57 protein-coding genes, 1 CRISPR repeat array and 1 riboswitch (1 of these 59 running past the window's edge) are annotated in these 57,671 nt (G+C 36.0%); of the genes, 29 read left to right on the forward strand and 28 right to left on the reverse strand.

The window, feature by feature from the left end; genetic code table 11:
• The 5 genes from BLR30_RS17750 to lgt all read left to right on the forward strand — a co-directional run.
• The coding region (locus BLR30_RS17750) for a hypothetical protein (protein ID WP_175443648.1) at nt 1–769 on the forward strand (769 nt) is incomplete at its 5' end.
• A gap of 12 nt (nt 770–781) precedes the next feature.
• Nucleotides 782–1,345, forward strand: a complete 564-nt coding sequence (locus BLR30_RS10950; RefSeq protein ID WP_089858347.1) for a DUF6705 family protein — start codon at nt 782–784, stop codon at nt 1,343–1,345.
• Between the two features lie 42 nt (nt 1,346–1,387).
• Entirely contained in the window at nt 1,388–2,545 is a 1,158-nt protein-coding gene (locus BLR30_RS10955) for a hypothetical protein (RefSeq protein ID WP_089858350.1), read from the forward strand.
• A 267-nt stretch (nt 2,546–2,812) separates the two neighbouring features.
• A complete protein-coding gene (gene yidD, locus BLR30_RS10960) occupies nt 2,813–3,064 on the forward strand; it encodes a membrane protein insertion efficiency factor YidD (RefSeq protein WP_089858353.1) in 252 nt (83 codons plus the stop codon).
• A gap of 430 nt (nt 3,065–3,494) precedes the next feature.
• On the forward strand, nt 3,495–4,361 hold the full coding sequence (gene lgt / locus BLR30_RS10965; protein ID WP_228400759.1) for a prolipoprotein diacylglyceryl transferase: 867 nt from the start codon (nt 3,495–3,497) through the stop codon (nt 4,359–4,361).
• A 101-nt stretch (nt 4,362–4,462) separates the two neighbouring features.
• Here the strand turns inward: lgt and BLR30_RS10970 are convergent, their stop codons facing one another.
• Entirely contained in the window at nt 4,463–5,977 is a 1,515-nt protein-coding gene (locus tag BLR30_RS10970; protein ID WP_089858357.1) for an NAD(P)H-hydrate dehydratase, read from the reverse strand.
• Between the two features lie 205 nt (nt 5,978–6,182).
• On the opposite strand from BLR30_RS10970, the gene mscL reads away from it, so the two are divergent.
• Complete coding sequence (mscL, locus tag BLR30_RS10975) at nt 6,183–6,575, forward strand: large conductance mechanosensitive channel protein MscL (RefSeq protein ID WP_089858360.1); 393 nt, start codon at nt 6,183–6,185, stop codon at nt 6,573–6,575.
• 51 nt (nt 6,576–6,626) lie between these two features.
• Here mscL and BLR30_RS10980 read toward each other — a convergent pair whose 3' ends face one another.
• Together BLR30_RS10980 and BLR30_RS10985 are read right to left on the reverse strand one after the other, a co-directional pair.
• A complete protein-coding gene (locus tag BLR30_RS10980; protein ID WP_089858363.1) occupies nt 6,627–7,586 on the reverse strand; it encodes a D-2-hydroxyacid dehydrogenase in 960 nt (319 codons plus the stop codon).
• A gap of 78 nt (nt 7,587–7,664) precedes the next feature.
• Entirely contained in the window at nt 7,665–8,072 is a 408-nt protein-coding gene (locus tag BLR30_RS10985) for an LNS2 domain-containing protein (RefSeq protein WP_042722544.1), read from the reverse strand.
• Nucleotides 8,073–8,329: 257 nt separating this feature from the next.
• Between BLR30_RS10985 and idi the strand changes: the two genes are divergently transcribed.
• The 3 genes from idi to gcvT are packed head-to-tail and all read left to right on the forward strand — an operon-like array spanning nt 8,330 to nt 10,410.
• A complete protein-coding gene (gene idi / locus BLR30_RS10990; RefSeq protein ID WP_089858367.1) occupies nt 8,330–8,845 on the forward strand; it encodes an isopentenyl-diphosphate Delta-isomerase in 516 nt (171 codons plus the stop codon).
• Nucleotides 8,842–9,318, forward strand: coding sequence for a hypothetical protein (locus BLR30_RS10995; RefSeq protein ID WP_089858371.1), 477 nt, complete (start codon nt 8,842–8,844; stop codon nt 9,316–9,318). The genes idi and BLR30_RS10995 overlap by 4 nt, the downstream gene beginning before the upstream one ends.
• A gap of 15 nt (nt 9,319–9,333) precedes the next feature.
• Entirely contained in the window at nt 9,334–10,410 is a 1,077-nt protein-coding gene (gene gcvT, locus BLR30_RS11000; RefSeq protein WP_089858374.1) for a glycine cleavage system aminomethyltransferase GcvT, read from the forward strand.
• Nucleotides 10,411–10,608: 198 nt separating this feature from the next.
• Here the strand turns inward: gcvT and BLR30_RS11005 are convergent, their stop codons facing one another.
• A complete protein-coding gene (locus tag BLR30_RS11005) occupies nt 10,609–10,962 on the reverse strand; it encodes an arsenate reductase family protein (RefSeq protein ID WP_089858377.1) in 354 nt (117 codons plus the stop codon).
• Nucleotides 10,963–11,074: 112 nt separating this feature from the next.
• Between BLR30_RS11005 and BLR30_RS11010 the strand changes: the two genes are divergently transcribed.
• The 5 genes from BLR30_RS11010 to BLR30_RS11030 all read left to right on the forward strand — a co-directional run bounded on the left by BLR30_RS11010 (nt 11,075) and on the right by BLR30_RS11030 (nt 15,807).
• Nucleotides 11,075–11,542 (forward strand): acyl-CoA thioesterase, encoded by a 468-nt coding sequence (locus BLR30_RS11010; RefSeq protein WP_089858380.1) that lies wholly within the window; start codon nt 11,075–11,077, stop codon nt 11,540–11,542.
• A 1-nt stretch (nt 11,543) separates the two neighbouring features.
• Nucleotides 11,544–12,416 carry a sugar phosphate isomerase/epimerase family protein gene (locus tag BLR30_RS11015; RefSeq protein ID WP_089858383.1) on the forward strand — a complete coding sequence of 291 codons (873 nt, stop codon included), beginning with the start codon at nt 11,544–11,546 and terminating at the stop codon, nt 12,414–12,416.
• Nucleotides 12,417–12,431: 15 nt separating this feature from the next.
• A riboswitch (Fluoride riboswitch) is annotated at nt 12,432–12,501 on the forward strand.
• Between the two features lie 32 nt (nt 12,502–12,533).
• Nucleotides 12,534–13,841, forward strand: a complete 1,308-nt coding sequence (locus BLR30_RS11020) for a voltage-gated chloride channel family protein (protein WP_089858385.1) — start codon at nt 12,534–12,536, stop codon at nt 13,839–13,841.
• A 48-nt stretch (nt 13,842–13,889) separates the two neighbouring features.
• Nucleotides 13,890–14,771 (forward strand): LysR family transcriptional regulator, encoded by an 882-nt coding sequence (locus BLR30_RS11025; protein ID WP_089858388.1) that lies wholly within the window; start codon nt 13,890–13,892, stop codon nt 14,769–14,771.
• A gap of 94 nt (nt 14,772–14,865) precedes the next feature.
• Nucleotides 14,866–15,807 (forward strand): YeiH family protein, encoded by a 942-nt coding sequence (locus BLR30_RS11030; RefSeq protein WP_089858392.1) that lies wholly within the window; start codon nt 14,866–14,868, stop codon nt 15,805–15,807.
• A 266-nt stretch (nt 15,808–16,073) separates the two neighbouring features.
• On the opposite strand, the gene BLR30_RS11035 is transcribed toward BLR30_RS11030, so the two are convergent.
• From BLR30_RS11035 to BLR30_RS11070, 8 genes are all read right to left on the reverse strand, one after another.
• A complete protein-coding gene (locus tag BLR30_RS11035) occupies nt 16,074–16,262 on the reverse strand; it encodes a hypothetical protein (protein ID WP_089858397.1) in 189 nt (62 codons plus the stop codon).
• Nucleotides 16,263–16,429: 167 nt separating this feature from the next.
• Nucleotides 16,430–17,671 carry an MFS transporter gene (locus BLR30_RS11040; RefSeq protein ID WP_089858401.1) on the reverse strand — a complete coding sequence of 414 codons (1,242 nt, stop codon included), beginning with the start codon at nt 17,669–17,671 and terminating at the stop codon, nt 16,430–16,432.
• A 79-nt stretch (nt 17,672–17,750) separates the two neighbouring features.
• On the reverse strand, nt 17,751–19,316 hold the full coding sequence (gene rny, locus BLR30_RS11045; protein WP_175443650.1) for a ribonuclease Y: 1,566 nt from the start codon (nt 19,314–19,316) through the stop codon (nt 17,751–17,753).
• A gap of 222 nt (nt 19,317–19,538) precedes the next feature.
• A complete protein-coding gene (locus BLR30_RS11050; RefSeq protein WP_042722546.1) occupies nt 19,539–19,826 on the reverse strand; it encodes a cell division protein ZapA in 288 nt (95 codons plus the stop codon).
• On the reverse strand, nt 19,826–20,128 hold the full coding sequence (locus BLR30_RS11055) for a hypothetical protein (protein ID WP_089858407.1): 303 nt from the start codon (nt 20,126–20,128) through the stop codon (nt 19,826–19,828). Before BLR30_RS11055 ends, BLR30_RS11050 begins: the two co-directional genes overlap by 1 nt.
• Nucleotides 20,129–20,267: 139 nt before the next feature.
• Complete coding sequence (porT, locus tag BLR30_RS11060) at nt 20,268–21,050, reverse strand: type IX secretion/gliding motility protein PorT/SprT (RefSeq protein ID WP_089858410.1); 783 nt, start codon at nt 21,048–21,050, stop codon at nt 20,268–20,270.
• Nucleotides 21,051–21,053: 3 nt separating this feature from the next.
• Nucleotides 21,054–21,785 (reverse strand): bifunctional demethylmenaquinone methyltransferase/2-methoxy-6-polyprenyl-1,4-benzoquinol methylase UbiE, encoded by a 732-nt coding sequence (gene ubiE / locus BLR30_RS11065; RefSeq protein WP_089858412.1) that lies wholly within the window; start codon nt 21,783–21,785, stop codon nt 21,054–21,056.
• Nucleotides 21,786–21,788: 3 nt separating this feature from the next.
• The gene (locus BLR30_RS11070; RefSeq protein WP_089858414.1) at nt 21,789–22,358 is read right to left on the reverse strand and encodes a hypothetical protein; all 570 of its coding nucleotides are present in this window, start codon (nt 22,356–22,358) and stop codon (nt 21,789–21,791) included.
• A 101-nt stretch (nt 22,359–22,459) separates the two neighbouring features.
• On the opposite strand from BLR30_RS11070, the gene BLR30_RS11075 reads away from it, so the two are divergent.
• On the forward strand, nt 22,460–23,527 hold the full coding sequence (locus tag BLR30_RS11075) for a 3-oxoacyl-ACP synthase III family protein (RefSeq protein WP_089858416.1): 1,068 nt from the start codon (nt 22,460–22,462) through the stop codon (nt 23,525–23,527).
• Nucleotides 23,528–23,596: 69 nt separating this feature from the next.
• Entirely contained in the window at nt 23,597–24,802 is a 1,206-nt protein-coding gene (locus BLR30_RS11080; RefSeq protein WP_089858419.1) for a metallophosphoesterase, read from the forward strand.
• A 167-nt stretch (nt 24,803–24,969) separates the two neighbouring features.
• On the opposite strand, the gene BLR30_RS11085 is transcribed toward BLR30_RS11080, so the two are convergent.
• Nucleotides 24,970–25,722 (reverse strand): polysaccharide deacetylase family protein, encoded by a 753-nt coding sequence (locus BLR30_RS11085; protein WP_089858422.1) that lies wholly within the window; start codon nt 25,720–25,722, stop codon nt 24,970–24,972.
• A gap of 89 nt (nt 25,723–25,811) precedes the next feature.
• Nucleotides 25,812–26,774, reverse strand: coding sequence for an NAD-dependent epimerase/dehydratase family protein (locus tag BLR30_RS11090; protein WP_089858425.1), 963 nt, complete (start codon nt 26,772–26,774; stop codon nt 25,812–25,814).
• A gap of 293 nt (nt 26,775–27,067) precedes the next feature.
• Here BLR30_RS11090 and BLR30_RS11095 point away from each other — a divergent pair, with 293 nt between their 5' ends.
• Nucleotides 27,068–28,348, forward strand: coding sequence for a dicarboxylate/amino acid:cation symporter (locus BLR30_RS11095; RefSeq protein ID WP_089858428.1), 1,281 nt, complete (start codon nt 27,068–27,070; stop codon nt 28,346–28,348).
• A gap of 175 nt (nt 28,349–28,523) precedes the next feature.
• Here BLR30_RS11095 and BLR30_RS11100 read toward each other — a convergent pair whose 3' ends face one another.
• From BLR30_RS11100 to gyrB, 6 genes are all read right to left on the reverse strand, one after another.
• Nucleotides 28,524–29,375 carry a diacylglycerol/lipid kinase family protein gene (locus tag BLR30_RS11100; protein ID WP_089858821.1) on the reverse strand — a complete coding sequence of 284 codons (852 nt, stop codon included), beginning with the start codon at nt 29,373–29,375 and terminating at the stop codon, nt 28,524–28,526.
• A gap of 44 nt (nt 29,376–29,419) precedes the next feature.
• Complete coding sequence (locus BLR30_RS11105; RefSeq protein ID WP_089858432.1) at nt 29,420–30,232, reverse strand: hypothetical protein; 813 nt, start codon at nt 30,230–30,232, stop codon at nt 29,420–29,422.
• A 27-nt stretch (nt 30,233–30,259) separates the two neighbouring features.
• Nucleotides 30,260–31,090: an RsiV family protein gene (locus BLR30_RS11110; RefSeq protein WP_089858435.1), complete on the reverse strand. Its 831-nt coding sequence runs from the start codon at nt 31,088–31,090 to the stop codon at nt 30,260–30,262.
• An 81-nt stretch (nt 31,091–31,171) separates the two neighbouring features.
• On the reverse strand, nt 31,172–33,103 hold the full coding sequence (locus BLR30_RS11115) for a transglutaminase domain-containing protein (RefSeq protein WP_089858438.1): 1,932 nt from the start codon (nt 33,101–33,103) through the stop codon (nt 31,172–31,174).
• 1 nt (nt 33,104) lies between these two features.
• On the reverse strand, nt 33,105–34,997 hold the full coding sequence (locus BLR30_RS11120; protein ID WP_089858441.1) for a DUF3857 domain-containing protein: 1,893 nt from the start codon (nt 34,995–34,997) through the stop codon (nt 33,105–33,107).
• Between the two features lie 122 nt (nt 34,998–35,119).
• Complete coding sequence (gene gyrB, locus BLR30_RS11125; RefSeq protein WP_089858444.1) at nt 35,120–37,054, reverse strand: DNA topoisomerase (ATP-hydrolyzing) subunit B; 1,935 nt, start codon at nt 37,052–37,054, stop codon at nt 35,120–35,122.
• A 230-nt stretch (nt 37,055–37,284) separates the two neighbouring features.
• Here gyrB and BLR30_RS11130 point away from each other — a divergent pair, with 230 nt between their 5' ends.
• Nucleotides 37,285–38,628 (forward strand): cytochrome ubiquinol oxidase subunit I, encoded by a 1,344-nt coding sequence (locus BLR30_RS11130; RefSeq protein WP_089858823.1) that lies wholly within the window; start codon nt 37,285–37,287, stop codon nt 38,626–38,628.
• Nucleotides 38,625–39,629, forward strand: coding sequence for a cytochrome d ubiquinol oxidase subunit II (locus BLR30_RS11135; RefSeq protein ID WP_089858447.1), 1,005 nt, complete (start codon nt 38,625–38,627; stop codon nt 39,627–39,629). Before BLR30_RS11130 ends, BLR30_RS11135 begins: the two co-directional genes overlap by 4 nt.
• Nucleotides 39,630–39,631: 2 nt before the next feature.
• Here the strand turns inward: BLR30_RS11135 and BLR30_RS11140 are convergent, their stop codons facing one another.
• From BLR30_RS11140 to BLR30_RS11160, 5 genes are all read right to left on the reverse strand, one after another.
• Nucleotides 39,632–40,501, reverse strand: a complete 870-nt coding sequence (locus tag BLR30_RS11140) for a mechanosensitive ion channel family protein (protein ID WP_228400755.1) — start codon at nt 40,499–40,501, stop codon at nt 39,632–39,634.
• 168 nt (nt 40,502–40,669) lie between these two features.
• The gene (gene lysS, locus BLR30_RS11145) at nt 40,670–42,367 is read right to left on the reverse strand and encodes a lysine--tRNA ligase (RefSeq protein ID WP_089858453.1); all 1,698 of its coding nucleotides are present in this window, start codon (nt 42,365–42,367) and stop codon (nt 40,670–40,672) included.
• 124 nt (nt 42,368–42,491) lie between these two features.
• The gene (rlmF, locus tag BLR30_RS11150) at nt 42,492–43,418 is read right to left on the reverse strand and encodes a 23S rRNA (adenine(1618)-N(6))-methyltransferase RlmF (protein WP_175443651.1); all 927 of its coding nucleotides are present in this window, start codon (nt 43,416–43,418) and stop codon (nt 42,492–42,494) included.
• Between the two features lie 2 nt (nt 43,419–43,420).
• On the reverse strand, nt 43,421–43,795 hold the full coding sequence (locus BLR30_RS11155) for a c-type cytochrome (protein ID WP_089858459.1): 375 nt from the start codon (nt 43,793–43,795) through the stop codon (nt 43,421–43,423).
• A complete protein-coding gene (locus BLR30_RS11160; RefSeq protein WP_089858462.1) occupies nt 43,795–44,022 on the reverse strand; it encodes a hypothetical protein in 228 nt (75 codons plus the stop codon). The genes BLR30_RS11155 and BLR30_RS11160 overlap by 1 nt, the downstream gene beginning before the upstream one ends.
• A gap of 424 nt (nt 44,023–44,446) precedes the next feature.
• Here BLR30_RS11160 and BLR30_RS11165 point away from each other — a divergent pair, with 424 nt between their 5' ends.
• The 10 genes from BLR30_RS11165 (at nt 44,447) to lipB (ending at nt 52,816) form a co-directional block, all read left to right on the forward strand.
• Nucleotides 44,447–45,871 (forward strand): anthranilate synthase component I family protein, encoded by a 1,425-nt coding sequence (locus BLR30_RS11165; RefSeq protein ID WP_089858466.1) that lies wholly within the window; start codon nt 44,447–44,449, stop codon nt 45,869–45,871.
• A 56-nt stretch (nt 45,872–45,927) separates the two neighbouring features.
• Nucleotides 45,928–46,281 (forward strand): four helix bundle protein, encoded by a 354-nt coding sequence (locus tag BLR30_RS11170; protein WP_089858469.1) that lies wholly within the window; start codon nt 45,928–45,930, stop codon nt 46,279–46,281.
• Nucleotides 46,282–46,935, forward strand: a complete 654-nt coding sequence (locus BLR30_RS11175) for an anthranilate synthase component II (protein WP_089858472.1) — start codon at nt 46,282–46,284, stop codon at nt 46,933–46,935.
• Between the two features lie 28 nt (nt 46,936–46,963).
• Nucleotides 46,964–47,950 carry an anthranilate phosphoribosyltransferase gene (gene trpD / locus BLR30_RS11180; RefSeq protein WP_089858475.1) on the forward strand — a complete coding sequence of 329 codons (987 nt, stop codon included), beginning with the start codon at nt 46,964–46,966 and terminating at the stop codon, nt 47,948–47,950.
• Between the two features lie 13 nt (nt 47,951–47,963).
• The gene (gene trpC, locus BLR30_RS11185) at nt 47,964–48,743 is read left to right on the forward strand and encodes an indole-3-glycerol phosphate synthase TrpC (RefSeq protein ID WP_089858479.1); all 780 of its coding nucleotides are present in this window, start codon (nt 47,964–47,966) and stop codon (nt 48,741–48,743) included.
• A 10-nt stretch (nt 48,744–48,753) separates the two neighbouring features.
• Complete coding sequence (locus tag BLR30_RS11190; RefSeq protein ID WP_262484105.1) at nt 48,754–49,416, forward strand: phosphoribosylanthranilate isomerase; 663 nt, start codon at nt 48,754–48,756, stop codon at nt 49,414–49,416.
• Between the two features lie 80 nt (nt 49,417–49,496).
• Entirely contained in the window at nt 49,497–49,949 is a 453-nt protein-coding gene (gene tnpA, locus BLR30_RS11195; RefSeq protein ID WP_089858482.1) for an IS200/IS605 family transposase, read from the forward strand.
• 98 nt (nt 49,950–50,047) lie between these two features.
• On the forward strand, nt 50,048–51,226 hold the full coding sequence (gene trpB / locus BLR30_RS11200; RefSeq protein WP_089858486.1) for a tryptophan synthase subunit beta: 1,179 nt from the start codon (nt 50,048–50,050) through the stop codon (nt 51,224–51,226).
• A gap of 43 nt (nt 51,227–51,269) precedes the next feature.
• Nucleotides 51,270–52,049 (forward strand): tryptophan synthase subunit alpha, encoded by a 780-nt coding sequence (gene trpA, locus BLR30_RS11205; RefSeq protein ID WP_089858488.1) that lies wholly within the window; start codon nt 51,270–51,272, stop codon nt 52,047–52,049.
• 32 nt (nt 52,050–52,081) lie between these two features.
• Nucleotides 52,082–52,816 (forward strand): lipoyl(octanoyl) transferase LipB, encoded by a 735-nt coding sequence (gene lipB / locus BLR30_RS11210; protein WP_089858491.1) that lies wholly within the window; start codon nt 52,082–52,084, stop codon nt 52,814–52,816.
• A gap of 156 nt (nt 52,817–52,972) precedes the next feature.
• A CRISPR array of direct repeats spans nt 52,973–54,250; the repeat unit is 47 nt; unit sequence GTTGTGAATTGCTTTCATTTATCCGTATCTTTGGGATACACAACAAC.
• 58 nt (nt 54,251–54,308) lie between these two features.
• Here the strand turns inward: lipB and cas2 are convergent.
• The 3 genes from cas2 to cas9 all read right to left on the reverse strand — a co-directional run.
• Nucleotides 54,309–54,647: a CRISPR-associated endonuclease Cas2 gene (gene cas2 / locus BLR30_RS11215; RefSeq protein ID WP_089858495.1), complete on the reverse strand. Its 339-nt coding sequence runs from the start codon at nt 54,645–54,647 to the stop codon at nt 54,309–54,311.
• Nucleotides 54,644–55,537, reverse strand: a complete 894-nt coding sequence (cas1, locus tag BLR30_RS11220; RefSeq protein WP_089858497.1) for a type II CRISPR-associated endonuclease Cas1 — start codon at nt 55,535–55,537, stop codon at nt 54,644–54,646. The genes cas2 and cas1 overlap by 4 nt, the downstream gene beginning before the upstream one ends.
• Before the next feature lie 81 nt (nt 55,538–55,618).
• Nucleotides 55,619–57,671, reverse strand: the 3' portion of a protein-coding gene (cas9, locus tag BLR30_RS11225; protein WP_175443652.1) for a type II CRISPR RNA-guided endonuclease Cas9. The gene runs 2,249 nt beyond the window's last position; 2,053 of the gene's 4,302 nt are visible here — the last part of the coding sequence; its start codon lies off the right edge, out of view; the stop codon is at nt 55,619–55,621.

Here is a 57,671-nt window from a genome sequence, read left to right on the forward strand (position 1 = left end):
CGATACTTTTGAAAATCCGGATGATGGCGGTGGAAACGTAGGGTATGACTATCCACCTTTGGGCGGAGGATATGAAAATCCTGCAGATAGTATTGTGGTAAACAAAACACCTTGTGATAAGTTGAAAGCACAGACCTCTAATATTACATTTAAAAATAATATAACTTCTCTTGAGGGAAAAACTGGTGACAGTTATGAAAGCGGCTATAGGATAGGTACTAACACCAATGGATCTTTACAGAATCAAATGTTACAAAATAAACCTGGGACACAACAAGTGGATCTTAAAGCGTTCTCAAACACGATAACATTAATGCATTCGCATTATGACGGATTGTATCCAATGTTTTCACCAGATGATATCATATTCTTTAACCAATGGATTGTCTGGGCCCAGAATTGGAACGCAATACCTACAAATACTCCTAAGATACCATTAAATAATCTTACATTTACCTTAGTAACAAGTAATGGAAATTACTCTTTCAATTTTGATGGAACATCTACCGCTCCTTTGCCAAATTACACAATTCAAGAATTAGATAAATTGAATAAAGATTACATAGAAAATCTAAATAAAGCAGTAACTGTAGGAAATGTAAGCGGAAATATGAGTTATAATATGGAAAAGTTAGAAACGGAATTCCTTAAATTTATGGGTGATAAAATGAATATGGATGGATTAAAACTTTATAAAATCACAACCAATGGAAATTCATCATTAACTTTAGTAAATGGAGAACGAAAAGAAACTGATTGTCCGAATTAAAAAAATAAAATTATGAAACAAGTATTATTAATATTAATATCAATTTTTACAATTTCTTGTAAAGCTCAAATATATCCTTTAAATTATAAAGAAGATGTCCCAGATGGAGCATATTATAAAGATCTAGATGGTGAGTTAGATAAGTATATAGGCTTATGGAAAGGCACATGGAATGGAAAGACAGTGTACTTAGAGTTAAAAAAAATTAAGGATTATAGTGATGGAAATCATCCATATTACAAGGACAGGATATTTGGAGAACGAAAAATTATAGCTTCAAACGGAACTGTAGAAATTGATAGAATTTCTAATTTCGGAAGTGACGGAACAGAGTTTTGGGGAATGGGGTTTAATTTAAAAAATGGAAATATAAAACGATTATATTTCTCTCCTAGAAACATGTGTAATAAAAGAGGTATTTTGGATATTACAAGCTTTATAGGAAATCAAATGACATTACACTTTGAATATCTTCCAAGTATTATCGATCCCAATTGTCAGCACAATGCCTATGTAGATCAGTATGGAGATTTTCCTATTAATTTCCCTAAAGATATTACACTTACAAAGCAATAATTTAAACCTCTTCGGAGGCTTTATTTCTAAACACAAATTATAATGCAACAATTATTATATTTTTTAATTCTCACATCTTCTCTTTTACAGTCTCAAGTTATAAAAGACAGTGTTTTAGGAAATCCAAAGTATGTAAAAGAATATGTAGTTTTTCTAAATGATTCCGGTCCGTTTACTTTTATGAAAGGTGATAATGAATATGGTCATGCTACTATTATGAGACCAGATAATCTAAGGAAAAGGATGTCAGGATCCTGGTTTGAGTCAGATTTTTGCAGATATATTAATAATGAAACTTATTATGATAAAAACCATAAGATTACAAAAGAAACATGGTACTACAAATCGGGAGAAATTGTTGATGATTATACGTATACATACGATGGTCTGGGAAGATTAATTAATGAAAGGTCCAATAACAAATACTCTACAACCAATAAAAAATATATTTATATAGGTTCAAGTAAAAAATTAAAATTTACAGAATATCGTTCAAAATGGGAAAATGAACCGGAGAAAACCTATTTTAATAATCGTGAATATAATGCTCCATTTATAGTAACAAAATTTGATACTTTATCGAAAACCGACAGTGTTTTTGCTGTAACCGATTTCGTATGGAAGAAGGTAGGAGAAAATTCTTTTCAAGAGGGGAGTGATTCTATCTTCCGAAAAAAACTTTGTCAAGTTAATTTTTATGATGATGAGTTCCAAGTTAAAGAATCAAAGTTCTTTGATTATAAAATTGACTATTATAATAAAAAACTTTTTCAAAGCGGGTACACAAAATACGAACGTGATTCATTAGGAAGAATTAAAAAAGAAATACAAATTCAGGATGACAAGTATCATTATTTTGTACCGGAAAAGAACGGAAAATATCGTGAGGAAATAAAAGATGGAGGTTATGCAAGTACATCGGCAACGGTTTACGAGTATTATGATGACGGCAACCTTAAAACAAGAATACACTTTTACCAAGGAAATATTTCAAATAGAATTCAGTTTGTATATAAAAATGATCGAATAGAAAAGCTTTTTTACTTAGATACTTGGGGGAAAGATAAAAACGACTTAAAACCAACTGAAATTATTTTCAAATACAAATTCGATAAACAAAATAACTGGACGGAAATTATTAAAAACATAGATGGAAAAGACCTGTATAAATGGGTCAGAGAAATTAAATATTATGAGTGAAATCTGTTTCAAGATTGAGGCAGCAAACAACAACCAATCTGGAAAGGAAATTCTATTTTGATTTCGATCAATTAAATAACAGGCAAGATCACTGGAAAATTCCGTTGATTTTTTTATGTCAACAATTATTATTTCTGTTGAATCAACTGTATAAAACCAACAAATCGATAAACCCCATCATTTCTCCGACAAACACTCCTTCACACTGCTGAAAGTTCTGATATATTTAAACTAATTTCCAATTTTTTAGCCTATTTTTGCAATGTTTTGAAAGTCACAGCCAATAAAATAATCACTTTTCCTTTGGTAATTCTTATTCGGTTTTATCAATGGTTTATCTCTCCGCTGCTGCCCAAAAACTGCAGGTATGAACCAACATGCTCGCATTATATGGTAAAAGCGTTACAGACACACGGACCTATTAAAGGGTTTTGGCTGGGGATAAAAAGAATTTCAAAATGCCATCCCTGGGGAGGTAGTGGCTATGATCCCGTTCCTCCTAAAAAATGTAAACATTAGAATAAAACAAACTACTAAAAAAATAGAAATGAGTAATATTTTTTTCAGAATGTATCTCGTCATTTTTGCGTTGATTACCCAATGCTTATTTGCACAGAATTATCCGGACGGAATGTCGGAAGGAACTTTAAAAGTGAACTCTAATAATGTTCCCGTAAAGATCTATAGCACGACAGAATTGGGCGACCTTAATGTATTTCCCGACAGAAAAGTAGAGGGAAATGTGCTGATTATTCTGAACGAATCAAACTTTGAACCTGCGTTTTTTAATTACGGATTCATGACACTCGACAAGCTGAAGCAGGCAAAATATCAGCTATTGGATAAAAATTTTAAACTCATAGAGACTCCTGCCACGAAAGAGAATATCGGAACTTTTAAATATGCAGTAAAATCTGGCAGACCAATTGCTTCCGGAGATCAGGTAAGCCTGAAAACCCCTTTTAAAATCTGGGATCCTTCAAAAGGGATTGTACTTGGACCTATTACCCTGCATTTTTACAGTTTAATGTTCATTTTTGCATTCGGGTTCGGGTATGTTTTAATGACCAAAATATTTAAGATCGATAATGTTAACCAAAAATATCTTGAACCATTATTTACCTGGACATTGGTGGGTACGATTCTGGGGGCGAGATTGGGACACGTTATCTTTTACCAGCCGGAATTATTTAAAGAAGATTTCTGGAGTGTATTCTTACCCATCAGTACCAAAAACGGATTGAAATTCACAGGTTTTTCAGGATTGGCAAGTCATGGTGCTACGATCGCTCTGATTTTTACTACCCTTTATTATTCATTTAAAATTATTAAGAAAAATCCTTTCTGGGTATATGACAGGCTGGGAATCGTAGTCTCTCTGGGTGGCGCATTTGTACGATTGGGGAATTTCTTTAATTCTGAGATCATCGGAAAACCGGTAGATCCCAACTCTCCTTTTGCATTGCTTTTTCCACAACAGAGCAGTGAGTATGGTGTGACGGTTCCTCGTTATCCTGCCCAATTGTTTGAAGCATTCGGATATGTATGTCTGTTTGTCCTTTTATGGATTTTATACAGAAAAACCAATAAAAAATACCAGCAGGGATGGCTATTCGGGCTGTTCTTCATCATCCTTTGGGCGATCAGATTCTTTGTAGAATTTCTTAAGGAGCCGCAGGGCGACGAATTCATCCAGTTTGGAGGATTAAACACTGGTCAGGTTCTATCAATTCCTTTTATGATTGCAGGAGTTGTGATTATGATTATTTCTAAGAAGTTTAAAATTACTCAGGCAGAAAACGAAAAACCTGAATAATTCAAAAAATATAATTACGGAACAATAAGAAAAGCAAGTCTATTAAGGCTTGCTTTTTTGTATTATTACAACTATTTTCTATCCATCTATCATCCCTCATCTTATAAAACTTTCTGAACCTTTGCATTTAATTCAGCAAAAACATTCCCGAATTCAGCAATAACATCAGTAGGCAACATAGATTCTTTGGAATGCATTTCAGAAGCCAACTCTGCGGCCTTCCCGTGAAACCATACGCCCAAAACAGCAGCCTGCTCTTCAGAATAATGTTGCGCAAGTAACGAAGTGATAATGCCTGTCAGAATATCTCCGCTTCCTCCTTTTGCGAGTCCGGAATTTCCGGTAATATTGTAAAATACTTTCCCTTCAGGAGTGATGATTTGCGTATGATGATCTTTTAATACAATATAGATCTGAAGTTCCAAAGCCTTTTTTTGGGCGAGTACAGTTCTTTCAAAAGAATTATCCGTATTTCCAAAGAGCCTTTCAAATTCTTTCGGATGCGGCGTGATAATGGATTTTTCAGGAATTAAAAGAAGATTGTCAGGATTCTCAGCAAGTATATTTAATGCGTCTGCATCCAGAATCAACGGTTTTGAATAATTTTTCAGGAATTTTAAAAGGCTTTCTGATGTTTTTTTGTGAGTTCCTAAACCGGGACCTATTCCACATACTGATGTTTCATCAATTTCAAACCGGTCGATATAGTCGGCACCTCCTTCTATAAACATAGCTTCCGGGTCAGATGTCTGTAAAATTTCATACCCGCACTTTGGTGCAAGAACGAAAGTAAGACCAGCGCCTGTTCTGAGAGCAGCTCTTGTAGAAAGCACGGCAGCGCCTATCTTACCATAACTTCCGCCAGCTATAGTAGCCTTTCCGTAAGTCCCTTTGTGTGAAAATTCGTTTCTAACCTTAAAGATCTTTTTAACTATTTCATCGTCAACTACAAAATCATCACTTTCTGTTTCTTCAATATAATCCTGGCTTAAATTAATATCCAGAATCTGAAACTTTCCGGTAAACTTTCCGGTTTCGATATGGAGAAAACTTTTCTTCCAGAACTGGAAACTTAATGTATAATCTGCCTCAAAAATCACAGCATCCGCATCAGACATACCGTCTGCTAAAAGTCCAGAGGGAAGATCGATGGAGATCTTTATATTATTTTTAAGATTTAAAAATTCTACCAGCTCTTTTACTTCACCTTCTAAATTTCGGGAAAGCCCGGTTCCGAAAAGCGCATCAATAATAACCGTCCGGCTATCAAAGCGGTAATTCAGTGCGTCTTTGAATTCTCTGACTGTTATTCCTGATATTTCTTTAATATGTTTAAAATTTTCCTGAGCATCCGGTGAGAATTTCGCTTTCGAATTGGTGAAAATATCAATATCAAAACCCTTCTGATACAGCAGCCTTGCCACTGCAAAGCCATCTCCTCCGTTGTTTCCGCTTCCACAGAATATGGCAAAATTTCTGTGATGATTACAGTTCTCGGAAATCCATTCTACACATGCTTCCGCCGCTCTTTCCATAAGCTGGATTGAAGAAATAGGCTCGTTCTTTATCGTATATTGGTCACAATTTCGAATCTGCTCTGCCGTGAAAATTTTCATTAAAGTAGTTTTAGTGATATCGTAATAGCAATTTACAAAAAAGTAGATTTAAAAATATACATTAAGAGATTTATCATATTATATCAGGGGGAAAATTTATACCAGCTCTGTAATTTATTTATTGTGATTTGCATTAAATACAAATAATTCCACATTTTTTTGTAACTTAATTCCCTGTTTTCAGATAAAATTAAAAAAATATAATATGGGATTTGTCAAAGAATTTAAAGAATTCGCATTCAAAGGGAATGTGCTCGATCTTGCGGTCGGTGTCATTATTGGAGCAGCTTTCAGCGCTATTGTAAAATCATTTGTGGATGATATCATCACTCCTCTCCTGCTTAATCCTGCGTTGGAAAAAGCTAATGTTAAGGACATTGCGGAACTTTCGTGGGGAGGTGTAAAATACGGTAATTTTTTATCTTCCGTAATCAGCTTCCTGATTGTCGCTTTTGTATTATTTCTATTAATCAAAGGGATAAACAGTCTTAATAAAAAACCTAAAGAAAAAGAAGCTCCGGCAGCACCCGTAATTACTGAAGATCAGAAATTACTGATGGAAATCAGAGATTTGTTAAAAGCTAAGAATAATTTATAAAAGAAAAGCACTTCGGGATGAAGTGCTTTATTTATTTTTTGTTACAGTTAATTACTGAATCTGTAAAATACTGGAAATCTGTTCTGCCAGTGAAAGCCCGATTCTATCCTGAGCCTCAAGTGTAGAAGCTCCTGTATGAGGTGTCATGGAGATCTTCGGATGATTCAGAATTTCTTTGGAAGGTGTCGGTTCATTGATAAATACATCAAGACCGGCAAACTTCACTTTTCCGGAATCCAGCGCTTCAATTAAAGCAGTTTCATCGATCACACCACCTCTTGAGCAGTTCACAATGGCTACGCCATCTTTCATCATTTCAAACTCATTTTTACCGATCATGTAACCATCTTTCTGAGCAGGAACATGAAGCGTAATGAAATCCGAATGCTTTAAAACATCCTGAAGTGGTTCCGTTTCAATATCTACATTGATAAACTGTTTATTGTAAAAAGTGACTTTAATACTGGCTTTTCCGACATTATTATCTGCCGCCACCACTCTCATTCCAAGACCTAAAGCAATTTTAGCAACTTCCTGACCGATTCTTCCCATCCCTACAATACCGATGGTTTTTCCTTTTAGTTCGATACCCGCTGCATATGCTTTTTTAAGCTTAGCAAATTCTGTATCTCCTACTACAGGCATTTTTCTGTTGGAATCTTGCAGGAATCTTGCTCCTGAAAACAAATGGGCAAATACCAACTCCGCTACAGATTCTGATGAAGCCGACGGAGTATTGATAACATGAATTCCTTTTTCTCTTGCATAGTCTACGTCGATATTATCCATTCCTACGCCGCCTCTTCCGATGATTCCCAGAGACGGGCAATTATCAATAATATCTTTTCTTACCTGTGTTGCACTGCGTACAAGCAGCGTACGGATCTTGTGCTCATTAATGTAATCCATTAGAAACTCCTGCGGAACTTTTGTGGTAATTACTTCAAAACCCTTTTCAGTCAATGCATCAATACCGGATTGATCTAAACCGTCGTTTGCTAAAACTTTCATAAACTTTGTAGATTATAATAAAGATTAAAAGACAGATCAGCTTATAGAATTAATCGTTTAATCTTTAAATTAATTTTTTTATTCTTCTTCTTTGAAAACTTCAATGGTCACTTGTTTTTCAACCAGATCTGTGAATTTTCCTTTGTATCGTGTAGCTCTTACCAGATGATTGTCGATCCAGTGATAATTCCCTCCTCTTGGTTTTCCGCATAATACACTATGATATTTAAATCCGTGTTTGTCGAGCCAATCGATAGTAATCTGTTTCAGGTTCTCTGTTCTTGAGGTAAAAAAACAGATCTGATGTCCTTCGTCATACCATCTGTTAATGGTTTCCAATGCATCAGGAAAAGGTTCGCAGGTAACCATTCTTTCGGGTTCTTCGTTCGGAACGTCTTCTGTAATGGTTCCGTCGATATCAATCAGGTAGTTTTTTACGCCGTCTTTCAGGATAGGGCTAATGTGCTCTTTGTACTCTAATTCCATCATAAAAATTTGAATGGCAAAGTTACGTTTTTTACATTAATAAGCCTTTGCAAACTTAGTAAATGTGAATTTTTTAAATTAAAATTAAATATTTAGCGAATAATTTTAATCATTTTGAATGTTTATTATAATTAAAGTTAAAAATATTCTTTTCAAAGGCTAAAAAATTCTGGAAAGATTATTTAATTCTGATCTAAAAATCATGATGTTTAACCAAAAATTTCCAAAATACATTTATTACACTTACATTTGTAGAAATGGAAGAATTCGTAGTTTTAGTAAATCCTGAAGATGAGGTTCTGGGTTTAATGGAAAAGCAGCAGGCACACGTGAACGGCCTTCTGCACCGTGCTTTTTCAGTATTTCTATTCAATAGTAAAGGGGAAATGCTTTTACAGAAAAGAGCATCTGGAAAATACCATTCGCCATTAAAATGGACTAATGCAGTCTGCTCTCATCCCAGAATTGGGGAAACTTATCTTGAAGGGGCAAAACGCCGTTTGAAAGAAGAACTGGGAATCGAAACCTATCTTTCGGAAAAATTTAGTTTTATCTATAAGGCAGATGTCGGAAACAGCCTATGGGAACATGAGCTAGACTATGTTTTTACAGGAACTTTTGAAGAAGAATTTCACCTGAATAAAGATGAAGTAGAAGAAGTAAGATACATTACTATCGAAGACCTTGACCGGGAAATGTCTGAAAATCCTGAAAACTTTACAGAATGGTTCAAGATTATTCTTGAAGAATACAAGCATCATTTTAATTCATGAAAAAATTAATTTCTGTTTTTCTGCTGTTTATGGGATCGTTTCTGTTTTCCCAAGTTGTTCCTACTGAACTTTATGAAAACGAAAATTTCTCTATCAGCCATCCCGTCGGATGGAAAGTGACTAATGATGATGACATTATCAATATTTTTCCTCCCAATCAGATAGGAGCCATCACCATTTCGGAATATCATGATCTGAATCTTCCCAAGGCTGAAACCAAAAAATTTATCCTTGCGCTCTATAACTCCGCAGATAATGAAAAAAAGGTCACCTCTAAAAGCGGTAAAAAAGGATACACAGAATATTTTTACGAATACATTGATGAAAAGGAAAATCTGGTCTGGCTTACAAAGGTATTTCAGAAAGATAAGAATCTATATCTCATTTCGATTAATTGCGGACAGAAATATTGGAATGGTAATTATATGAAGACTTTTAACGAGGCTTTTGACAGTTTTAAAATAAAGAAATAAAAATAAAAATTAAATATGAAGAAGACAGCATTGTACGACAAGCACGTTTCTTTAGGCGCTAAAATCGTGCCTTTTGCAGGTTTTGAAATGCCTGTACAATATTCCGGAGTTACGGAAGAACATTTTGCAGTAAGAGAAAAAGCAGGATTGTTCGACGTTTCTCACATGGGACAGTTTTTCATCGAAGGAGCAGGCTCTAAAGAACTTTTACAATATGTTACGACCAACAATGTAGATGCATTGGAAAACGGAAAAGCTCAGTATTCATGCCTTCCTAACGAAAATGGAGGAATCGTGGACGACCTTATCGTTTACAAAATGGAAGACGAAAAATATTTCGTGGTTGTCAATGCTTCAAACATCGAAAAAGACTGGGATCATATATCAAAATACAATACTTTCGGCGCAAAAATGACGAATGCTTCAGACGATATGTCGTTATTGGCTGTTCAGGGTCCGAAAGCAACGGAAATTCTTCAGAAATTAACGGAAACCAATCTTTCGGTAATCCCTTACTACAATTTTACAGTAGGTTCTGTAGCTGGAGTAAATGATGTCATTATCTCCAACACAGGATACACAGGAAGCGGTGGTTTTGAAATTTATTTTAAAAATGAAGATGCCGTAAAGCTTTGGGATGCTATCATCGAAGCAGGTCAGGAAGAAGGAATTATTCCTTGCGGATTGGCTGCCAGAGATACTTTAAGGCTTGAAAAAGGATTCTGCCTTTACGGAAACGACATCGACGATACGACTTCTCCTATCGAAGCCGGCTTAGGGTGGATCACAAAATTCGATAAAGATTTTGTTTCAAAAGAAACTTTCGCCAAACAAAAAGAAGAAGGGGTAACCCGAAAATTAGTTGGATTTGAATTGACTGACAAAGGTGTTCCGAGACACGATTACCCTATTGTAGATGCTGAAGGAAACGTGATCGGAAAAGTAACTTCAGGAACGCAATCTCCGATGAAAAAAGTTGGGTTGGGTCTTGCTTATGTCGACAAACCTCATTTTAAATTAGGTTCTGAGATCTTCGTCCAGGTAAGAAATAAGAATATTCCTGCGAAAGTGGTAAAGGCACCGTTTGTGTAATCTCGCAATATCACTTTGTCAAAGTTGAAATCTTTGACAAAGTTTAAAATAATGTAAAACCTGCTTGTCGCAGGTTTTATTTTTTTTAGGAGCTTGATCCGGCTAGAATTGTTCGGTAAAAAAAACCTCACAGGTTTTTAAAACCTGTGAGGTTTGAGACTATTCAAAACATATTTTAAATTTGAATTCTTCACAAAATTACTTCAATCCAAAAAATGTCTGTAAAGTCTCCACGTTTTTCTTATCATTTCCAACAAAAATTTTATCTTCTGTGAGGAAAACCGGACGTTTCAGAAAAGTATAATGATCTAACAGCAATTCTTTAAAATCATTTTCTGTTAATGACTTTACGTCAAGTCCTCTTAATTTAATCTGGGTAGATTTTTTGCTGAATAACGCTTCATAAGATTTTGTAAGACTGTACATTTCCTGCAACTCTTCCTCCGTCAACGGTTGTTTTCTTATTTCGTGCATTTCCCAGTCTGTAAGATCAAATTGTGCTAAGATTTTTCTACAGGTATCACATGTATTCAAATGAAATACTTTTTTCATAAAGATGATATAATTTATAATTGAATAAAAAAAAACAATTTTTCTTCTTCAAAAGTAAGATTTAATCTAAGATTTTAAAAATTATAAATACCTTTATTCAAATTTTAAAAGGATGGATAACAAACCAATTACTTTCCAGTTTATTTCTGAGCCTTCGGACGTTAATTACGGAGGAAATGTTCACGGCGGAAGCGTAATGAAATGGATCGACCAGGCTGGCTACGCGTGTGCGACCACATGGAGCGGAAATTATTCGGTAACAGTATATGTGGGCGGAATCCGTTTTTATGAACCCATAAAAATCGGCGAAATTGTAAAAGTAGAAGCACAGGTTATTTACACAGGGTCTTCAAGTATGCACATTTCAATTAATGTTTTCTCCAGAAACCTAAAACAACCTACCTTCGACAAAAAAACACATTGCATTATCGTTTTTGTAGCCGTTGATGAAAATGGAAAGAAATTACCCGTACCAAAATGGATTCCCGAAACCGATGAAGAAAAGCAGCAGGAACAGTACGCCAAGCGTTTGATGGAGCTGAGAACTCAGATAGAAGATGAAATGAAACCTTTCCTGTAAAATGCATAGAAAAGATTTCATAAAACTTTCATCGTTGGGATTTTTGGGATTATATTCCTGCGGGATTTCTAATTTAAAAAACAAAGAAAAAGCATTGGCTATTCAGTTATACACCATTCGTGATGCTATTTCAGAAAATTTGGAACAAGCTTTAGAAAAACTTGCTTCATTAGGCTTTAAGGAACTTGAAATCTATGGCTACAACGGCACTTTTTTCGGGAAAAGCAGAAATGAATTTAAAGTCCTGCTACATAATTTGGATTTAAAAGTTATTAGCTCTCATCATACAACCGGAATTCTTCATAATAACAAGGGAACATTGTTAAATAATTGGGAAAAAACTGTTGAAGATTTACATTTTATAGGATCAGAATATATGGTTTGCTCCTACCTTTTTCCTGAAGAAAGAACGGTAGATAATTATAAAAAACTACCCGGATTATTTGATAAATCGGGAGAAATTACAAAAAGCGCCGGAATTCAGTTTGCTTATCATAATCACGATTTTGAATTTGAAAAATTTGATGAGACGCAGAATATTTATGATTTTATTTTAAATAATACTTCCTCTGATCTGGTTAAAATGGAACTGGATCTCTACTGGATCGCAAAAGCCGGAATTGACCCTCTAACTTATTTTGAAAAATACCCGCAAAGATTTCCATTGTGGCATGTGAAAGACATGAAAGCCGGAACAAAAAACTTTGCAGAAATCGGTAATGGAACCATTGATTTTAAAAGAATTTTTAATGCTAAAGAAAAAGCAGGTCTTCAACATTGGTTTCTCGAACAGGATTCCAGCGACAAAGATATGTTTGAAAGTATTCGCATCAGCCGTGATTTTATTACTAAAAACGATTTCTTTTTAAAATAATTTTTATATTTGTAACGTAAAAAAGGAAATGGTGTTCTTCCTTACCCAACCGCTTCTTCAAAAAGCTGATGACGCCTGATTAAAAAAATTATTAACAGTAATTTAATCAGGAAAATTATGTCTCAACATCCAAAAAATTTTAACCGAAAAACAAAAATTAAGGTTCGTTTTTTCTTTCGGAAATATCCTGCATTATTATACGTTGTCAGATGGTTTTCGATTAGTATTATCATCGGGCTGCTTGTAGGTACTGCTTCAGCAATTTTTCTAGAATCATTGTCATGGGCAGCGAATGTGAGAGAGGCACACATCTGGATTATCGCTTTTCTTCCGCTTGCAGGATTAGCGGTTGGAATGTTATATTATTATTACGGAAAAGATGTCGAGGCAGGAAATAACCTACTGATTGAAAATATTCATGATCCGGGCAAAGCAACTATTCCTTTCAAAATGGCACCTTTTGTTTATCTGGGGACTGTTGTCACGCATTTTTTCGGTGGATCTGCAGGTCGCGAAGGTACGGCGCTGCAAATGGCAGGAGCCATTTCAGACCAGTTTACCCGTCTGTTAAGACTCGATAAGAATGAAAGAAAAGTTCTTATTATTTCAGCGGTGGCAGCAGGTTTCGGTTCTGTTTTCGGGACACCTTTAGCCGGAGCGGTTTTCGGACTGGAAGTTTTTTTAATCGGTAAAATACGCTATAACGGTATTTTTCCTGCTTTTGCCTCTGCTATTTTGGCAGATCAGGTTACAAAACTCTGGAAAGTAGGGCATACTCACTATCATATTGATTTTATCCCCAAAATTGAGTTTTTACCATTCATCTACTGCATTATTGCAGGAATAATTTTCGGGATATGCGCTGCTGCTTTTAGTAAAATGCTTCATCAGACAAGTTTTATTTTCAAATCAAAAATATCTTATCCTCCACTTCGGCCTCTTGTAGGCGGAATAATTGTTGCCAGCGCAGTTTTTATCATGGGCACAACGAGGTATATCGGACTAGGAATTCCTGTTATTGAAGAAGCTTTCGGAAAACAGCTTCCTTTATATGATTTTGCATTAAAAATGATTTTTACGGTGATTACACTTTCCGCAGGTTTCAAAGGCGGCGAGGTTACTCCATTGTTCTTCATAGGTGCTACATTGGGAAGTGCTTTATCGCTGGTCATTCCGCTTCCTTTCGGATTATTGGCCGGAATGGGTTTCGTAGCTGTTTTTGCAGGGGCCACCAATACTCCATTAGCCTGCACATTGATGGGAATCGAGTTATTTGGTGCTGAATGTGGTGTATATGTGGCAATTGCGTGTATTGTATCTTATTTATTTTCAGGAAACAACAGTATTTATACAAAGCAGAAAATCGGAGAAGCCAAGAACAGCAGATTCAGCGATCTTACCAATAAGAGTTTTGAAGATTTATAATAGACTATCTGGTTACAGTGATCTTAAAGTAAATTTGTATCTTTAATTATGTTCGATTACAGATTAAAAGTTTTCCATACCGTAGCCTCCCGACTAAGTTTTACTAAAGCTTCGGAAGAGCTAAATATTTCACAACCTGCTGTTACTAAACACATTAAGGAAATAGAAAATCAGCTTAACAATAAATTATTTGACAGAAATGGAAACTCTATTCAGCTGACAGAAAGCGGTAAAATTTTATTTGAATATGCAGAAAAAATAAGGAATATTTACCGTGACCTGGAATTTGATATCCATCAGATTAATCAGCAATATAAAGGAAAGCTCATTATCGGAGCCAGTACAACTATAGCACAATATATCTTACCTGAAATACTGGCTACATTCAAGTCTTACTATAAAGATATCCGGATCGAACTGATTGCTCACAATACGGAAATGATCTCGGAACTACTTAAAGATGGAAAAATTGACCTGGGAATCATTGAAGGAGAGTCTCAATCCAATTATTTTGATTATAAAAAATTTAAAAAAGATGAAATCGTTCTTGTTGCAAAGGCAAGTCATCCTTTAGTTCATAAAACGATGAATTTACAGGATCTGTACTCGATTGATTTAGTGTTCAGAGAGTATGGTTCTGGATCATTAGAATTTATTCAGAACCGTCTTAAAGAAAGAGGAATTATCACAGATGAACTTAATATTGTGATGCAACTGGGAAGCAGCGAGAGTATTAAAAATTATCTTTTGCACTCAGAAAGTATGGCTTTTCTTTCAATCAGCACTGTTTTGAATGAATTGAAAAACAACATTATGAGTGTTATCGATATTAAAAACTTCAGCATAGAAAGAGATTTTCATTTTATTCTTCGAAAAGGTGAACAATCTGATCTTATAAAACTTTTCTTAAAATTTGTAAACAGGAACTGATTCAGTATAACAAAAAGTTATTCGAGATAACAAAATACGATTTACTTTGTTATCATTATTTGTAGAATTTTGGAAATAATTTAATGTTTTACAAATGAAAAAGTTAATTCAAAATGAAAGTTTAAGTAAAATAATTTTTATTCTTTTATCTATTGTATGTCTTATGCCTTTTGTTTCTTCACCAGTTGCCTTGCTTTTAGGATTTGTTTTGGTAGTGATTATTGGAAACCCTTTTGAGAAAAGTCTACACAGATATATTCATCTATTGCTACAGATTTCTATTGTTGGCTTGGGCTTCGGTTTGAAGCTAAATGAAGCACTGGAAGCAGGAAAATCAGGATTTATTCTAACCTTAATCAGTATTTCTACAGTAATGGTGCTGGGATATGCCGGCGGAAAACTATTAAAAATTGAACGACCACTGTCTTTTTTAATTTCTGCAGGAACAGCAATTTGTGGCGGAAGTGCTATTGCAGCAGTATCTCCTATCATCAAGCCTCAACCTAAACAGATCTCTCTTGCGCTCGCCATTGTCTTTACTCTGAACTCGGTTGCTTTGTTTTTATATCCGGCAATCGGGCATATTTTGCATCTCACACAACAGCAATTCGGATTATGGTGTGCTATCGGAATTCATGATACCAGCTCAGTTGTCGGGGCCGCCTCCCGATTTGGAAATGAAGCTTTAAAAATTGCAACAACAGTAAAACTAGCAAGAGCTTTGTGGATTATTCCTGTATCATTATTGACGATGTTTATTTTCAGAAATAAAGAATCGAAAATCAAAATCCCTTGGTTTATAGGGTATTTCATTCTGGCAATTTTGCTGAATACTTATTTTCCTTTTATTAGCCTATTCAGCTCCGGAATCACTGTTATGGCAAAGGCTGGCTTGAATTTAACGCTTTTCTTTATTGGGTCTACACTTTCTATTAAGTCTTTAAAAACGATTGGATTTAAACCTTTGGGATTTGCTGTTTTTCTTTGGATTTTTATCAGCATCGGAAGTTTGCTGTATATTCTAAATCTGGGCTAAAATTGTATAAATGTCTTCTTCCCTAGCCTCGATTGCAGCAATTGTTTGAGCTCATTTTAATTATTTTAGGGTTTCGGCGGCTTCGCCGCCGAAACCCTAAAATAATTAAAATAGCGAGTGCGGAAAGCGAGAAAAAGCTCCTGAAAAAATTAAAAAAATGGTATAAATTTAAGATCAATAGATATAAACGACAAAAACCTTCCGGAGAACCAAAAGGCTTTTGCATATTAAATGTGGAAATGTTTATTTCTGATTGAAATAATTTCTTAAATTGTCTGATGGCATGTATAAACCTGCGGACAAGCAATGTACTGAACACAGTACTTCGGACCTGTTACCGATCCTGAACAGCTGCATCCACAAAGTGAAAGATCAGGTGTTCCGCTTGCTCCTCCTGTAATGTTTTTAAGATCAGCTTTTTTTAATTTTGTGGCATTTTTCAAAAAATTTTTCATTGTGATTTGGATTTAAAGATTATATATTTTAATTACAATTTCAAAGTTAAACAAATATTAATTATTCAACGCATAATTTAATATTAAATTTCATAATTTATTTATTGTGTTCCACTTATTATTAGTATAACGGAAAACTTTGTTTAAATATTTCTTAAACACCAATATTATTCTGTGAACTCGAGATCCTTGTTATGAGTTTCGGATATGGTATATGACGAATAGAACGCAAGACCGAATACGATAATTCCCACCAACGCAGCACTCATAATCACCGAAAAATCATTTTTAAAGAAATCAAATGCTAAGATCATTACGGGAACAAGTCCCCTAACCATATTCGGAACGGTAGTAGTAGCTGTATTTCTGATATTTGTACCGAACTGCTCTGCCGCTAAAGTAACGAACATCGCCCAGTAACCTGTTCCCAAGCCCAGCCATACACAGAAAATGTAATACTTTTTCTCGGTATCTGTATTTCCAAAAAGCATGATGGCTACGCCGATAATGGTAAAAACCAACATATAAAAAATAGCCATTTTACGGGATTTTAAAAGATGTGAAATAAATCCGCTCGCAAGGTCACCTATAGAAATCCCAATATAAGCCCACATAATTGCTTTTCCCGGATTGAGTTCTTTTATTCCAAGTTCGGGAGCAAACTGATTAGCGAGAACCGCCAGAATTCCGATACAGTACCACGTCGGCAATCCAACAGCAATGCATTTTAAATATCTTACTAAACGGTTTTTATTGGTAAAAAATGAAAGAAAATTTCCTTTGGCAACGGATTTATGTTCCATATTTTTATAAATCCCTGATTCGGATACGCTGATTCGCAGGAACAATAATAAAATTCCAAGAACTCCTCCGATGATGTAGGAAATATTCCAGCCGCCGGATAATTCTACGGTTAATTGCGCTACGACAGCACCCATCAATCCAAAACCTGCTACGACAGAAGTACCGATTGCTCTTAAATTCTTTGGCAAACTTTCAGAAACCAGTGTAATTCCGGCTCCCAGTTCGCCGGCAAGACCAATTCCTGCAATGAATCTTAGGGCGGCATATTGATATACGAGATGCGTTTGAGGAAAATGCGGCAAAAATCCGCAGGCAATATTAGCAAGAGAATATACCAGAATTGATCCGAAGAGTACAGACAGCCTTCCTTTCTTATCACCGAAAATCCCCCAGAATATCCCGCCAATCAACAGCCCGATCATTTGTGCATTGAGAATAAAAGTCCCGTCTGTATCAGGATTTAAACCTAATGCTTTTAAACTCGGGATTCTGACAATACCAAACAGCAATAAATCATAAATATCGACAAAGTAACCTAAAGCTGAAATAATAACAGGAATTGAAAAAATGTATTTCAGTTTTGAAGATAGGGAAAACTCTTGCATTTTCTATTTTTAATTTTGCTAAAAATAAAAAACCTTTCAATTTCTTGAAAGGTTTTTATGAAATATCTTTTTTTGATTGTTATCTCGCAATATTTACGGCTCTTGTTTCCCTGATTACGGTTACTTTTACCTGTCCCGGATAAGTAAGCTCATTCTGAATTTTTTCAGAAATGTCATAAGACAGTTGGGAAGCGACTTCATCATTTACTTTACCGCTTTCTACCATTACTCTTAATTCTCTACCTGCCTGGATCGCATAAGCTGATGAAACTCCATCAAAGCTTAATGCTGCAGATTCAAGATCTTTTAATCTTTGGATATAAGATTCGAGAACCTGTCTTCTAGCGCCCGGTCTTGCTCCGGAGATCGCATCTGCTACCTGAATAATAGGTGACAATAGTGATGTCATTTCGACTTCATCGTGGTGAGCTCCGATAGCATTTACTACTTCTGCATTTTCACCGTATTTCTCAGCCCACTGCATACCCAATAAAGCGTGAGGAAGTTCAGATTCCTGCTCAGGAACTTTTCCGATATCGTGCAATAAACCTGCTCTTTTCGCTAATTTTACATTTAATCCTAACTCAGCAGCCATGGTTGCAGCAATGTTTGCAACTTCTCTGGAGTGCTGTAATAGGTTTTGTCCGTAAGAAGAACGGTATTTCATTCTACCTACGATTTTAATTAATTCCGGATGTAATCCGTGTATTCCCAAATCAATGATCGTTCTTTTACCTACTTCAATGATCTCTTCTTCAATCTGTTTTCTTGTTTTTTCAACAACCTCTTCAATTCTTGCCGGGTGAATTCTTCCGTCTGTAACCAGTCTGTGAAGTGATAATCTTGCGATCTCTCTTCTTACCGGGTCAAAACAAGAAAGAAGAATAGCTTCCGGAGTATCATCTACGATAATTTCTACGCCTGTTACTGCTTCCAGCGCACGGATATTTCTACCTTCTCTACCGATAATTCTACCTTTTACTTCGTCAGATTCTATGTTGAAAACCGATACTGAATTTTCAATCGCCTGCTCCGTACCAATTCTCTGAATTGTCTGGATCACGATTTTTCGTGCTTCACTTTTAGCATTCAGCTGCGCTTCTTCCATAATGCTCTGAACATGTGCCTGAGCTCTTGTTTTTGCTTCAGCTTTCATAGTTTCTACCAATTCTGCTTTTGCTTCTTCAGCTGTATAATTGGAGATTTTTTCAAGAACTTCAACCTTTTTAGCGGTAGCAACATCCAGTTCGTGCTGTTTTCTTTCTAGAATTTCAGCTTTTTTGGCATAATCTGCGATTTGCTTATCCAGATCTTTTTCAAGTTTTCCGGCTTTACTCAGTTCGTCATTAAGCTTATGTTCCTTATCCTTAATTCTCTTTTCAATCTCCTGCATTTTCTTTTCACGCGCCTGAATATCTGCATCATGCTGTGATTTCAGTTCCAGAAATTTTTCCTTTGCCTGAAGGTTTTTTTCTTTTTTTATGGATTCGGCTTGTACATTGGCTTTTTCTATAAGATTTTCGGCATTTTTCTTTGCATCATCTATAATAAATTTTGCCTTAGTATTCAGTGAACTTTTGGAGAAAAACACTCCTGCTGCAGCTCCGATTACCAGGCAAACAATGCCGACTATAACTTCTATCATAATTTATATCGAGTTTTAATTGTATTTACATAAAAAAGCCCACAATAATCCAGAGATTGAGAGTAAACTCCTAATCAACACGATTTGAACTGATTTCCACTGTCTGTAATCCGGACGAACCGGCACGCCATTCAATGGACATTTGTTCGGTAATTGTTTAGCGTTGAGTTTACCTTTAATGTGTTAGAATTATTGTAGGCAGCATTTTTCGGGAAAAAAAATCTATTTCCCTGTTTCATTCAACGATTGATTGATTTTGGCTAATCTTTCGTTGGTAGATTGTATTGTTTTATCGTAGTTCATAGACACCACTTCTGCATTGGTTCCCAGTTTCAGGGCACACATAGCCAAAGCATCCTGTTTGTCTCTCACATCGAAATTCTGTTCAAAATCTTTAATCATATTTTCAATCTGCTTCCCGACCTTACGCAGAGTTTCTTCTTCTGCTGCCGGTACGTTCAGCGGATACACCCTTCCTGCAATGTTGATGGTTATTCTTCTTACCTCCATTATAATCCACTGTTTTGAAGCTGTGCAATACAGAAATCTATTTCCTTCACCAATCTGTTGATGTGATTTTTCATCAACCTGTTATGTTCAGGGTTTCCTGATATTGCTGAATAAAGTTTTATATTTTTTTGTTCTTCTGCTAATACCTGATTTTTCTTTCTTTCCTCATCATATTTCTTCTTCAGGTCTTCATGCTCAATATTTAATTCCGAGAACCTTTCAGTAAGATTTTTATAATTCTTTTGTAATAATAAAATCTTTTTCTCTAATTCTGAAAAATTATTTTCTAAATCTTGAAGCATTTCAGGTTTTGTATATTCTAACTAGTAGCAAAAATAACAAAATATTAACACTAACAAAAATAAAAGTCTCTATATTTTGTATTCAAAAGGAAAAGGAGACACAAAATGCATCTCCTTTCCATATTTCGTAATATTTTTCTTATTCAAATTTCAATACAAAGAATATTGCGCGGGTTTGCAATGTAGACATTGCTGATGTCCAGTAAGGAGGTGTAGTTGCGTTATCTGCCACAATTTCATTATTCATGATAAATGTACCTCTCACTGCCGGAGTAAGTTTAAACTTGTTGAAGTAAAACTGTATTCCCATTTCTGCAGACCATGCAAAATTGTGAGTCGTAGATCTGAAAACCTGTTGTAAATTATCGTCCGTAGAGTCTGAATTTGACTGTAGGTTAACAATATAATTTACCCCTGCAGCAACATACGGTCTGGAGTTATACCATCTTTGTCCGTGGAATTCGAGCAATACAGGAACATCTACCAACGTAGTTTTAATATCTCTTACTTTATCTTTGTCTGTTAAAGGAATAGGTATAAATGGATCGTTTGTCAAAGTACCTGCTGCATATTGATCGTTCGACTGCGTCTCGAAAGTCAACTGTCTCTGGCCGAACTGTAACCCTGGTTCCAATCTTAAGTCCAGATAATCGTTTAGCCTCCATTTTGCGATCAACCCCGCACCGAAACTGTAACTTTCTTTGGATGTAACAAGATTGTGATTATTATCCATACCATATCTAGGATCCAAAACGATACGGTAGTCTAGTCTGTTACCACTCAGATAAAAACCCCAGCTGAATTTCTGTTCGTCGAAATCTTCCAACTTATCCATTCTGTTTCGGGTTCTGAATTGCGCGTTTGCTAACACTGCAACATTTACTGAGGCTAAAACCAGTGCTCTTAATAAAAATTTATTCATAGGTTACTTTGTTGCTTTATAAATTGTGGCTATACCTAAACTTAGTTTTTTATATTCAACTTTTTTAAATCCTGTATCTAAAAGAATTTGTCTCATCTTTTCCCCGAAAGGAAAAGCATTTACAGAATCCGGAAGGTATGTGTACGCCCTATTATCCTTAGAAACCAGTCTGCCGATGGCAGGTAATACATTTTTGAAATAAAACATATAAAATGGCGCCAAGAAACCCTCAACCTTTGAAAACTCCAGTATATAAACACTTTTGTTATCTTTAACAACTCTTCTCAATTCTGCCAAACCTTTGGTAAGGTTTTCAAAATTCCTCACTCCAAATGCAACGGAAACTGCATCGAATCTATTGTCCTCGAAAGGTAAATTCTCAGCATCTCCTTTTTGCATGGAAATTTTGCCGTCTAATTTAAGTTTTTTTATTTTAATAACGCCAACATTTAACATTTGTTGCGATAAATCTAATCCGATCACCTTAGAACCTGTTCCCTTTTCAATTGTAATGGCAAGATCTCCCGTTCCTGTAGCCACATCAAGTACTTCCTGTGGGTTGTCGTTTTTCATCCATTTCACCAAAGTATTCCTCCATAAAACATCTATTTTCATGGACAAAACATGATTCAGGAGATCATATTTCGGTGCAATATTGTCGAACATATCTTCTACCTGACTCTTTTTGGTTGCTTCAGAGTTGTAGGGCGTAATTTTGGTAATATCTTTTGTCAAAACTTAAAACTTATAATATTCGTTATAATAATTCAGGTAATCCTGTTTTCTGAAAATTTTCGATCTGGATTCTACTTTCTGGATGTTTTTTATCACTTTATCGTAATCTTCGTCTACGTTATAATAAAAATCATCCGTAAACAATTTATTGAAATGTCTTGCTCCACCAAAGTATGCTTTTCCGTCGATCATAGTCTTATCCAATGCCAAAAGTAGTGAATCTTTCTTAAGATTGTACCCATAGTATTGGTCATTGATGTAATAATCCTGATGGGCAATATTAATAAGACCCCGAACTTTATTCACCTCGAAAGCAGAATCAAAAAGTAATTTTTTATTCTGGTCAAAAACCTTAATTGAGTTTTTACCTTTATTCAAATCCACAGGAACAGTCTGGCCTGCAGCAATTGTTCCTTCTGCACCGTTATTTATTTTATAGTAATACGTGTTGGGAGTGGGATTATCTACAACGTAATAATTCTTTTTGGCCAAAAGAAAGAAGTAAACCCCAAAGGCAAAGATAACCGCCACAATGGCAATCAGTAAGCCTTTTAAGGATGGATTGTTTTTCATAGGATTGTAAAGTACAATTTTTGCAAATTTAATAATATTTTTAATTCTCTGTTATTAATATTAATTATTAACTTTGCATCTTTAAAAAATCATTTAAACGAATGCCGAATACGATCATTATTGGTTCTGGATCTTATCTTCCCAGCAGAATTATCGGGAGAGACTATTTCTTAGGTTCAGATTTTTATACTGAAGACGGGGTGAAAATTGATAAGCCTGCTGAAGAAACTATTGCAAAATTTGTAGAAATTACAGAGATAGAAAACAGAAGATTCATAGAAGATGATCTATCCAATTCTCAAATAGGTTATGAAGCTGCAAAAATTGCTATTGAAGACGCACAAATAGATCCGGAAGAGCTTGATTATATTATTTATGCAAGTAATTTTGGGGAAGTTACAGTACACGGATACGCAGATTTTATGCCGACGATGGCCGCAAGAGTAAAGAATAAATTAGGTATCAGAAACAGAAAATGTATCACCTACGATATGCTGTTCGGATGTCCGGGATGGGTAGAAGGAATGATTCTGGCTGATAATTTAATAAAAGCCAACGTTGCCAAGACCATTCTTGTAATCGGTGCTGAAACACTAAGCAGAGTAACAGATCCTCACGACAGAAACAGAATGATCTTTGCAGACGGAGCCGGAGCAGTTGTCGTAAAGGCTACAGAAGAGGAAAATGTAGGAATTATCGCTCACAATACGATTTGTGATAATGGTATTGAGTTAGATTATCTTGCCAACGGCCCATCTATCAACAAAGAATCAGATCAAAGCCGTTTATTCGTAAGAATGCAGGGAAGAAAAATCTATGAATACGCTCTTAAAAATGTTCCTGCAGCCATTAAAGAAACCATCGAAGACGCAGGTCTTTCTATTGAAGACATCAACAAAATCCTGATTCACCAGGCAAATGCTAAAATGGATTACGCCATGATCGAAAGACTTCATAAACTTTATGACGTTAAAGATTACGATCATTCTATATCTCCAATGACAATTCAGGACTTCGGAAACTCTTCCGTAGCAACAATTCCTACGATGTATGATTTAATAATTAAAGGAAAAATGGACGGTCATTCGTTTAAAGAAAAAGGTAACATTGTGATGACTTCGGTAGGTGCCGGAATGAACATCAATGCTATTGTTTACAGATTTCCTTAATAGTATTTAATAAAAAAATATAAAAAGCACAGGGAAGTTATTTTCTTTGTGCTTTTTTTTAAACCGATTATGCAAAGAAACTTTTTAATTATTGCAGCTATCTTCCTTTTTTTGGAAGTATATATTTATCAGGCAATCAGAACTCTTACAGATAATTTCTGGATAAGAATCGGCTACTGGGCAATTTCTCTTGCGGTGTATGCGTTTTTCGCGTACGAGATCACGCATTTCAGCAAAGCAGACAGAAGTATGATGAGGGTACAGATCATGATATCACTTTTTCTGATATTTATTCTTCCTAAAATCTTTGTTGTTTTGTTTCTGCTGATAGATGATATCATCAGAATCTTTGGTTATCTTATCGGTTTAGCAGGGTCTTCAGAAAATCATTTCCCTGAAAGAAGAAAGTTTTTAAGCTTAGTTGGTTTAGGTCTCGGAGGTGTTCTTTCCGCTCTATTCATAGATGGAATCACATTCGGGAAATACCGTCACAAAGTAAGAAAAGTGAGAATCAATTTTGCTAATCTTCCTAAAAGCTTCAAAGGATATAAAATTATTCAGATTTCAGACGTTCACAGCGGCAGTTTCTCTGATCCTTCAAAATTAGAACACGCCATCAATCTTATCAATGAACAAAAACCTGATCTGGTTTTATTCACCGGAGACATGGTAAATAATGTAGCCGAAGAGTTTAAGCCATTTATTCCGCTCTTTTCAAAAATCAAGGCAAAAGATGGGAAATTCGCAGTGCTTGGTAACCATGACTATGGCGATTACGTTAAATGGACCTCACCAGATGAAAAGAAACAAAACCTTGATACGTTGATCGATTACGAAAGACAAGCCGGCTTTGATATGTTACGAAACGAACACAGGATTATTGAGAAAAACGGTGAACGACTATACATTCTGGGTGTTGAAAATTGGGGACTGAAGCCTTTTCCACAATTCGGAAGATTAGACGACGCGCTTATAAATGTTCCGGAATCCGCTACAAAGATCCTGATGAGTCACGACCCTACCCACTTCGATTATGTTGTAAAAAAGCACCCCGGAAACGTCCATCTGACACTTTCAGGACATACACACGGAATGCAGTTCGGCCTTGATCTTAAAAATGTAAAATGGTCTCCGGTTCAGTATAAATATCCAAAATGGGCAGATTTATATGAAAGTGAAGGGAAAATGCTGTACGTAAACAGAGGTTTTGGCGTTTTAGCTTACCCTGGAAGAGTCGGTGTTTTGCCTGAAATTACGCTTTTTGAGTTGGCTTAATTTTTAATACTCTCCCAGATAAGGCAGATTTAGCAGATGTTCATGGATATTTTTTATACCAGAAATATATTTTATTTTTTAAACGCAAACATCTGCGAAATCTGCCTTATCTGCGATAGCAAAAAAACATTATATAAATCCATAAAATCTTGGGAATTATAAAGAATTTAAAAAATATAATCTTTCATGCGGGAAGTAGCCATTTCTTTTTCGTTGATCCACCTAAGGAGGACATCCAGTTTGTCCTCCATTTTTTTGCCTGAATTAAACCTTCTGTGCACAGGAACATCAAAATGATACTTGCCAAAATCGGTAAACTGCCAGGAATTCAAATAAATCAAAACAAAATCATCATTCTTTAGTGTTTCAAAAACCATATTCTTGTAATATTTCATCGGCAACAGCTGAAATATAAAATCATTATAAGGCAACTGACTGTACGGGGAAATACTTTCCGGAACAATGCTTAATCCATTTTCCTCAACAATATCCGTCGCCCTTTTCAACCGTTTAAATGGAAAAAGAATATCAGCATTATCGATATTTGAAACATAATTAAATTCCATCAGCTTTAAACTTTCATGAGCAATTTTAAGATCTTTCTGACGAATTCCTTTGATTTGCTTTTCCAGTAAATCCTGAATATTTTTTTTAACAACTTCAATTTCTCCGGGATCCGACTTCTGATTATAAAAAGCAATTTCATGCCCTTTGGATGAAATTGCTTTTAGTAAATCACGAAGTTTTTCAGCAATGGAAATCTCAACGAAAAAGCTCGCTTTTATATCATAAATATCCAAAATTCGGACAATAGCTTTTGTATTTTCTATTGATATTTTCAACCGCTCTTCATCAGAAACACTGACTCCAGTTTTACATTCTGCTTCAATTGTAATGATGTTGAACGTTAATAATATCATATCAATTTAATTTTAGATAAAATTTAAAAATACTTATTAATCAGATGTTAACACTAAATCTATTTAAAGTATAACTTTATATAACGTTATTACTTATTTAACTTCACTTTGAGGTTTTTAATCATGTCTTTTGTCATTTCAGAAATCCCGAAATTATAAGTCAGACCCCAGTCTTTTTTCGCCACAGAATCATCAATAGAAGCAGGCCACGAATCTGCAATTTGCTGTCTGAAATCCGGCTTATAATCAATCTCAAAATCCGGTATTTCTTTCTTGATTTCTTCAGCAAGTTCTTTTGGAGTAAAGGACATTCCTCCCAAATTATAAGAAGAACGAACACTAAGATTTTCTTTCGGAGCTTCCATTAATTTCAAGGTTGCATTGATCGCATCATCCATATACAACATCGGCATTCCTGTATTTTCAGAAATGAAGCTGGTGTATTTCCCCTCCTCTATGGCTTCATAAAAAATCTCAACGGCATAATCTGTTGTACCTCCGCCCGCTGGTGTTTTCCATGAAATCAATCCGGGATAACGGATACTTCTAACATCTACCCCATGTTTATCAAAATAATATTCGCACCATTTTTCTCCAGCCATTTTAGATATTCCGTAAACAGTAGTCGGGTTCAGTACCACATCCTGCCCTACATTCTCTTTTGGAATTCCTTTTCCGAAAACAGCAATTGAACTAGGCCAGAAAATCTTCTGAATAAGACCTTCTTTTGCCATTTCACAAAAATGAAGAAGTGGTTCCAGGTTAAGTTTCCATGCAAAAATCGGCTGCTTTTCCGAAGTACCTGATAGCAAAGAGGCTAAATGATAAACAGTCGTGATCTCATAATCCTTTATGATCTGCCTTACCAGCTGGGTATTTGTAACATCCATTCTTTCGTAACTACCTGCAGAAGTAATTCCCTTTTGCCATCTGTCGAGCCCTGAAGCCACTACATTTTCTGCTCCGTGAATTTCAACGAGTCTGTTGGTAAGTTCCGTACCGATCTGTCCTAGTGCACCTGTAATAAGTATTCTTTCCGTGTGGGATTCCATTTTTGATTTTTATTAGTTGATAAAAGCAAAAGTAAATATTTTAAAGCCTATCTTAAAACAAAATTGCAAAATGGATTACAAAATTCGCTATTCAAAAAGATTATCATTTCATATATTCCATTTACTCCCACATTTTCAGCATTATATACAGAACACCAATATTTTTACAAGATAAATGATGAATTAATCATGCGAGTAAAGTTGAAAGAAAATATTTAGGGAGACATTTTACTGACATTTGTCATATCAAACAATAAATTTTTCATAATTTTCGATCCTCAAAAATAACTTCATTGAAATCAAAAAAACTTTATCAGCAACTATATGTGCAGGTCGTTATAGCCATTATTGCCGGGATTCTTTTAGGAAAGTTTTATCCTGAAATCGGTGAAAAGATGAAACCTCTCGGCGATGGATTCATCAAATTAGTGAAAATGATTATTGCGCCGGTGATTTTCATTACCCTTACCTTAGGCATTGCCCACATGACGGATCTTAAAAAGGTAGGCAGAATTGCGGCAAAGGCTATGATTTATTTTTTAACATTTTCAACACTGGCTTTAATTATCGGACTTATTGTAGGAAATGTAATACAACCCGGCCATGGACTCAATATAGAACCTTCTACCCTTTCCGGAGATGTTTCCCAGTATCAGCAGAAGGCCCATGAGTCTACGCTTACCGGATTTATTATGAATATCATCCCGGAAACTCTTTTTAGTCCACTCGTGGGAGAAAATATCCTTCAGGTGTTGCTGGTAGCTATTTTAATGGGTGTCGCTTTGGTTTTAACAAAAGAAAAAAGCCATAAAGTAACAGCGTTCTTACAGGATCTCTCGACACCGGTTTTCAAAATTGTGCATATGCTGATGAAGCTGGCTCCTATCGGGGCATTTGGAGCGATGGCTTTTACTATTGGAAAGTACGGACTGCATTCTGTTCTGAATCTCATCTTCCTGGTCGGTACTTTTTATATCACATCGGCACTCTTTGTTGTGCTGGTACTTGGAGCTGTTGCCTGGTACAATGGTTTTAATATTTTTAAACTAATGTATTTCCTGAAAGAAGAACTTTTGCTTGTATTAGGAACCAGCTCTTCCGAATCTGCCCTCCCGGGAATTATGGAAAAACTCGAAAAAGCAGGTTGCTCAAAAACAATTGTAGGACTTGTAGTTCCTACAGGATATTCGTTTAATCTTGACGGAACCAATATTTATATGACGTTGGCTTCCCTGTTTATTGCGCAGGCTCTGAATATACATTTACCTATCGAAAAACAGATCATGTTGCTTTTAGTAGCTATGCTTAGCTCAAAAGGTGCAGCAGGTGTTACAGGTGCCGGTTTTGTAACATTAGCGGCGACATTAGCAGTTGTTCCCGAAATTCCGATTGCGGGGATGACTTTAATTCTGGGTATCGATAAATTCATGAGCGAATGCCGTGCATTAACCAATGTAATCGGAAATTCCGTAGCAACAGTGGTCGTTGCAAACTGGGAAAAACAACTGGATAAAAAACAGCTGCAATACTGCCTGGATTATCCCAACGATGTCGAAAAGAAGCTGGAAGTCTGAGAAATCATCACCTACATTCCTCATACTTATGGTACTAAAAGGTTCGTCCGAATGGCATTGAACGGAAAATACTGATGGCATTGAACGGACAGTACGTATGGCACCGTTCGGTTTGGCTGCTTTAGTTTGCTGTTATCTGTGAACTTCTGCTGTTCAGTTTCCGGCGAAAAGTGTATTATATTAAAATATTCAGGCTCGAAGGAAGCACTTTTACGTGTATGGGAGACTTTATTTTATTGAATTCACCATCAAGATGCCAGTTTTTTGTATTGACTTTAAATTCAATTTCCGACACCGGAAGATAGGTAATATAATCATCATCCTTCAGCTTTTTAGTAAACATTCTGAAGGCGAAAAGCGGAGAGTATGTCAGAGGAAACTTTTTAACGAGAACCATATCTACCAGTCCGTCACTTTTACTTGCATTAGGTGCAATGTATGCATTATTCCCAAACTGCCGCGTATTGGCGATATTCACCATCAGATATTTCCCGTTGTATTCCTTATATTTTTCATCAAAGAACTTGACCTTGATGGGTTTATAGCTGAAAAATGTTTTAAGGGAAACTTTGATATAATTTTTAAAACCACGGTTAGTTTTCTCGAATTCCTTCACCACTTTTCCGTCGAATCCTGTTCCGGAAACATTAATAGAAAGCCGGTCATTAATGGTAAATGTATCGATCTTGCGGGATTTTTTTGCATTCAGCTTTTCCAGAAGTTCATCCAGGTTTTTACTGAATTTTGTTTCATTGGAAAAGCCATTGCCCGATCCGGCAGGAAAAATAGCAAGGATTTTTTCTGTATTAATAAGATTTCTCGCCACGGTAGAGATTGTTCCGTCTCCTCCTATGGCTACAAAAATATCAATCTCATGAAAATGCTTCTGAATAAAATCGTCGGTTCCCAAAATAGATTCCGAAATATAATATAAAGGATTCTGAACTTTGGCTTTCAGCTCATTGAGAAACGGCTGATAGTTCTTTTTGGCCGAAAAAGGATTAATGATAAAGGCTACTTTTTCCATTAACGCAAAATTAAAAAATGCTTCCTTATCAGAAAGCATTAAATTCAATTAATTTTCATTCTCCTAGCAAAATCAGGTTGTATATACCCGCTAAGATCTTTCCATGATACGGTGAGAATAATATCCCCGATATCGTAATCATGGCTGATTTCATTCATATTATAATGGAAATACAAATTAAAATCATCAAAATAAAAGTTTTGGGTTACCGGAAACGTAACGGCAGAGAGCAAGTTGTAAGCTCCTCTGTCATAAGTTTTAATCTGCTGCATCATTGCTGTCCTCTCAAGGCTTAGTTTCAAAATTCTTCTTATAGTCTCTTCAGACAACACAAGAATATCTGAAAGTTTCAGTTTCTTCTTATTTTTAAAATCAAAAACTCTTTCTTCATAGTGGTAGCGGGACTTGCTTTCTATTCCCGACTGACTTTCATAATACTGAATAGAGACATAATTATTTTTGTTTGTGCGGACATTCATCTGTGAGATGTATGACCATTGCTGCTGTTCTTTTATTTCCGAAAGTCTGCCAGAATTCAGCACTCGGTCATAGACATCCTGCTTTTCATTTTTGAGGTAATCCTGAAGTCTGCTTTTAGAGAAATCCGATATGTTTTTGTCGGGATAAATTTCTTTAAGAAGATTTTCATCTTCAAAATCCGGGAACCATAAAAGCTTCGAAGAATAGCGCAACACCACCGAATCTGAAACCTTTAGCGTATCTTCTTCTATAACTGCATCGATCTTACTTCTCCCGTAACCGTTCTTATCAGCATTTTTCTTCTCGTTTCCAATTTCTTTACATCCCGCCAGCATCAGAAGCAGTGCGACAGCCCAAATAAGATATTTCTTTTTCATCGTTCATGTTTTAATTAATTTCTTAATCTACTGATTGATGCCCATTCTTTTTTTAAATTCAGGATTGATGGTATCTTTCAACTCTTCCCAGGAAATCGGGATGGCAATGTCACCTGCTGCATATGCTGCAATTTCGTACGGGCTATAATGGAAATACAGATTTTTTTCATCAAAATAGAAATTGCCCGTAGCCGGAATTACATCTACCAAAAGCATTTCGGAATTATTTACCTTTCCGTTGGAGTCTGTGGTTCCGCTATTGATCTTGTTGATATTTTTCATCAGTAAAGCTTCAATTTTTGCTTTCGGCATAGACGTTATATCTTTAAGCTCAAGCTTTTTATTGTTTTTTAAATCAAAAACTCTTTCTAAAAACCCATAATTTCCGTGAGCGCCGCCTTCGTATGAACTCCATAAATACTGAATATGCAAATAATCGTTGACTTTTGATTTTAGGCTCATTGTCATATCCGAATACCATTCCTGAGAAAAATTCATATCGGAGATCCAGTCTTTTGAATCTTTTTTAATCTTGCTGAAATATTCATTTTTATTATTTTCAAGCCAGCCTTTAAGGCCACTTTTCGAAAAGTCCTGAATATTTTTTTCTCCGAAATAAATGCTGTCTAGCAAATTTTTATTATTAATCCCCGGAAATACGAGCATTTTGGATGAATATTTAACGATTAATGAATCGCTAAGTTTTATAGAATCGTTCACTTTTACTGAATCTACACTTAATGTATTGACCTGAACGGTATCCTTTTTTACAGTATCGGCAGCATTATTTTCAGTTTTCTTACATGCTGAAACGGCAAATAGCGTTGAAAGTGCCAAAACGGCTATGGTGTTTCTCATAATTCTGATTTTCCTTCTTATATGCAAAAACCATTCAAATATTGAATGGTTTTATATTTATTTTAAAATTATGCTGCTTTTTTATTTCTTAACAAGGCTGATTACCTGATTCTCCTGTTTGGATGCTACCCCCCAGATTTGCTTAAATGCGGGATAATATTCCTTAGGATAGGTAGGACTCATCACTTTTGTGGTAGAAATAATTTCTATGGTATTTCCTTTTTTTTCGGCAAGATAGCTGTATTCGATTTCTTTATCGTCGGTTACGATTTTTTTATTTTTAGGCATTTCTTCAATAGTATATCCTTCCGGAATTTCCAGCGTAATTTTTTTTACTTTCGTAAACGGCGACGTAAAATCGATCATATACCTTCTTTCTTCGGTCTGATCAAATTCATTGGAATTTTTATTCAGGAAAAGCATAGGATTAATGATGATTTTCTTCCCGATCCTGTCAATAAGATTATCCGAAGAAAACTTCATGGTACTTTCAAAATCACCGTTTTCAGATGTTTTAGAATCAATATCCGTAAAGTCTATAGCAAAATTTTCCTTATACTGTTTCTTGTATTTATCGGCATTTTCGTCATAACTTTCTTTAGCAAACATAGCATACGTTCCTGTATCTTTATCAGAATAGTTCCCTGAAATGCTCCCGTCATCATTGATTTTTGCTGTAGCGGTAAGATATGTAAAACTCGTTTTCGCATTAACAAGGGAAAGCTGTTGTACTTTTTCTTTGGAAATCAGGATTCCAAACTGGTTCCAGTCTCTCGGTGGAAGCTGATCCATGGAAGATTGTTTTACCGTAGCATCAAAAAGGTGAAAACCATCTTTTGTCTGAACCGCCGCAATGACAAAATTCATATTAGACACGTTGGGAGACGCAATATTGATAAGTCCGTTGCTTACTGTTGATATGGTAAGAGGATCTGCTTTAAGACCTGCCTCACGAAGCATCATCACTAAAAAAAGATTGATCTCAGCAGCATTACCTGTTTTGGTTTCCAATATTTTTTTGATTCCATCTTCTACATAAATTCCTCTGTCTTTGTTCCATGTGAATGTATTTTTCACATAATCAAAAACAGCATTCGCCCTTTCAATCTCATTTGAAATTCCGGAAATATTAGGCGGCATATTGTCTTTGGCTAATCTGGTTTTCTTAAGTTCTCCACCAAAATCTTCGTCTTCGTAAAGACGTTCTTTTATCTGTTCCCATGATGATGAATAAAGCTTCAGCTCACGGTAATTGGTAGAATGAAGCTCTGCACTTATTTTGGTTCTGTAATTCCTGTCGTTGTTTACAAATTTTTCGGTTTTAAATGCTTTTAAATTTTCATATCCGAATCTGTACGTTCTGTAGTTCAGGCCATACATCATTCTGTCATCTACTTCTCTGTATTTAGGACTTAGAAAACCTGTATAATTCACATTGTAAGAAATATTCGAAGGGCTGTCAAGTACATATTCCGTGTACAGCGAAGGCGTATCGGTTTCAATTAAAATTTCAGGTACAATAAATAGAAACGGTGATGTCACTTCATACTGATATTCTATCACTGAACCATTCTTGACATTAGGAAAAGCAAATTTTGTAATGGAAACGTTTTTGCTTTCTTTACTTTTGTATTTTGAGCTTTTATCGACTTTAGTTGCAACGGAAGTCCCATTTTCGAGATTATAAGTAAAGGCTTTCATTTTAGAAAGTGTTTCCTGATTGCTTCCGTTTTGGTAAAGCGGGATCTCAAGATTCAGCCAGTCTTCAGCCTTGTCTTTATCATAGATTTTTACTCTGTAAAATGCTTGTTTAATAAGATTTCCTGTATTGTAATCGATGCTGAAATGCAAAGATTTATAAAGAATCTCAGCAGGTGCATTTTCATCCAGAGCAGATTTTTGTTTTGATAAATCTGCATCATTGAATTTTGGAGGATCAAGAAACTTATGTTTTTGAGCTTGCACAAAAAGCAAATTCATGGAGCAGAAAGCGATTAATAATATTTTTTTCATGTTAAATTTTAGATATTAAAATTTTTGAGTTGTCGATGCTAATAGTTTTTTTTCTGAAATTGACGTAATCGTTATATTTTTCTTTCGGATAAAGACCTTTATTGATACGAATGGTTCTGCTGACTTTCAAACCGTCACCGTTTTTTACAAAACTCAGCTTATATGTTCCGAATTCAGAATTCAGAACAACATTTTCTGGAAGCTCTTCTACTTTATAATTCTGTGGTAAAGTAAAGTTAATCTCATACTCATCTTCAAAAGACTGTCTTAGTTCAAAAGGCAATTCTCTATTGTCCTCTTTTTTATATACATTATCAGAGTAAATCGGGACTGCTCTGAAAATCATGCTGCTTCCCGCATTTTTAGAATAATTATTTGCTTTGAAGTCCAGATCATATTTAGCAACCGCGTTATCTTTATCATTAAGAAAATTTTTCAGTTCGATTTTCTCAAAATGCAGAACATCCAGCATATTCTTCACGGCTTCTGTTCTTTCTTTAGGAGACAAGCCGGCAAGGATAAGATTGTTGTCGTACTGAAGTCCTGTGTAGGAAAAATTACCTTCTCCGAGAATACTGTTATCTTCGTTGATTTTAATTTTAAGCAATTGTTTTTCTTTGCTTTGTTCAGCAGAGTAAACAGGTGTATCAATCAATTCGATTCCTTCTTTTCTGATTGATAGAACATTCCTGGCCATGGTATTATAGCTTAAATGATTAAAAGCTACCTGCTGTGAAGTGTTCTCAAGCCAGATATTTCCTTTTTCGGTAGGAACCATTAAAATAACATGATTACCACCCATTTTAGGAAAATCTTTATCAAAAGATACAGGTGAAGCACCTGAATTCACTACACAATAATATGAAGGAATCCCAGCTTCGTCCAGTAAAGTCTTCATATAATTGGTAAGCCCTTTACAATCACCATATCCCTTTTTCTGTACTTCATCCGGAAGCATAGGTTGCCACCCTCCTATTCCCAGCGCAACGAAAATATATCTTGTTTTACTCTGCATATACTGATATAGTTTTTTGACTTTTTCTTCTGTTGTCCCTTGAAGATTAAGACTCGTAACTTCAGCTTTGATGGCGGGAGTTGATATTGAAACCGGTTGCAGAATGCTATTGTAATACCAGCTTCCAAAATCACTCCAATTTGCAATACTTCCCTGTTTGCCTTCAAGATTAAATTTTGTTAACGCAAAACTTACTTTAGGCAAAATTTTCACAGGCTGAGGCAATAAAAAAGCATCATCAATAGCAGGAACATTTTTATAGGAATAAATCTTTTCGCCGGCACTTTCGGATTCACTGACCGAAGTATAATTATAAGCAGAGGGATAAATTTTCGATTTCAGCTCAATTCCTGACTTATTGATAATCTTCATCTCTGCTTCTTCTAATGAAACTTTTGTAGTATTGAAAGGGATAAAATCCGGCAAAAAGACCGTATTTTCATCACCGATCTGATAAGAAAATTCAACGGTGTAAGGGTACTGTGTCGGCGTATAAGATAATGCCATTATCCGGTTATCCGAATAAAATGTTCCCTGATTATTGTTGGCAAAATCCCCAAAATCTGATTTGGAATAAGATTTTATCTTTTTACCGGATTCATCGTATATATTAACTTTTACATCGGAAATGCTGTTTCCTTTTTCATAAGGAATATATACCAGAGCATTCGCCTCTCCGTCTTTATTAAGAACAGTCTTTACGGTATAAAACTGATATCTGATATCATCTATTTTGTTGATCTGTATTGTGGTAAGATCTTTTCTGATGACTGCATCAGCGTTTTTTTTAAAATTTTCAGGAATTGCTGAAGCCGGGAAACTCTGAGCATAATACAATGATGCTACAGAAAAGGCCACGGTACAAAGTATTTTAATCATGGTTATTAAAATTTAGCAAAAATAATAAAATCTCTGCAAGACTTAAAATTAAATTTAATACATCAAATGTGAAGGAAAAAGACCCCATTGCTGAGGTCTTATATTATTTAAATAATGGCTAATTATGCATCAATTTTTGCATACTTTGCATTCTTCTCGATAAACTCTCTTCTCGGAGGCACCTCATCACCCATCAGCATAGAGAAAACACTGTCTGCTTCCACAGCATTATCGATGGTTACCTGCTTAAGGATTCTGTGTTCTGGATTAAGAGTTGTTTCCCAAAGCTGTTCAGGATTCATCTCCCCAAGACCTTTATAACGCTGTACTTCTACACCTTTTCCGTCCGGAGACATTTCTAATGTAAATTCCTCACGTTCTTTTTCGTTGTAGGCATATACTTTTTTATTACCTTTTTTCAATAAATATAAAGGTGGCTGAGCAATATAAATGTAACCGTTCTCAATCAATTCCTTCATATATCTAAAGAAGAAAGTTAAGATCAGTGTAGAAATGTGAGATCCGTCGATATCAGCATCGGTCATGATGACAATTTTATGGTATCTTAATTTCGCCATATTCAATGCTTTGCTATCTTCTTCTGTTCCTACGGAAACTCCGAGAGCAGTGTAGATATTTTTAATCTCTTCGTTATCATAAACCTTGTGAAGCATTGATTTCTCAACATTCAGAATCTTACCTCTTAACGGTAGAATAGCCTGGAAGAAACGGTCACGCCCCTGCTTTGCTGTTCCACCCGCGGAATCTCCCTCTACCAGGAATATTTCTGATTCTGCAGGATCTTTTGAAGAACAGTCAGACAATTTTCCGGGAAGGCCCGAACCTCCCATCGGAGATTTTCGCTGGACCATTTCACGAGCCTTTTTCGCAGCCTGTCTGGCTTTAGCAGCCAAAACAACTTTCTGTACGATCAATTTCGCTTCGTTAGGATTTTCTTCCAGAAAGTTTGTCAGCATTTCACCAACGATCTTGTCTACGGCACCTGAAACTTCAGAGTTTCCTAATTTCGTTTTTGTTTGCCCCTCAAACTGAGGTTCCATTACTTTTACGGAAATAACGGCTGTTAATCCTTCACGGAAGTCATCTCCTGTAACCTCTACTTTTTCCTTTTGAGGAATACCCAGATCATCGGCATATTTCTTAAGAGTTCTCGTTAAAGCACGTCTGAAACCTGCAAGGTGAGTACCCCCTTCGTGTGTATTGATATTATTAACGTAAGAGTGAAGGTTTTCAGTAAACGATGTATTGTAACGCATGGCTACCTCTACCGGGATATCATCCCTTTCGCCTTCCATGAAGATTACATTTTCCATGATCGATTCACGGTTTCCGTCGATATAGGCAACGAATTCCTTTAATCCGCCTTCAGAATGGAAAACTTCTGTTCTGAAAGATCCGTCTTCTAATTTTTCTCTCTCATCCGTTAAGGTAATCGTGATTCCTTTATTTAAGTAAGAAAGCTCTCTTAAACGACTTGCCAAAGTATCGTAGTTATAAACCAGTTCGGTGAAAATAGTATCATCCGGCTGGAAAAACTGTTTAGTCCCTCTCTGGTCACTGTGACCGATTTCTTCAACACCTGTTTGTGCTTTTCCTCTGGAATATATCTGCTGATAAACGTTTCCGTCTCTATAAACAGTCGTTACCATTTCGTTGGAAAGTGCATTCACACATGATACCCCAACTCCGTGAAGACCTCCTGAAACCTTGTAAGAATCTTTATCGAATTTCCCTCCGGCTCCGATTTTTGTCATGACAACCTCAAGAGCAGATTTTTGTTCTTTTTCATGGAAATCTACCGGAATACCTCTACCATTATCACTTACTTCAATTCCGTTTCCTTCTTTAATGGCAACGAAGATCGTATCGCAGTACCCTGCCAAAGCCTCGTCAATAGAGTTATCCACTACTTCATAAACCAAATGATGGAGACCTCTTACTCCCACATCACCAATGTACATTGAAGGACGCATACGAACGTGCTCCATCCCTTCCAATGCCTGAATACTACTAGCTGTATATTGTTTCTGACTCATATAAAATATTAAAAATCCTGCTATATGCAAAGACCCACAAATATCGTGATTTTTTTCGAGGTATGAAAGTTAAAATATATCAAAAACACTTTGTCTTTTCCACAGAAATAAGGTGTAATTTATCTTAAAAGCATCAAAGTTAAAACCTATTTTTCAAACGATTGCTGTCGTAAATCATGCTTTACATCTCTAATTTATGCGTAAATTTATTAATTCAAAAATTGATGATTATGGACGACTTTCTTGCAGCCCGCGCCCAAATGGCTATGTCCCTAGGCTTTCATATTATTTTTTCATGTGTTGGAATGGTAATGCCTTTTCTGATGGCTTTTGCCCACTGGAAATATTTGAAAACAAACAATGAAATCTATAAAGGACTTACCAAAGCGTGGAGTAAAGGTGTTGCCATCTTATTTGCAACTGGAGCTGTTTCCGGGACAATGCTTTCTTTTGAACTTGGGCTTCTCTGGCCACAATTTATGAAACACGCCGGACCTATTTTCGGGATGCCCTTTTCTTTGGAAGGAACAGCCTTTTTCATTGAAGCTATTGCCATCGGTTTTTTCTTATATGGCTGGGACAGATTCAATAAATGGTTTCACTGGTTCTGCGGATTTTTGGTCGGGGTAAGTGGTCTTGCCTCAGGAATTTTAGTTGTTGCGGCCAATGCATGGATGAATTCACCTGCCGGATTCGATTATGTTAATGGCCAATATTCAAATATAGATCCTATCAAAGCCATGTTCAATGATGCTTGGTTTCCTCAGGCGCTACACATGACGGTTGCCGCTTTTTGCGCAACAGGATTTGCGGTTGCCGGCGTTCATGCTTATATGATTTTACGAAAAAAGAATATTGAATTTCATACCAAAGCCTTTAAAATCGCTGCCGGATTTGCTTTGATCGGAGCATTTGGAGCGCCGCTGAGTGGCGATGTTGCAGCAAAATCTGTAGCAGAACGACAACCTATAAAATTGGCCGCCATGGAAGCACATTTTAAAACAGAAAAAGGCGCAGCTTTTGTTATCGGTGGTATTCCGGATGAAGATAAAGGAGAAATAAAATATGCTATAAAAATTCCTAAGGTTTTAAGTTTTCTTGTAAGTAATGATTTTAACGCTGAAGTAAAAGGTCTGAACGATTTCCCACGAGATGAATGGCCTCCCGTAATAGTTGTCCATTTTGCATTTCAGATTATGATTTTCTTTGGGGTTATCATGATAATCATAGGAATTATTTATTTGTACGCCGTATTTTTTAAAAAGGAATGGCTGAATAAAAACTGGCTGCTGAAAACATTCTTAATTGCCACTCCCTTCGGATATATTGCACTGGAAGCAGGCTGGACAGTAACTGAAGTAGGCAGACAACCCTGGATCATCTACGGCATCATGAGAACTGTGGACGCAGTGACTCCGATGCCGGGAATACAATATTCTTTTTATTTCTTTACTGCCGTTTTCGTTTCGCTGTCATTTGTGATCGTATTTCTTCTGACAAGACAGATCAAAATGGTTCCGAAACTTTACGATCCTACTGATCCTCAGTTTAACGCTAAACAAAAAAAATTATGATATATGTAGTTATCGGTTTTCTATGGCTGTCGATTTGCCTGTATGTGATTTTGGGCGGAGCAGATTTCGGAGCCGGAATTGTAGAACTTTTTACCAGAAAAAAGAACCGTTCCAAAACGAAAGTCATTATGTACGAATCGATAGCACCGGTTTGGGAAGCCAACCATATGTGGCTGATTATTGCTATCGTTATTCTTTTCGTAGGTTTTCCTGAAATTTACACTACGCTTTCAACCTACCTCCACATTCCTCTGGTTTTAATGCTCATAGGAATTATAGCAAGAGGAACTGCATTTACATTCAGACATTATGATGCCGTGAAAGATGACTGGCAAAATGTATATGCACAGATCTTTTATTTTTCGAGTTTGCTGACTCCTTTTTTTCTGGGTTTAATTGCGGCTGCTACGATTTCGCATTCGATTAATCCTGACGCTACCGGATTTTTAGATTTATATATTTTCAGCTGGCTGAATTGGTTCGGGATTGCTGTCGGGCTTTTCACCGTTGCTATTTGTGCTTATCTTGCTTCTATTTTTGCGTTGAGAGAAACTGTGGATAGGATGGAATTAAGTTTAATGATCAGAAAATCAAAACAGACCATGATTTTTGTTGTGATTACCGGTGCTTTGGTATTCCTCACGGCTTATCTTTCTGATATCCCTCTAGTGATGTGGGTATTTTCAAAACCGTTGGGAATCATGGCTACTGTTTTTGCAACCATTTGCTTAATACTAATTCTAAGAGCAATGAGCAATCGAAAACTTCTTCCCGTAAGGGCTTTGGCAGGCTTTCAGGTCATTATGATTCTGGTTGCGGCAACCTATCAGCACAATCCGAATATTATTCTTTTCGGAAACGGTCAGCATCTTTCTTTGCTTGAGCATGTAGCTGCACCGAAAACTATTTCCGCTTTAGGGTGGGCTTTGATGCTGGGATGTATATTTATTTTACCATTTTTATTTTATTTAATGGCATCATTTAGTAAGCTGAGAAAATGAAATTAGTTGATTTTTTGTTCTGGCCATGAAACATCCAAAGTTCTTATAGGGAACGGAATGGTAATATGGTTAAGATCAAAAGATCTTTTAATTGCAATGATTGCCTGATGTCCCAATTTTAAATAGCTTATCTGATCCGTAGAGTTACACCATAATCTAATCGTAAAATTGATAGAACTTTCACCAAATTCTTTATAAAACAGAGTGACTTCTTCCGAAGGATCAAGACCTTCTAAGTTTTTCACTGCCTCTACAGCAAGTTTTGCAGCCTGCTCCAAATCATCATTGTAAGAAACTCCAACTTCCAGATCAAGTCTTCTTTTGCCTAAAAGGGAATAGTTCTCAATTGCGCTCTGAAAAACATCCTTATTGGGAATAATTACCATTTTTCCCTGAAATGTCATGATTACCGTATCTCGTAGATTTACCTCCACTACTTTTCCCATATAATCTTTAATAGAAACAATGTCACCGATCTGAAGCGGCTTTCTGAATGTAATGAAAATACCAGAAATAAAGTTGGCCGCAATATCCTGAAAAGCAAACGCCAGAGCTAACCCCAATATTCCGGCTCCTGCAAGAATAGAAGTTACCGCTTTATCTAATTTTAAAATGCTTAAAGCCGTAAAAAAAACAATTCCCAGAAAAACAACATACACAAAAGTGCTGAAAAGATTATTTATTGTAATATTTCCGGAAACCTTGTTAGAGATTTTTTCAGCAAGCTTGCGAATATATTTTGCTATAAAAAAGCCGATAACAAGGATTAATGCAGCGAGAAGAAGATTTGGTAGTATTTTAACCAATTCATTAAACCAAATTTCAAGCTTATCGTTTAAAAGATTAATTGCTTTGTTGAGATCAAACATCATGAAGACTTTTAGAATAAGTACTAAAATACATAAATTATCACAAATTGATATATCATTTTTTTATTGATGCAAATTCTATGCGTCTCAGTAAAATAGTCTGTTACATTGAAAAAGTTCGGGCGGAAGCTTCGCTTCCGCCCGAACTTAATTATCTAAATTGAAAAAATTTTAAACCAGTTTCATCAAAAGATTCTCATCAATCTTCTCCACTTTCACCAAATTATTTTTAGTTAAAGTTTTTGAAGCTTTATCCCATTTTTTACCGGAAAGCTGACTTCTTTCTTTCACTTCTACTAAAGCAAATTGTTCTCCGGATTTCAAAATTTCAAGAATAATTTTCTCGTCTTCTCCCAATTCGATTTGAGGAACTGCTTTTTCAGGTTTCATCTGCGGGAAGAATAATACTTCCTGAATCGATGCATTATTTGTTAAAAACATAATCAATCTGTCCATTCCGATTCCTAAACCAGAAGTTGGTGGCATTCCATATTCCAACGCTCTAAGAAAATCTTCATCGATAAATTGACCTGCTTCATCATCACCTTTTTCAGATAACTTCAACTGATCTTCAAAACGTTCTCTCTGATCGATCGGATCATTAAGCTCAGAATAAGCATTGGCAATTTCTTTACCACACACCATTAATTCAAAACGTTCAGTAAGACCTTCTTTACTTCTGTGTTTTTTGGTCAATGGAGACATTTCTACAGGATAATCCGTAATAAATGTTGGCTGAATAAAGTTTCCTTCACATTTTTCACCGAAAATTTCATCAATTAATTTCCCTTTACCCATCGTATCATTTACGTCGATACCGATAGATTTTGCAAAATCGAACAATTCCTGTTCTGTTTTCCCGGTAATATCAAAACCTGTGAATTTCAGGATCGCATCCGTCATGGAAATTCTTTCATAAGGTGCTTTGAAATCAACTTCATACTCTCCGAAAGTCGCTTTGCTGGTTCCGTTTACCTGAATGGCACAGAATTCCAACAACTTTTCCGTGAAATCCATCATCCAGTTGTAGTCTTTATAGGCTACATAGATCTCCATCGCTGTAAATTCCGGGTTATGTGTTCTGTCCATTCCTTCATTTCTGAAGTTTTTTGAGAATTCATAAACACCATCGAATCCACCTACGATTAATCTTTTCAGATACAATTCGTTCGCAATTCTTAAATATAAAGGAATATCTAAAGCATTATGATGCGTAATGAAAGGCCTTGCTGCCGCACCGCCAGGAATCGATTGCAAAATAGGAGTTTCAACCTCAAAATATCCGGCATCGTTGAAGAACGTTCTCATCGCATTGAACAATTTTGTTCTCTTTACAAAAACTTCTTTTACCTGAGGATTTACGGTTAAATCTACATAACGCTGTCTGTATCTCATTTCAGGATCGTTGAACGCATCGTGTACGACTCCGTTTTCATCTGTTTTTGCCTGAGGCAGAGGTCTCAATGATTTTGTTAATAAAGTAAAATTCTTTACCAAAACCGTCTTCTCACCAACCTGAGTAGTGAATAATTCTCCTTCAACACCGATAATATCTCCAATATCTAAAAGGTGTTTGTAAACTTCGTTATATAACGTTTTATCTTCACCGGTACAGATTTCATCTCTGTTAAAATACACCTGGATTCTGCCTGTAGAATCCTGCAGCTCAGCAAAAGAAGCTTTCCCTTGAATTCTTCTGGACATTAATCTTCCTGCAATCTTAACCTGTTTATTATCAGCGAAATCCTGTTTTATAGATTCTGTAGTATCTGTAATTACGTATTCATCTGCAGGGAACGCATTGATTCCCATTTCAACAAGCTTGTTCAGCTTTTCTCGTCTAATGATTTCTTGTTCTGATAATTGCATTGTATTTATTTAAAATAACGTGCAAAATTAGTGATTTTTGAATTGATGGTCAACGACTTTTTCCAGAAATATAATTTATTTCATTCAAAATTAATTCAGTTAAAAAAATTTAACCTAAATTTTATCAGAACCAGTCACTGCGATTTTGTTGAGGAATGAACGTCCAGGCTAATATTCTGCTTACTTTCTGTCCCTGAGCCATATCAATCGTTTTGAATTCTATTGCCTTCACTTTTTTCAGCAGTGTTGTTAATTTATATAAGTTATCCTTTTTTGAAACTAAGCAGGTAAACCAAAGAACCTGAGACCGATACAAAAAGCTTTCCTGAATCATTTTTGTGATAAAAGCCAATTCACCGCCTTCGCACCAAAGTTCAGATTGCTGTCCGCTAAAATTAAGTAAAGGTTTTCTGATTTTTGATTTGTTAAGGTTTCGTGTTTTCCTGAGATTTCCTTTTACGGCAGACTCTTCAGAATCATGAAAAGGCGGATTACACATTGAAAACGAGAAGCGATCTTCAGGATTGATGATATTTTTAAATATAAATTCAGGATGAGATTGCTGCTTTAAATGAATTCCAGATAATAACTCCGGATTATGATCTAAAATCTGTCGGGCATTCTTTAAAGAATCTTCATTAATATCTGTTCCCAGCATTTCCCAACCATAAGATTGATGCGCTATTAAAGGATACACCAGATTGGCTCCGACACCAATATCTAACCCCTTTATTTTTGGGCCTATCGGAATTTCTCCTTGCTGTTCAGCCAATAAATCAGCGATGTAGTGAACATAATCTGCCCTTCCGGGAATGGGAGGACAAAGATTATTCTCCGGAATATCCCAGTTTTTAACATGATAAAAACTTTCTAATAAAGCTTTGTTAAGCAGTTTTACAGCTTTGGGAATACTGAAATTTATGGTTACCGTTTGATATGAATTGGTAAACACATATTGTTTCAGTTCCGGCACACAAGAAATAAGCCGATCAAAATCATAAGGATCACGATGCAGATTTCTTGTATGCAGACTGGATTTTTCGGCAGGCATCTTTATTTTTTCTGCCTTAGAATATATTCTACCATTTTTTTAGCTTCCTCTTTCGACACCTGTGTATGGGGAGTCATCGGAACATTCCCCCAGACACCGCTTCCACCCTCTATAATTTTTGAAGCCAATAGTTCAATATCTTTATCAGAGTATTTACCTGCAATTTCCTGATAAGAAGGACCTATCATTTTTTCACTAAGAGAATGACAGCCCGAGCAGTCGAGACTTCCGACAAGCTGTTCTCCGGAAAGTTTTGCGCTGGCAGATTCTGTGCCGGACATCTTTTCAGTGGAAGCATTTTCCACCGGCATACGTTCCTTTTTAGAGCAGGAAAGTATAGAAATACCGATAAAAGCTGTCAGAAAAAGTTTTCTCATTATTTTTTTGTAAGCGTATCTGCTTTTGCATCTTTTGCAGGAACCGACATAGCTGCATTCACATCAGCTTCAGGTTTACCTTTTGTTGTTGCGCTTGAGTCTACTACAGTAGGTGCATCAGGTTCCGGCAACATCGTATTGCTGTCTTGTAAGTCATGATTCGGCTTTTTAGAACAGTTAGCCACTAATAAACCTCCGATAAATGCGATTGCTAATACTTTTTTCATTTTTCTCAATAAAATTATTAAGCAAAAATATAAAAAATAAAGTTTTAAAATCATGATAAAAGTGCATTTTCACAATATTTTTTGAATAGATCATAGTAGTAAAAGATTGCCTTAAACTTCTTGATGTTTTGAATTTCACAATGAATCCTATTGATTTCCAGTTTGAAAACCAATGACATTCGTTAAAAAAAATTAATTTTCATTTTTTTCATTTTTTGTATTGAAAAAAATATATACATTTGTGGCATGTTTAATATCAGCAACAATAATTGGTGGTGGCTTTCAAACTCTTCGTCGGGTCTGAAGTTATTGTCGTGTTGTGCATTATGATACAGCGATTTTAATTTAAAATTATATAATATAAAGACTTTGACGTATGCCGTTGAAGTCTTTTTTTTGTTTAAATCATTAAAAACAAACTGTAATGTTCAGTAAAAAAATAAAAATAAAAACCGTTTCTGAAAAAACACTGGGAGATCTCAGGACTCCGATGAATATCTACCTTCAGATACGCGACAGGTTCAGGGATACCATTCTATTGGAAAGTTCTGATTCTAAGAATATTGACAATAATTTCTCGTTCATTGCCATTAATGCAGTCGCCGGAATTGAGATTAAAAACCTTCATGAATTTGAAATAAAGCTTCCAGGACAGGAACCTGTAAAACAATTGATTACGGAGAAAAAAATCACAGATGTTTTGGAAAGCTTTTCTCATGTTTTTGAATGCGAAAAAACCGACGATCCGATTGAAAAAACAGCGCAAAGCCTTTTCGGATATACAAGCTTTGAAGCCGTGCAGTTTTTTGAAAATCTGAGTTTTAAGGCACAAAGCCCTGAAGTAGAAATTCCGATCCTTCGCTACCGTTTGTATCAGTATGTCATTGCCATTAACCATTATAATGATGAAATGCATATTATTGAAAATCAGATCGAAGGAATAAAATCTGAACTTTATTTCCTGGAAAGTTTAATCAGGAACCACAACTCTGTTATTTATCCTTTCGAGAAAGATGGTGAGGAGACTTCAAATATTACCGATGAAGAATATATCGAACTGGTAAAAACAGCACAGAAACACTGCATGAGGGGCGACGTATTTCAATTGGTGTTAAGCAGAAGATTCGAGCAGAAATTCAAAGGTGATGAGTTTAATGTTTATCGGGCTCTAAGGAATATCAATCCTTCACCTTATCTTTTTTTCTTTGATTACGGAAATTACAAATTATTCGGTTCAAGTCCTGAAAGTCAATTAATTATTAAAAAAAACAAAGCCATCATTCATCCGATTGCCGGAACTTTCAAAAGAACGGGACATCTTGAAACCGATCTGCAGTCTATTGAAGCTTTAAAAAATGACGAAAAAGAAAATGCAGAACATACGATGCTCGTCGATCTTGCCAGAAATGATTTAAGCAAGCTCGGAAAAAATGTGACGGTAACAAAACTGAAAGAAATTCAGCTTTTTTCTCATGTCATTCATATGGTAAGTGAAGTCACCGCAGATTTACAGGAGCACACAAATCCTTTTGAAATGATCGCTACCACTTTCCCTCAGGGCACTTTAAGCGGAGCGCCAAAACATAAAGCCTTACAATTAATCGATACTTATGAAAAAGATTCTCGCGGATATTACGGTGGCTGTATCGGAATGATCGGATTAAACGGAGACTGCAATCAGGCCATCATGATCCGGACATTTTTGAGCAAAAACAATACTTTATACTATCAGGCAGGAGCAGGATTAGTTGCCAAATCAAACCCAGAAAGCGAACTGCAGGAAGTAAACAACAAGCTGAATGCATTGAAAAAAGCAGTGGAGAAAGCAGAGAAGCTGAAAGATCGTTGATTGTTGATTGTAATTAGTTGTTAGATTTAATTAGTAAAATATATAAAATACAAATTATGGAATATACCAATCTGGATGTTTGGATTGAGTCAAGAAAACTTACTAATCTTGTTTATAATTCAACAAAAAAATATCCTAAAGAAGAAATTTTTGGTCTACAAAATCAAATCAGAAGATGTGCCGTTTCTATTCCCTCAAACATTGCGGAAGGTTGTGGAAGAAACACCAACAAAGAAACAATACATTTTCTGTTTATTGCAAGAGGTTCCTTATATGAATTAGAGACGCAGCTTTATTTGTCTTCCGATCAAAAATATGTCAATGAAACAGAATATACAGTAATCTTAAATCAAATAATTCTTTGTAAAAAATTACTGAATGGATTTATTAATTATTATAAGAAAAAATAAATGAAACATACAATACCATCAACCGCCAACCATCAACTATCAACTAATAACCAACAACCAACAACCAATAACCAACAACCATCAACCAAAGTCCTGGTATTCGATAACTACGACAGTTTCACCTATAATCTCGTTCAGATTATCGAAAGAATTCTAGGTACTAAAGTAGACGTGGTGAAAAACGACCAGATCACCTTAGAAGAAATAAACCAATATGACAAAATTGTCCTTTCACCGGGGCCGGGAATTCCTGAAGAAGCGGGAATTTTACTGGATTTAATTAAAGAATATGCCCCTAAGAAAAGCATTCTGGGCGTCTGTCTTGGTCAGCAGGCCATTGCGGAGGCGTTTGGAGGAAGCTTAATCAATCTTACAGAAATTTATCATGGGGTGGCCACTTCTGCAGATCTGGTAAAAAATGATACCAAAATTTTTAAAGATCTTTCAAGCGGACTGGAAGTCGGAAGATACCACAGCTGGGTAGTAAGCCGTGAAAACTTTCCAGAAGAGCTTGAAATTACAGCTATAGATAAAGACGGAATGATCATGGCATTACAACACAGAACATACGATGTACATGGGGTGCAGTTTCATCCGGAAAGTATTCTTACCCCACAGGGAGAAATTATGATTAAAAATTTCCTGTTAAATTGATAACAACACAAATTAAAAGTCTCCACACATGAAAGAAATCCTTGAATATCTTTTCAACCATTATACTTTGTCAAAATCCGAGGCGAAGGCGGTCATGATTGAAATTGCTCAGAATAAATTTAATGCGACAGAAGTAACCGCTTTTATAAGCGTTTTTCTGATGCGGAATATTACCCTCAAAGAACTGGAAGGCTTCCGTGAAGCCCTTCTAGACATGGCAGTTCCCGTAAATATTGATTCAAAGGATGCGATTGACATCGTAGGAACCGGCGGCGACGGAAAAAACACGATCAATATTTCAACGCTGGCGAGTTTTGTAGTGGCGGGAGCCGGGCAGAAAGTTACCAAACACGGAAATTATGGAGCCTCAACCATTACCGGCTCCTCCAATGTGCTGGAAGAATTGGGCTATGAATTTAAAAACAATTCTGAAAGGCTGCAGGAAGATCTTGAAAAAGCCAATATCTGCTTTTTACATGCACCCTATTTTCATCCTGCGCTGCAGTCTGTCGGAGCATTGCGGAAATCTTTGGGTCTAAGGACTTTTTTCAATCTTCTCGGCCCTCTGGTAAATCCGGCAAAACCACAATTTTCAATGATTGGCGTGTACAACCTTGAGATTGCCCGGATCTATCAATATCTATTACAGAAAGACAGCCGTCACTTCACGCTGGTTCACGGAATGGATGGTTATGATGAAATCAGTCTTACCGCTGACAGCAAAATTATGACTAAAAAAGGAGAAGAAGTGTATTCACCGGAAGATTTAGGCTTCAATTCTGTAACAGGGGAAAGTATAAAAGCAGCGGATACGCCGGTAGAAACGGCAAAAATATTCAGGAATATTCTTCACGGAAAAGGAACGGAACAACAAAATGCTGTCGTTCTCGCCAATGCGGCAATCGCTTTGTACCATACCGACAAATTCGGCAGCTATGATGATTGTCTTTTAATTTCCAAAGAAAGCTTGTTTGCCGGAAAAGCATTAAAAAGTCTGGAATCATTGTTGAATTAATAGAGAAACAGTTATGAATATTTTGGATAAAATCATTCAGAGAAAAAAAGATGAGGTCACTTTTTCAAAATCGAAGATTTCCGTACAGCAGCTGAAAGATTCTGAATTTTTTGATAGAAAAGGTTTTTCTTTAAAAGAAACGTTAAAAAGCAAAAGCGGAATTATCGCAGAATTTAAAAGAAAATCACCTTCAAAAGGCATCATCAATGATAAAGTTTCGCCTGTGGAAGTAGTTTCTGCCTATGAGAATTTCGGAGCAAGCGGAATTTCTGTTTTAACGGATTTGGATTTTTTCGGAGGAAGCTTTGATGATATTCTGAATATCCGAAACCAAGTTCATATTCCGATTCTGAGAAAAGACTTTATGATCGATGAATATCAGTTTTACGAGGCCAAAGCCATCGGAGCCGATGTGATATTGTTAATTGCAGCCTGCCTTTCCCCTCAAAAGGTTCAGGAATTTACAGAACTTTCACATGAACTTGGACTGGAAGTTCTGCTGGAAATTCATTCCGAAGAAGAATTAAATCACATTAATAAACATATTGATTTTGTAGGGATCAACAACCGAAACCTCAAAGACTTCAAGGTTGATTTACAACATTCCGTTGATTTGAAAAACCAGCTTCCCTCAGATATTCTTTCCGTTGCAGAAAGCGGAATTTACAGTGAGGAAGATTTTAGGTTCCTGAAAGAAAAAGGCTTTGACGGATTTTTAATGGGCGAATATTTCATGAAAGATGAAAACCCGGGAAATACATTCAGAAATTTCATTTCCAATGTGACATCATAAAAGCTTATAAGTGAATCAAAAATTAGTAAATATTAATCTACCTAAACTCAAGGTTTGCGGATTAACACAATTGCAGCAGATTCAGGAATTAATTTCTATGAACATTGATTTTTTGGGCTTTATCTTCTATAAAAAATCACCGAGATACGTGCTGAATCATTTAAGTTTAGAACAAATTTCAACGATTAAACACAATGGTAAAACTGGCGTTTTTGTGAATGAAAATATTGAAAAAATTACTGCAACAGCAGAAAGGGCAAAGCTGAATTTTATACAGCTTCACGGTGACGAAGACGAAAATTTCATTCTTGAATTAAGAGAAAAATTAAATCCCGAAATTGAAATTATTAAAGTCATAAGAATCGAAAATCAGAATCCGGATGAATTGCAAAAAACAATCAACGCTCAGCCATCTGCAGTTAATTATCTACTTTTTGATACCGACTCAAAAGCCTTCGGAGGAACAGGAAAAACTTTTAACTGGAATTTATTGAATGAAATTGAAATCCCTCTTCCCTATTTTCTGAGCGGCGGAATTTCAGAAGAAAACACTCAAAATACAAACCTTTTGCATCAAAAACCTTTTGCATTGGATGTTAATTCAAAATTTGAAACGGAACCCGGCATTAAAGATTTGGAAAGAATAAAAATGTTAAAGAATACGATTAAATGAATTGAGTCTCGAAGGGACGATTTACAATAGGATCGGGTGCTAATCCGATTTATATCAACAATTAATAAAAACACAAAAAGATGTCACAGTCATTGGTAAAAAATTATATTCACATTGTTTTCAGCACAAAGCACAGAGAAGATTTCATAGACGAAAAAATAGAGAATGAACTCTTTTCCTACATTACAGCCTTATGTAAAAATCTGGAAATTAATGTTTTACAAATCGGAGGAACAGATAATTATATCCATATCCTCTGTTCGCTTTCGAAGAAAATTGCATTAATGAAATTAGTTCAGGAAATTAAAGCCCATTCATCAAAATGGATGAAAACAAAAGGTAAAGCATATGAGAATTTCTTCTGGCAGGATGGCTACGGAGCCTTTTCAGTAACTGAAGAAAATGTATTTTATATTAAAAACTATATCAAAAACCAAAGACAGCATCACCAACAGATTCATTATAAAGATGAACTGATTGGGATTCTAAAAAAACATAAAATGAAATATGATGAGAAATACTTGTGGGATTAACCGTGATTGGATTCTATCCAATCCTGATATAAAACGTCCCTTCGGGACTTAATCCATGAAGATTATTTAAAACTTTTAATAAATAAAAAAACAAAAATATGAACTATAAAAATCCGGATGAATACGGATATTACGGAGAATTTGGAGGTGCTTTCATCCCCGAAATGCTTTATCCGAATGTAGAAGAGCTGCAGAAAAACTATCTTGAAATCATTGATTCTGAAGACTTTCAGCGAGAATATCAGGATTTGCTGAAAAATTACGTTGGACGCTCAACCCCGCTTTATTTTGCGAAAAATTTAAGCGAAAAATATAAAACAAAAATATACCTCAAAAGAGAAGATCTGAACCATACGGGAGCGCATAAAATCAACAATGCTTTGGGGCAGGTTTTATTGGCAAAACGCCTTGGAAAGACAAGAATTATAGCAGAAACCGGTGCAGGACAGCACGGCGTTGCAACGGCTACAGCCTGTGCCCTGCTTGGATTGGAATGCATTGTGTATATGGGAGAAATCGACATCCAGCGGCAGGCTCCGAATGTGGCAAGAATGAAAATGCTGGGCGCTAAAGTAGTTCCCGCCACTTCAGGCTCAAAAACCTTAAAAGACGCGGTGAATGAAGCTTTAAGAGACTGGATCAACAATCCTGTAACAACACATTATGTAATCGGAAGCGTTGTAGGACCTCATCCCTTTCCTGATCTGGTAGCAAGATTTCAGAGTATCATTTCTAAAGAAATTAAAGAGCAGCTTTTGTCACAGACCGGCAATGAAAATCCGGATTATATCATCGCATGTGTTGGCGGTGGAAGCAATGCTGCAGGGGCTTTTTATCATTTCGTCAACGAAAAGGAAGTTAAAATTATCGCTGCTGAAGCCGGAGGTTTTGGCGTTGAATCAGGAAAATCTGCAGCCACAACTTTTCTGGGAACTTTAGGGGTTCTGCATGGAAGCAAAAGCCTGGTGATGCAGACCGAGGATGGACAGGTAATCGAGCCACATTCGATTTCCGCCGGGTTAGATTATCCGGGAATCGGACCTTTTCACGCTAATCTTTTTAAGGAAAAAAGAGCTGAGTTCTTTAGCATTAATGATGATGAAGCCTTACAATCGGCTTTTGAGCTAACAAAATTAGAAGGCATTATTCCGGCTTTGGAAAGTGCGCACGCTTTGGCCGTTTTAGATAAAAAAGAATTTAATGAAAATGACATCATTGTCATCTGCCTGAGCGGTCGCGGTGATAAGGATATGGAAACGTATCTCAAACATTTATAAATCTTCGCTAAAAGACAAAATTCTAATTCAGAAAAATAAATTTATGAATAAAAGTAATCTTGATTCTCAAGCTTCAGGCGTTCAGTCTCAAAAAAAACTAAATATATACTTTACGGCAGGAATACCGCAATTGGAAGACACTCCTGAGATCATCAAATTAATACAAGATTCCGGTGCAGATATGATGGAGATCGGAATGCCCTATTCCGATCCTGTGGCAGACGGTCCTGTCATTCAACAGGCTCATGAACTCGCACTCAACAACGGAATGACGATCGAAAGGCTTTTCTCTCAGTTAAAATCCATTAAAAATGAAATAAAAATCCCGGTCATTCTGATGGGATACATCAATCCTGTTTTACGTTTCGGATTTGAAAATTTCTGCAGAGAATGTTCGGAGAGTGGTGTTTCGGGACTGATTATTCCTGATTTGCCCCCAATCGAATTTGAAAAGAACTACTGTGAAACTTTAAAAAAGTATCACTTAAATTTCACCTTTCTGGTAACTCCTGAAACTTCGGATGAAAGAATTTTATACCTGGATTCTCTAAGTTCGGGATTTCTATATGCCGTAAGTTCGTCTTCCACCACAGGAAATGATAATGCCGTTTTAAAAAATGAAAACTATCTTTCAAGACTGGCCGCTCTTCCTCTGAAAAACCCAGTGATGATAGGTTTCGGAATTAAATCTAAAGAAGACTTTGAAAATGTTACCGAAAAAGCCGCTGGTGGAATTATCGGAACAGCGTTTGTGAATATTTTATTGCAAAATAGAGATTGGAAGAAGAAAGCTATAGATTTCATCCATTCCATTAAAGCTTAAAAATCACTAAATTTGAGGAGTCAAAAAATGATATGAATACAATTCAGAATAAAGTCGTAGAATTTGAAGATTTAGGAACCCGGGAGTATCAGTCGGCTTGGGATTACCAGGAATCTCTGATGAAAAACATTATTGATCTCAAAATCAAAAACCGCGATCTTCCTGCCGAACAGCACGTTACAACGCCCAACCATTTTTTACTGGTAGAGCATCCTCATGTTTACACGCTGGGAAAAAGCGGTCATGAAGAAAATATGCTTGCCGGAATCGATAAATTAAAAGAAATAGAGGCCACTTTTGTAAAGGTAAACCGTGGCGGAGACATCACTTATCACGGCTACGGACAAATTGTCGGCTACCCCGTTCTGGATCTTGAGAATTTCTTCACAGACATTCATAAATACATGAGAAACCTGGAGGAAGTCATCATCAGAACCATCGCCGAATACGGCCTTCAAGGAGAACGTTCGCCAGGTGAAACCGGAGTATGGCTGGATGTGGGAAAACCGTATGCCCGAAAAATCTGTGCGATGGGCGTAAAAGCTTCCCGTTGGGTAACATTGCATGGTTTTGCTCTCAATGTGAACACCGATATGCGGTATTTTGAATATATCATCCCCTGCGGCATCAAGGATAAGCAGGTAACTTCCCTGAAAAGAGAACTGGAAAGAGAACTGACTCCTGAAGAAATGGAAGATATCAAGGCGAAGATCAGAAAACATTTTGAGGACGTCTTTGAGGCGGAATTGAATTTGGTTAAGTCCTAAATCTTTTCAAAAAGTATATTGACATCTTGCTAGAAGAATTAAAATCCAAGCGTAATTTGAACTTTACGCTTGGATTTTTTATTATTGTCATTTTCATTTATCAGTATCTTTGGGATACACAACAACATAAAACTCACTTTGCAGTAAATGATGCAGGTTGTGAATTGCTTTCATTTATCCGTATCTTTGGGATACACAACAACACTAGATGGTTTAGTAATTAGAATCGGAGGGTTGTGAATTGCTTTCATTTATCCGTATCTTTGGGATACACAACAACCTTACGTATATTATGGCCTTCCACTAAGTTGTTGTGAATTGCTTTCATTTATCCGTATCTTTGGGATACACAACAACACATTAATGTCTGCATAAGAATGATATTCTGTTGTGAATTGCTTTCATTTATCCGTATCTTTGGGATACACAACAACAAAACTTAGGTATAGGAACTCTTTCCCTTTGTTGTGAATTGCTTTCATTTATCCGTATCTTTGGGATACACAACAACTCTACTGCAGCCGCTGATCAAGTATTGATGTTGTGAATTGCTTTCATTTATCCGTATCTTTGGGATACACAACAACACTACATTATAACCCTTAGTTACGGTTACTGTTGTGAATTGCTTTCATTTATCCGTATCTTTGGGATACACAACAACAAAAAACTAATCAAATCCGCAACAGAACTAGTTGTGAATTGCTTTCATTTATCCGTATCTTTGGGATACACAACAACATATCCTTTCTTTTTAATTATACCGGTGTTGTTGTGAATTGCTTTCATTTATCCGTATCTTTGGGATACACAACAACGGAAATGCTAGAAAGGTGCTACTAGAGTTCGTTGTGAATTGCTTTCATTTATCCGTATCTTTGGGATACACAACAACACTAGTAATATAGTAATATTAAATGGGGATGTTGTGAATTGCTTTCATTTATCCGTATCTTTGGGATACACAACAACACTACATTATAACCCTTAGTTACGGTTACTGTTGTGAATTGCTTTCATTTATCCGTATCTTTGGGATACACAACAACTTATTTTCGCTTCGAATTCCGGATTTACTTGTTGTGAATTGCTTTCATTTATCCGTATCTTTGGGATACACAACAACTCGTCAACAAAAAAGGAATCAGGAGAAATAGTTGTGAATTGCTTTCATTTATCCGTATCTTTGGGATACACAACAACGGAAGGCGAAACAAGCGGCGTGATGATTTAGTTGTGAATTGCTTTCATTTATCCGTATCTTTGGGATACACAACAACTTTTGACTGAATTTATTACGACGATACCAAGTTGTGAATTGCTTTCATTTATCCGTATCTTTGGGATACACAACAACAATAATGAATTATTTCCGGTCGCTGAATAAGTTGTGAATTGCTTTCATTTATCCGTATCTTTGGGATACACAACAACCTCAAAATTTAACCCACTGACTCACAGTGGGTTTATTTATTATTTAGAATTTAAAAAATCAGAATAATTCAAGTTGCTGAAAGGTCGGTGGCGGTTCTTCTTTATTCCTGGCAAAAAAGATTTCAATATCTCCAAACTGCTTATCTGTGATACACATAATGGCCACTTTACCAGCTTTTGGCAGCATAAACTTCACTCTTTTAATATGAACTTCCGCATTTTCACGGCTTGGGCAATGACGCACATACATCGAAAACTGGAACAGCATGAATCCGTCATCGATAAGAGCTTTGCGAAAGCGGTTGGCATCTCTCATATTGGCTTTGGTCTCGGTCGGGAGATCATATAATACTAACACCCACATAATTCGGTATGCATTAAACCTTTCGGCATTCATAGCAGCTCAGGATAAGAGATCAACCGTTTTTCACCTGTGTAACACTTATATAGTGAAGATGCTGTAATTTTAACTGCAACTAATAAGGGTCTGGTTTTATCATCAATCCGTACGTCCTTTGTGGCAATCTGTAGAATATAAGCTTTAAACTCTTTCGTAAGCTCCTCTGTTTCAGAATTCATTTGCAGCCACTGCATGACCAGTACATCTATAAACGGACGGTAAGGTTCCATGAGATCATCTGCAAGGCAATACGGATTGTACTTATTTTTATGAAAAATTCCCAGAACAGGAAGCAGTCCAGTCTCAACAATAGCTCTGGCAACAATGCTTCTGAGAACTGCATATCCGAAATTAAAAAACTGGTTGGGTGAGTCTCCGAAACGCTGTCTTAAAAAATCCAGACTGATGAGATATTTCCAGTAGTGCTGGGCGGCGATGCCTTCCATATTGGTGACATCACCTGATTTTACACTTCTTTGATATTCCAGCATCGGTTCATAGTAATTTCCTAATTTCATCAGGACATTTTTCTGGTTTTCGATCTTACATTCTACCGTCTGCTTCCAGAGTTGTTTTTTGAGCGGTTCGCTCGCTTCCAACTGGTCTTTTACCCTATCCGAATGTTCGGTATGTCCGTACAATGGCAGCATAATTCCGTGTGGCAGATGATGAGTATCACAACTCACGACCACCACATTATTTCCCATCATTTTCTGAATAAGATTGTGCGAAATCGTAATCTGATAATGATCCAGCATCAGCAAGCCCAAATCTTCTACAGGAACACTCCCCTTTTCCGTTTTGGTTTCCGGACAGAGGATTTTCATCTGCTCATCTTTAAGTTTGAGATAAGCCGGATTGCCGATGTAGATGGAGCGGGTGATCATAGTTTAATTTTTTGATACAACTATCAATTGTTCTTTTGTGAGATTTTGTAGCTCTTTTTTCAATGCTGCTTTTGACATAATTCATACTTTTGAAACATTTCCTAACCAATCTATATTTAATTTGATACAAGTATCTTGAATTTTAAGAGGCTTGACCATTGACTTTTTATTATTTTTATCCGTTGTCAAGCTTTTTGTAAAAACTTCGCCAGCTTCATAGGGAGAACAATCTCTATAGGAACCAAATTCCATAAAATTCAATTCTTTTTTAGGTATTGCTTTGCCTTTGTATTGTTCTTTCAAAATTTCTTTTTGTTCATCACTCAAATCCTTGGGTATACTTATAACGTTGGCATAATTGTGTGGGATGAAATGACAGTCTTTCCCTCCAAATTTGGCAACTTTATAAATACGTTTGCTGAACACCTTCTTGTTTTCAATGTCTGAAAGCCAATTTTTAAGTTCTTCGTTTGAAAAACTTAAGACTCTGTCTTCTCTATTTTCCGGCAGATATACCAAATCATTTTGTTGAAGTGTAAACAAAACTCTATCTGGATTTTCTTGGATTTTACCTCTTAATTTATTTCGTTCTCCATAAGTAAGCCTATAGGCTTCAGATATTTTTTGCTTAAAGTTTTCATCATTATCTTTCAAAGAACTTTTAGCTATATCAGCCGAATCATATAGTGAAGCAATATCAAATACACGCTCTTTTCCCTTTTTCGTATCTTTTTCCATTACCAAAAACAGGTAATTATCTCCGGTAACAACGCTTAATTTTTCATTGTTCTTGTAAAGTCTTTGCAGTGTACTTTCTTCCGTTTCTTTATTGCTATACCAAACTTTGACTTTGTAAACGGGTGGTTTTTGTTTACCAGGCTGTTTTGTTTGGAACCTGGTTTCATTAAATGCTTTTAATCCTTCTCCTGTAAAGGCCTCTTTTACGGATTCGTATTTGTTTTTATGTGCATCTACTTCTTTCTGAAGAACTTCGTCTATGATTTGAGGGATATCTTTAGCTTTCAAATTTGATAAATCAATCGTTTTCGTATCTCGTAGAAGCTTTGTCTTAGGGTCTTTAGTTTTTCCGTAATTGGTTTCCTGATGTAAAGCTCCTCTGATTTTTAACTGGAGTTTTCCCTCATCGTTTTTCTTTACACCCAATTTATCTTTCGGCTTGATGGAAACGGTCATTGCTTCCAGATGGTTTTTGGCTTGCTCTATAAGTCCATCAAATGGCTTGTCAAAAAATCGGGAACTTTCTATTTGTTTCTGGATTTCCTCTCTTCTTGACTCTTCAAGATTGAAGAAGGTTTCCAAAACGGTTTCACCTTCCTTGATTTCCAAATGAAATTCTTCTTTTCTTTTAATAAGTTCATCCTGCAAATACTTATTGAGATTATTCAGACGCTGGATGTGACTTTGTTGTGTAAGCGCTACTACCAACGCATCAATAGCGTGATGTCTGTGGTCGTATCGTTTGCTCCAGTTTTTAATACGAAGAACTTTCTTATTTTTTCGTTCATCAAATTCCATTTTTACCCATTCTTCATTCGTTACGCTTGTTTCAGGATTGATGTCCCATAATTCCATTTGTTTGAAACGCTCTTTTGTGAGTCTCATAAACAGATCACGAAGTCCCCATCTGCTTCTTAAAAAGTCCGTAACTTCACCGGTAGTCGTTTTTACATTTTCACTTCCTACAATTTTTGCCAGTTCATTTTTTACTGCGACTGAAATGTATTGCGTGTCCTTAATAGACCGTTCAACAAGGTCTTTGGGGATTTTTTCTAATAAAAGATTTTTCTTTTTCTTACCGTAGAAAGTATCGTTCACAAACTGAACATATTCCGATTCGGAACAGACGTCAAAACGTGAATTTTGCTGAGAAATATATTCCCAGGCTGTTCGATTGCTTTTTTCTTCATTGATATGGGTTTCACATACCACTTTGTTGGAAAGAGAGTCGTCAAAATATCTGGATTTTGGAATAATGTGGTCTATATCATAAAGCCTGTCATCAAATAAAGAACTGAAAGGGATTATTTTGTTTTTAGTATATGGAGACATAAATTTTTGTTGCTCATATAATTTATATTTCAAAATATTCCTGTCAGTTATTGGGATGTTTTCT

Origin of the sequence: Chryseobacterium taeanense (assembly GCF_900099685.1) — a bacterium.
Lineage (GTDB): Bacteria > Bacteroidota > Bacteroidia > Flavobacteriales > Weeksellaceae > Chryseobacterium > Chryseobacterium taeanense.

What these genes read in the sequence shown, in the direction of transcription:
- tnpA (WP_089858482.1), top strand. Translation starts at nt 49,497, where the DNA reads ATGTCACAGTCATTGGTAAAAAATTATATTCACATTGTTTTCAGCACA.
- rlmF (WP_175443651.1), bottom strand. Translation starts at nt 43,418, where the DNA reads ATGCCTGCCGAAAAATCCAGTCTGCATACAAGAAATCTGCATCGTGAT.
- trpB (WP_089858486.1), top strand. Translation starts at nt 50,048, where the DNA reads ATGAACTATAAAAATCCGGATGAATACGGATATTACGGAGAATTTGGA.
- BLR30_RS11020 (WP_089858385.1), top strand. Translation starts at nt 12,534, where the DNA reads ATGTCTCAACATCCAAAAAATTTTAACCGAAAAACAAAAATTAAGGTT.
- BLR30_RS11100 (WP_089858821.1), bottom strand. Translation starts at nt 29,375, where the DNA reads ATGGAAAAAGTAGCCTTTATCATTAATCCTTTTTCGGCCAAAAAGAAC.
- trpA (WP_089858488.1), top strand. Translation starts at nt 51,270, where the DNA reads ATGAATAAAAGTAATCTTGATTCTCAAGCTTCAGGCGTTCAGTCTCAA.
- BLR30_RS10955 (WP_089858350.1), top strand. Translation starts at nt 1,388, where the DNA reads ATGCAACAATTATTATATTTTTTAATTCTCACATCTTCTCTTTTACAG.
- cas2 (WP_089858495.1), bottom strand. Translation starts at nt 54,647, where the DNA reads ATGAATGCCGAAAGGTTTAATGCATACCGAATTATGTGGGTGTTAGTA.
- BLR30_RS11170 (WP_089858469.1), top strand. Translation starts at nt 45,928, where the DNA reads ATGGAATATACCAATCTGGATGTTTGGATTGAGTCAAGAAAACTTACT.
- BLR30_RS11075 (WP_089858416.1), top strand. Translation starts at nt 22,460, where the DNA reads ATGCCGAATACGATCATTATTGGTTCTGGATCTTATCTTCCCAGCAGA.
- BLR30_RS11130 (WP_089858823.1), top strand. Translation starts at nt 37,285, where the DNA reads ATGGACGACTTTCTTGCAGCCCGCGCCCAAATGGCTATGTCCCTAGGC.
- BLR30_RS11115 (WP_089858438.1), bottom strand. Translation starts at nt 33,103, where the DNA reads ATGAAAAAAATATTATTAATCGCTTTCTGCTCCATGAATTTGCTTTTT.
- BLR30_RS11135 (WP_089858447.1), top strand. Translation starts at nt 38,625, where the DNA reads ATGATATATGTAGTTATCGGTTTTCTATGGCTGTCGATTTGCCTGTAT.
- BLR30_RS11140 (WP_228400755.1), bottom strand. Translation starts at nt 40,501, where the DNA reads ATGATGTTTGATCTCAACAAAGCAATTAATCTTTTAAACGATAAGCTT.
- BLR30_RS11030 (WP_089858392.1), top strand. Translation starts at nt 14,866, where the DNA reads ATGAAAAAGTTAATTCAAAATGAAAGTTTAAGTAAAATAATTTTTATT.
- BLR30_RS11015 (WP_089858383.1), top strand. Translation starts at nt 11,544, where the DNA reads ATGCATAGAAAAGATTTCATAAAACTTTCATCGTTGGGATTTTTGGGA.
- trpC (WP_089858479.1), top strand. Translation starts at nt 47,964, where the DNA reads ATGAATATTTTGGATAAAATCATTCAGAGAAAAAAAGATGAGGTCACT.
- trpD (WP_089858475.1), top strand. Translation starts at nt 46,964, where the DNA reads ATGAAAGAAATCCTTGAATATCTTTTCAACCATTATACTTTGTCAAAA.
- BLR30_RS11050 (WP_042722546.1), bottom strand. Translation starts at nt 19,826, where the DNA reads ATGGAGGTAAGAAGAATAACCATCAACATTGCAGGAAGGGTGTATCCG.
- lysS (WP_089858453.1), bottom strand. Translation starts at nt 42,367, where the DNA reads ATGCAATTATCAGAACAAGAAATCATTAGACGAGAAAAGCTGAACAAG.
- mscL (WP_089858360.1), top strand. Translation starts at nt 6,183, where the DNA reads ATGGGATTTGTCAAAGAATTTAAAGAATTCGCATTCAAAGGGAATGTG.
- BLR30_RS11070 (WP_089858414.1), bottom strand. Translation starts at nt 22,358, where the DNA reads ATGAAAAACAATCCATCCTTAAAAGGCTTACTGATTGCCATTGTGGCG.
- BLR30_RS10950 (WP_089858347.1), top strand. Translation starts at nt 782, where the DNA reads ATGAAACAAGTATTATTAATATTAATATCAATTTTTACAATTTCTTGT.
- BLR30_RS10970 (WP_089858357.1), bottom strand. Translation starts at nt 5,977, where the DNA reads ATGAAAATTTTCACGGCAGAGCAGATTCGAAATTGTGACCAATATACG.
- BLR30_RS11010 (WP_089858380.1), top strand. Translation starts at nt 11,075, where the DNA reads ATGGATAACAAACCAATTACTTTCCAGTTTATTTCTGAGCCTTCGGAC.
- rny (WP_175443650.1), bottom strand. Translation starts at nt 19,316, where the DNA reads ATGATAGAAGTTATAGTCGGCATTGTTTGCCTGGTAATCGGAGCTGCA.
- BLR30_RS11055 (WP_089858407.1), bottom strand. Translation starts at nt 20,128, where the DNA reads ATGCTTCAAGATTTAGAAAATAATTTTTCAGAATTAGAGAAAAAGATT.
- BLR30_RS10985 (WP_042722544.1), bottom strand. Translation starts at nt 8,072, where the DNA reads ATGGAATTAGAGTACAAAGAGCACATTAGCCCTATCCTGAAAGACGGC.
- BLR30_RS11085 (WP_089858422.1), bottom strand. Translation starts at nt 25,722, where the DNA reads ATGATATTATTAACGTTCAACATCATTACAATTGAAGCAGAATGTAAA.
- BLR30_RS11080 (WP_089858419.1), top strand. Translation starts at nt 23,597, where the DNA reads ATGCAAAGAAACTTTTTAATTATTGCAGCTATCTTCCTTTTTTTGGAA.
- BLR30_RS11155 (WP_089858459.1), bottom strand. Translation starts at nt 43,795, where the DNA reads ATGAGAAAACTTTTTCTGACAGCTTTTATCGGTATTTCTATACTTTCC.
- porT (WP_089858410.1), bottom strand. Translation starts at nt 21,050, where the DNA reads ATGAATAAATTTTTATTAAGAGCACTGGTTTTAGCCTCAGTAAATGTT.
- gyrB (WP_089858444.1), bottom strand. Translation starts at nt 37,054, where the DNA reads ATGAGTCAGAAACAATATACAGCTAGTAGTATTCAGGCATTGGAAGGG.
- BLR30_RS11005 (WP_089858377.1), bottom strand. Translation starts at nt 10,962, where the DNA reads ATGAAAAAAGTATTTCATTTGAATACATGTGATACCTGTAGAAAAATC.
- BLR30_RS10995 (WP_089858371.1), top strand. Translation starts at nt 8,842, where the DNA reads ATGAAAAAATTAATTTCTGTTTTTCTGCTGTTTATGGGATCGTTTCTG.
- BLR30_RS11090 (WP_089858425.1), bottom strand. Translation starts at nt 26,774, where the DNA reads ATGGAATCCCACACGGAAAGAATACTTATTACAGGTGCACTAGGACAG.
- BLR30_RS11035 (WP_089858397.1), bottom strand. Translation starts at nt 16,262, where the DNA reads ATGAAAAATTTTTTGAAAAATGCCACAAAATTAAAAAAAGCTGATCTT.
- BLR30_RS11110 (WP_089858435.1), bottom strand. Translation starts at nt 31,090, where the DNA reads ATGAGAAACACCATAGCCGTTTTGGCACTTTCAACGCTATTTGCCGTT.
- BLR30_RS11040 (WP_089858401.1), bottom strand. Translation starts at nt 17,671, where the DNA reads ATGCAAGAGTTTTCCCTATCTTCAAAACTGAAATACATTTTTTCAATT.
- BLR30_RS11105 (WP_089858432.1), bottom strand. Translation starts at nt 30,232, where the DNA reads ATGAAAAAGAAATATCTTATTTGGGCTGTCGCACTGCTTCTGATGCTG.
- gcvT (WP_089858374.1), top strand. Translation starts at nt 9,334, where the DNA reads ATGAAGAAGACAGCATTGTACGACAAGCACGTTTCTTTAGGCGCTAAA.
- BLR30_RS11160 (WP_089858462.1), bottom strand. Translation starts at nt 44,022, where the DNA reads ATGAAAAAAGTATTAGCAATCGCATTTATCGGAGGTTTATTAGTGGCT.
- BLR30_RS10980 (WP_089858363.1), bottom strand. Translation starts at nt 7,586, where the DNA reads ATGAAAGTTTTAGCAAACGACGGTTTAGATCAATCCGGTATTGATGCA.
- lipB (WP_089858491.1), top strand. Translation starts at nt 52,082, where the DNA reads ATGAATACAATTCAGAATAAAGTCGTAGAATTTGAAGATTTAGGAACC.
- cas1 (WP_089858497.1), bottom strand. Translation starts at nt 55,537, where the DNA reads ATGATCACCCGCTCCATCTACATCGGCAATCCGGCTTATCTCAAACTT.
- BLR30_RS11175 (WP_089858472.1), top strand. Translation starts at nt 46,282, where the DNA reads ATGAAACATACAATACCATCAACCGCCAACCATCAACTATCAACTAAT.
- BLR30_RS11025 (WP_089858388.1), top strand. Translation starts at nt 13,890, where the DNA reads ATGTTCGATTACAGATTAAAAGTTTTCCATACCGTAGCCTCCCGACTA.
- BLR30_RS11120 (WP_089858441.1), bottom strand. Translation starts at nt 34,997, where the DNA reads ATGATTAAAATACTTTGTACCGTGGCCTTTTCTGTAGCATCATTGTAT.
- idi (WP_089858367.1), top strand. Translation starts at nt 8,330, where the DNA reads ATGGAAGAATTCGTAGTTTTAGTAAATCCTGAAGATGAGGTTCTGGGT.
- BLR30_RS11165 (WP_089858466.1), top strand. Translation starts at nt 44,447, where the DNA reads ATGTTCAGTAAAAAAATAAAAATAAAAACCGTTTCTGAAAAAACACTG.